Origin of the sequence: Micromonospora sp. NPDC047074, from assembly GCF_040643815.1 — a bacterium.
Classification (GTDB): domain Bacteria; phylum Actinomycetota; class Actinomycetes; order Mycobacteriales; family Micromonosporaceae; genus Micromonospora.
In genome coordinates, this window is the sequence record NZ_JBEYVB010000028.1 from 1 (window position 1) to 57,671 (window position 57,671).

At 73.3% G+C, this 57,671-nt stretch carries 42 protein-coding genes (1 of these 42 running past the window's edge); 27 read left to right on the top strand and 15 right to left on the bottom strand.

Going from position 1 to position 57,671, the window contains the following annotated elements; all coding sequences use genetic code 11:
- From ABZ809_RS25040 to ABZ809_RS25065, 6 genes are all read left to right on the top strand, one after another.
- Positions 1-281: electron transfer flavoprotein subunit alpha/FixB family protein (locus ABZ809_RS25040; protein ID WP_357565034.1), on the top strand; the 281-nt coding region annotated here is incomplete at its 5' end.
- A gap of 777 nt (positions 282-1,058) precedes the next feature.
- Positions 1,059-2,234: a cysteine desulfurase family protein gene (locus tag ABZ809_RS25045; RefSeq protein WP_357565036.1), complete on the top strand. Its 1,176-nt coding sequence runs from the start codon at positions 1,059-1,061 to the stop codon at positions 2,232-2,234.
- Positions 2,235-2,865: 631 nt separating this feature from the next.
- A complete protein-coding gene (gene mnmA, locus ABZ809_RS25050; RefSeq protein ID WP_357565037.1) occupies positions 2,866-3,939 on the top strand; it encodes a tRNA 2-thiouridine(34) synthase MnmA in 1,074 nt (357 codons plus the stop codon).
- A 179-nt stretch (positions 3,940-4,118) separates the two neighbouring features.
- Positions 4,119-5,123, top strand: coding sequence for a methionine synthase (locus tag ABZ809_RS25055; protein WP_357565039.1), 1,005 nt, complete (start codon positions 4,119-4,121; stop codon positions 5,121-5,123).
- A 35-nt stretch (positions 5,124-5,158) separates the two neighbouring features.
- Positions 5,159-5,518: a VOC family protein gene (locus ABZ809_RS25060; RefSeq protein ID WP_357565040.1), complete on the top strand. Its 360-nt coding sequence runs from the start codon at positions 5,159-5,161 to the stop codon at positions 5,516-5,518.
- A gap of 313 nt (positions 5,519-5,831) precedes the next feature.
- Complete coding sequence (locus ABZ809_RS25065; protein ID WP_357565042.1) at positions 5,832-6,833, top strand: ADP-ribosylglycohydrolase family protein; 1,002 nt, start codon at positions 5,832-5,834, stop codon at positions 6,831-6,833.
- 99 nt (positions 6,834-6,932) lie between these two features.
- Here the strand turns inward: ABZ809_RS25065 and ABZ809_RS25070 are convergent, their stop codons facing one another.
- Complete coding sequence (locus ABZ809_RS25070; protein WP_357565043.1) at positions 6,933-7,463, bottom strand: type II toxin-antitoxin system PemK/MazF family toxin; 531 nt, start codon at positions 7,461-7,463, stop codon at positions 6,933-6,935.
- Between the two features lie 206 nt (positions 7,464-7,669).
- Here ABZ809_RS25070 and ligA point away from each other — a divergent pair, with 206 nt between their 5' ends.
- The 5 genes from ligA (at position 7,670) to gatB (ending at position 16,140) form a co-directional block, all read left to right on the top strand.
- Complete coding sequence (gene ligA, locus ABZ809_RS25075) at positions 7,670-9,805, top strand: NAD-dependent DNA ligase LigA (RefSeq protein WP_357565045.1); 2,136 nt, start codon at positions 7,670-7,672, stop codon at positions 9,803-9,805.
- A gap of 198 nt (positions 9,806-10,003) precedes the next feature.
- A complete protein-coding gene (locus ABZ809_RS25080; RefSeq protein WP_357565046.1) occupies positions 10,004-12,613 on the top strand; it encodes a bifunctional diguanylate cyclase/phosphodiesterase in 2,610 nt (869 codons plus the stop codon).
- A gap of 162 nt (positions 12,614-12,775) precedes the next feature.
- Positions 12,776-13,081, top strand: coding sequence for an Asp-tRNA(Asn)/Glu-tRNA(Gln) amidotransferase subunit GatC (gene gatC, locus ABZ809_RS25085; RefSeq protein WP_357565047.1), 306 nt, complete (start codon positions 12,776-12,778; stop codon positions 13,079-13,081).
- Between the two features lie 76 nt (positions 13,082-13,157).
- A complete protein-coding gene (gene gatA, locus ABZ809_RS25090) occupies positions 13,158-14,633 on the top strand; it encodes an Asp-tRNA(Asn)/Glu-tRNA(Gln) amidotransferase subunit GatA (protein WP_357565048.1) in 1,476 nt (491 codons plus the stop codon).
- 13 nt (positions 14,634-14,646) lie between these two features.
- Positions 14,647-16,140 carry an Asp-tRNA(Asn)/Glu-tRNA(Gln) amidotransferase subunit GatB gene (gene gatB, locus ABZ809_RS25095; RefSeq protein ID WP_357565049.1) on the top strand — a complete coding sequence of 498 codons (1,494 nt, stop codon included), beginning with the start codon at positions 14,647-14,649 and terminating at the stop codon, positions 16,138-16,140.
- Between the two features lie 506 nt (positions 16,141-16,646).
- Here gatB and ABZ809_RS25100 read toward each other — a convergent pair.
- The 3 genes from ABZ809_RS25100 to ABZ809_RS25110 form a co-directional block, all read right to left on the bottom strand.
- On the bottom strand, positions 16,647-18,221 hold the full coding sequence (locus ABZ809_RS25100; protein WP_357565050.1) for a metallophosphoesterase: 1,575 nt from the start codon (positions 18,219-18,221) through the stop codon (positions 16,647-16,649).
- Between the two features lie 57 nt (positions 18,222-18,278).
- Positions 18,279-19,454, bottom strand: a complete 1,176-nt coding sequence (locus tag ABZ809_RS25105; RefSeq protein ID WP_357565051.1) for a PQQ-dependent sugar dehydrogenase — start codon at positions 19,452-19,454, stop codon at positions 18,279-18,281.
- A gap of 67 nt (positions 19,455-19,521) precedes the next feature.
- A complete protein-coding gene (locus tag ABZ809_RS25110) occupies positions 19,522-21,441 on the bottom strand; it encodes a SpoIIE family protein phosphatase (protein ID WP_357565052.1) in 1,920 nt (639 codons plus the stop codon).
- Between the two features lie 197 nt (positions 21,442-21,638).
- Here ABZ809_RS25110 and ABZ809_RS25115 point away from each other — a divergent pair, with 197 nt between their 5' ends.
- The gene (locus tag ABZ809_RS25115; RefSeq protein WP_357565053.1) at positions 21,639-22,565 is read left to right on the top strand and encodes a 2-hydroxyacid dehydrogenase; all 927 of its coding nucleotides are present in this window, start codon (positions 21,639-21,641) and stop codon (positions 22,563-22,565) included.
- 21 nt (positions 22,566-22,586) lie between these two features.
- Here ABZ809_RS25115 and ABZ809_RS25120 read toward each other — a convergent pair whose 3' ends face one another.
- Positions 22,587-22,964 carry a PH domain-containing protein gene (locus ABZ809_RS25120; RefSeq protein ID WP_357565054.1) on the bottom strand — a complete coding sequence of 126 codons (378 nt, stop codon included), beginning with the start codon at positions 22,962-22,964 and terminating at the stop codon, positions 22,587-22,589.
- Between the two features lie 201 nt (positions 22,965-23,165).
- Here ABZ809_RS25120 and ABZ809_RS25125 point away from each other — a divergent pair, with 201 nt between their 5' ends.
- Both ABZ809_RS25125 and ABZ809_RS25130 read left to right on the top strand, forming a co-directional pair.
- Positions 23,166-25,547, top strand: coding sequence for a bifunctional diguanylate cyclase/phosphodiesterase (locus tag ABZ809_RS25125; protein ID WP_357565055.1), 2,382 nt, complete (start codon positions 23,166-23,168; stop codon positions 25,545-25,547).
- Between the two features lie 72 nt (positions 25,548-25,619).
- Positions 25,620-26,444, top strand: a complete 825-nt coding sequence (locus tag ABZ809_RS25130; protein WP_357565056.1) for a MerR family transcriptional regulator — start codon at positions 25,620-25,622, stop codon at positions 26,442-26,444.
- Between the two features lie 82 nt (positions 26,445-26,526).
- On the opposite strand, the gene ABZ809_RS25135 is transcribed toward ABZ809_RS25130, so the two are convergent.
- Both ABZ809_RS25135 and ABZ809_RS25140 read right to left on the bottom strand, forming a co-directional pair.
- Positions 26,527-29,529, bottom strand: coding sequence for a carbohydrate binding domain-containing protein (locus ABZ809_RS25135; protein WP_357565057.1), 3,003 nt, complete (start codon positions 29,527-29,529; stop codon positions 26,527-26,529).
- A 286-nt stretch (positions 29,530-29,815) separates the two neighbouring features.
- Positions 29,816-30,841: a LacI family DNA-binding transcriptional regulator gene (locus ABZ809_RS25140; RefSeq protein WP_357565058.1), complete on the bottom strand. Its 1,026-nt coding sequence runs from the start codon at positions 30,839-30,841 to the stop codon at positions 29,816-29,818.
- Between the two features lie 378 nt (positions 30,842-31,219).
- On the opposite strand from ABZ809_RS25140, the gene ABZ809_RS25145 reads away from it, so the two are divergent.
- The 4 genes from ABZ809_RS25145 to ABZ809_RS25160 all read left to right on the top strand — a co-directional run bounded on the left by ABZ809_RS25145 (position 31,220) and on the right by ABZ809_RS25160 (position 36,980).
- Positions 31,220-32,506 (top strand): extracellular solute-binding protein, encoded by a 1,287-nt coding sequence (locus ABZ809_RS25145; protein ID WP_357565059.1) that lies wholly within the window; start codon positions 31,220-31,222, stop codon positions 32,504-32,506.
- A gap of 70 nt (positions 32,507-32,576) precedes the next feature.
- Entirely contained in the window at positions 32,577-33,593 is a 1,017-nt protein-coding gene (locus ABZ809_RS25150) for a sugar ABC transporter permease (RefSeq protein WP_357565060.1), read from the top strand.
- An 85-nt stretch (positions 33,594-33,678) separates the two neighbouring features.
- Positions 33,679-34,533, top strand: a complete 855-nt coding sequence (locus ABZ809_RS25155; protein ID WP_357565100.1) for a carbohydrate ABC transporter permease — start codon at positions 33,679-33,681, stop codon at positions 34,531-34,533.
- Entirely contained in the window at positions 34,530-36,980 is a 2,451-nt protein-coding gene (locus ABZ809_RS25160) for a glycoside hydrolase family 2 protein (protein ID WP_357565061.1), read from the top strand. Before ABZ809_RS25155 ends, ABZ809_RS25160 begins: the two co-directional genes overlap by 4 nt.
- A gap of 84 nt (positions 36,981-37,064) precedes the next feature.
- Here ABZ809_RS25160 and ilvD read toward each other — a convergent pair whose 3' ends face one another.
- On the bottom strand, positions 37,065-38,912 hold the full coding sequence (gene ilvD / locus ABZ809_RS25165) for a dihydroxy-acid dehydratase (RefSeq protein ID WP_357565062.1): 1,848 nt from the start codon (positions 38,910-38,912) through the stop codon (positions 37,065-37,067).
- Between the two features lie 109 nt (positions 38,913-39,021).
- Between ilvD and ABZ809_RS25170 the strand changes: the two genes are divergently transcribed.
- From ABZ809_RS25170 to serA, 5 genes are all read left to right on the top strand, one after another.
- Positions 39,022-41,364, top strand: coding sequence for a bifunctional diguanylate cyclase/phosphodiesterase (locus ABZ809_RS25170; protein ID WP_357565063.1), 2,343 nt, complete (start codon positions 39,022-39,024; stop codon positions 41,362-41,364).
- Positions 41,365-41,632: 268 nt separating this feature from the next.
- Positions 41,633-43,519 (top strand): acetolactate synthase large subunit, encoded by a 1,887-nt coding sequence (locus ABZ809_RS25175; protein ID WP_357565064.1) that lies wholly within the window; start codon positions 41,633-41,635, stop codon positions 43,517-43,519.
- Between the two features lie 81 nt (positions 43,520-43,600).
- Complete coding sequence (gene ilvN / locus ABZ809_RS25180; RefSeq protein WP_357565065.1) at positions 43,601-44,116, top strand: acetolactate synthase small subunit; 516 nt, start codon at positions 43,601-43,603, stop codon at positions 44,114-44,116.
- A 130-nt stretch (positions 44,117-44,246) separates the two neighbouring features.
- Positions 44,247-45,260, top strand: coding sequence for a ketol-acid reductoisomerase (gene ilvC / locus ABZ809_RS25185; protein WP_357565066.1), 1,014 nt, complete (start codon positions 44,247-44,249; stop codon positions 45,258-45,260).
- Positions 45,261-45,604: 344 nt separating this feature from the next.
- The gene (gene serA, locus ABZ809_RS25190; RefSeq protein WP_357565067.1) at positions 45,605-47,203 is read left to right on the top strand and encodes a phosphoglycerate dehydrogenase; all 1,599 of its coding nucleotides are present in this window, start codon (positions 45,605-45,607) and stop codon (positions 47,201-47,203) included.
- Positions 47,204-47,263: 60 nt separating this feature from the next.
- Here serA and ABZ809_RS25195 read toward each other — a convergent pair whose 3' ends face one another.
- Together ABZ809_RS25195 and ABZ809_RS25200 are read right to left on the bottom strand one after the other, a co-directional pair.
- Positions 47,264-47,620 (bottom strand): hypothetical protein, encoded by a 357-nt coding sequence (locus ABZ809_RS25195; protein WP_357565068.1) that lies wholly within the window; start codon positions 47,618-47,620, stop codon positions 47,264-47,266.
- 363 nt (positions 47,621-47,983) lie between these two features.
- Positions 47,984-48,826, bottom strand: a complete 843-nt coding sequence (locus ABZ809_RS25200) for an FAD:protein FMN transferase (protein ID WP_357565069.1) — start codon at positions 48,824-48,826, stop codon at positions 47,984-47,986.
- A 223-nt stretch (positions 48,827-49,049) separates the two neighbouring features.
- Between ABZ809_RS25200 and ABZ809_RS25205 the strand changes: the two genes are divergently transcribed.
- Both ABZ809_RS25205 and ABZ809_RS25210 read left to right on the top strand, forming a co-directional pair.
- A complete protein-coding gene (locus ABZ809_RS25205; RefSeq protein WP_357565070.1) occupies positions 49,050-50,081 on the top strand; it encodes a 3-isopropylmalate dehydrogenase in 1,032 nt (343 codons plus the stop codon).
- A 210-nt stretch (positions 50,082-50,291) separates the two neighbouring features.
- Positions 50,292-51,389, top strand: coding sequence for a branched-chain amino acid aminotransferase (locus ABZ809_RS25210; RefSeq protein WP_357565071.1), 1,098 nt, complete (start codon positions 50,292-50,294; stop codon positions 51,387-51,389).
- Positions 51,390-51,583: 194 nt separating this feature from the next.
- On the opposite strand, the gene ABZ809_RS25215 is transcribed toward ABZ809_RS25210, so the two are convergent.
- The 4 genes from ABZ809_RS25215 to ABZ809_RS25230 form a co-directional block, all read right to left on the bottom strand.
- Entirely contained in the window at positions 51,584-52,321 is a 738-nt protein-coding gene (locus ABZ809_RS25215) for a tyrosine-protein phosphatase (protein ID WP_357565072.1), read from the bottom strand.
- Between the two features lie 71 nt (positions 52,322-52,392).
- Positions 52,393-52,851 (bottom strand): PRC-barrel domain-containing protein, encoded by a 459-nt coding sequence (locus tag ABZ809_RS25220; RefSeq protein WP_357565073.1) that lies wholly within the window; start codon positions 52,849-52,851, stop codon positions 52,393-52,395.
- Positions 52,852-53,015: 164 nt separating this feature from the next.
- Positions 53,016-53,546, bottom strand: a complete 531-nt coding sequence (locus ABZ809_RS25225) for a carboxymuconolactone decarboxylase family protein (protein WP_357565074.1) — start codon at positions 53,544-53,546, stop codon at positions 53,016-53,018.
- Between the two features lie 2 nt (positions 53,547-53,548).
- Entirely contained in the window at positions 53,549-54,109 is a 561-nt protein-coding gene (locus tag ABZ809_RS25230) for a peroxiredoxin (protein WP_357565075.1), read from the bottom strand.
- A 339-nt stretch (positions 54,110-54,448) separates the two neighbouring features.
- Here ABZ809_RS25230 and cimA point away from each other — a divergent pair, with 339 nt between their 5' ends.
- Positions 54,449-56,029 (top strand): citramalate synthase, encoded by a 1,581-nt coding sequence (gene cimA, locus ABZ809_RS25235; protein WP_357565076.1) that lies wholly within the window; start codon positions 54,449-54,451, stop codon positions 56,027-56,029.
- Between the two features lie 30 nt (positions 56,030-56,059).
- Here cimA and ABZ809_RS25240 read toward each other — a convergent pair whose 3' ends face one another.
- Positions 56,060-57,055, bottom strand: a complete 996-nt coding sequence (locus tag ABZ809_RS25240; RefSeq protein WP_357565077.1) for an endonuclease/exonuclease/phosphatase family protein — start codon at positions 57,053-57,055, stop codon at positions 56,060-56,062.
- 374 nt (positions 57,056-57,429) lie between these two features.
- Here ABZ809_RS25240 and ABZ809_RS25245 point away from each other — a divergent pair, with 374 nt between their 5' ends.
- Positions 57,430-57,671 carry the beginning of a hypothetical protein gene (locus ABZ809_RS25245; RefSeq protein ID WP_357565078.1) on the top strand. It continues 283 nt past the right edge of the window, so 242 of the gene's 525 nt are visible here — the first part of the coding sequence; it begins with the start codon at positions 57,430-57,432; the stop codon falls past the right edge of the window.

Sequence of the window (57,671 nt, forward strand, 5' to 3'; positions counted from 1 at the left end):
GTGGTGCTGTCGGGGCGTCGCGGGCGGCTGTCGATTCGGGTTTCTATCCGCATCAGTTCCAGGTGGGTCAGACCGGTAAGACGGTGTCTCCGCAGTTGTACGTCGCGTTGGGTATCTCCGGTGCGATCCAGCATCGGGCTGGTATGCAGACGTCGAAGACGATCGTGGCGGTCAACAAGGACGGTGAGGCGCCGATCTTCGAGCTTGCCGATTTCGGTGTGGTGGGCGACCTGTTCAAGATCGTCCCACAGGCCGCGGAGGAGATCCGCAAGCGCAAGTGAACCGACGCTCGTTTTGACGAGGGCCGGGAGCCGTGACGGTTCCCGGCCCTCGTCGTGCTGGTCTTTGTCCCGTGCTGCGCTCTGTCCCGTGCTGCGCTCTGTCCCGTGTTGGGCTCTGTCCCGTGTTGGGCTCTGTCTCGTGTTGGGCTCTGTCTCGTGTTGGGCTCTGTCCCGTGTTGGGCTCTGTCCCGTGTTGGGCTCTGTCTCGTGTTGGGCTCTGTCTCGTGCTGGGCTTTGTCCCGTGCCGCCGCCGGCCGGTGCGGTCGCCGGCCGGGCCGAGCGGCGGGGCCGAGCGGCGGGGCCGCTGACGGTCAGTCGGCGGCGGGGCCGGGTGGCGGTGGGTCGGCGGCGGGGCCGGGTGGCGGTGGGTCGGCGGCGGGGCCGATGGGTTGGTCGGCGGCGGGAGCTGATCGGCGGGCCGGGGAGCTGAGCCGGCCCGCCGATCAGCCGTCAGGGTGCCCCCTCAACGGGCACTCACCCGGAGCGGGCGGTGTGATCGCCGTGCATCTCGCGGAGACGCCGACAACCGAGTATGCCTGAAGCTCGACGTCCGGCGGCACGGGCGGCGGCTCGTCCGACGTCGCGGTGGCTCGTCCGGCGTCATGGTGCGAGGCGCATCTCCTTGTCCGGTGGGTCGACGAGCCGGATTTCGTAGTACCCCGGGACGTCCAGGAGATGCGCCGGGTACCGGGTCGGGTGGAAGAATCCCTGCCGCTGCTTCGCGACGGCGCACTCCGGCCTTCGGTGGGTCCGGTGCCGGTCGTAGGCTGAACGGTGATGGCTTACCTGGATCACGCGGCGACCACTCCGATGCTCGACGAGGCACTGGAGGCGTACGTCGCCACCGCCCGCGAGGTCGGCAACGCGTCCTCACTGCACGCGGCCGGCCGTCGCGCCCGGCGGCGGGTGGAGGAATCGCGGGAGCGGGTGGCCGCCGCGCTGGGCGCCCGGCCCTCCGAGGTCGTCTTCACCGGTGGCGGGACCGAGAGCGACAACCTCGCGGTCAAGGGCATCTTCTGGGCCCGGCGAGCCGCCGACCCTCGGCGCGACCGGGTCGTCTCCAGCGCCGTCGAGCATCACGCGGTGCTCGATGCGGTGGACTGGCTCGTCGATCACGAGAAGGCCGGGGTGGGCTGGCTCACCGTGGACGCCACCGGCCGGCTCAGCCCCGACGCGCTGCGCGCCGAACTTGCCGCGCACGGCGACACCGTCGCGGTGGTGACGGCGATGTGGGCCAACAACGAGGTGGGCACCGTGCAGCCGGTCGCCGAACTGGCCGCCGTCGCCGCCGAACACGGGGTGCCGTTCCACACCGACGCGATCCAGGCGGTAGGCCAGGTGCCGGTGGACTTCTCCGCGAGCGGGGCCGCCGCGCTGACCGTCACCGGGCACAAGCTCGGCGGGCCGACCGGCGTGGGCGCCCTGCTGCTCGGCCGCGACGTGCCGGCCGCCCCACTACTGCACGGTGGTGGACAGGAACGCGACGTGCGCTCGGGCACCCTCGACACCGCCGGCATCGTGGCCTTCGCGGTCGCGGTGGAGGCGGCGGTCAAAGGCCAGCAGGAGTACGCGACCCGGATCGCCGCCCTCCGCGACGACCTGGTGGACCGGGTACGGCACGCGGTGCCCGAGGTCGTCTTCAACGGCGACCCGACCGACCGGCTGCCGGGCAACGCGCACTTCTCCTTCCCCGGCTGCGAGGGGGACGCCCTGCTGCTCCTGCTCGACGCGCAGGGAATCGCCTGCTCGACCGGCTCCGCCTGTTCCGCCGGGGTGGCCCAGCCCTCGCACGTGCTGCTCGCCATGGGCGCCGACGACGACCGGGCGCGCTCCTCGCTGCGGTTCACCCTCGGCCACACCAGCACCCCCGCCGACATCGACGCGCTGATCGCCGCCCTCCCGGCCGCCGTCGAACGCGCCCGCCGCGCCGCCGCCCTCCGTACCCCCCGCTAACCCCACCCCACCCCACCCCCACCCTCCCGCCTCCGCGCCCCCTCTCCCCGCGCGATCTTGCACTTTGTGCCCACACGAATGGGACAAAGTAGCCCATAGCTGGGGCAGGAACTGCAAGATCGTCGGGTCGGGTCGGGTCGGGTTGGGTTGGGTTGGGTCGGGTCGGGCTGGGTTGGGCTGGGCTGAGGGTGCAGCAGGGAGGTCGGCGGAACCCGCGGCGGAGGCTGGCGGAGACCACGGGTGGAACACCATGGTTGTCAAAGGGCGCTGGTGACACCCATGGTGTTCCACTCGCGGGCTCCCGCGACCGGGCGCGGCGGGTGCAGCCTGTTGGCCGGGCCGGGCCGGGCCGGGCCGGGTCGGGCTGGTCGGGCTGGGCGGCGCAGGCTGGCTGGGCTCAGCGGGGCTGGCCGGCCGGGTGCCGCTGCCGGCGATCTTGCACTTTCTGCCCCTGTTCTGCGGCTTTTACGGCGTTTGCTAGGGCCGGAAGTGCAAGATCGCGTGGGCGTGGGCGTGGGCGTGGGCGTGGGCGTGGGAGGGGCGGGGGCGTGGGGCAGGGGTGGGGTGGGGATGGGTTGGGTGGGGGTGGGGGGTGCGGGGATAGGCTCGGTGGGGTGAAGGGAGTGGGCCGGTGAGGGTGTTGGCGGCGATGTCGGGTGGGGTCGACTCGGCGGTCGCGGCGGCTCGGGCCGTGGAGGCGGGGCACGACGTGACCGGCGTGCACCTGGCACTGGCCCGGAACCCGCAGACCTACCGCACCGGCGCACGTGGCTGCTGCACGTTGGAGGACTCCCGGGACGCCCGGCGGGCCGCCGACGTCATCGGCATCCCGTTCTACGTCTGGGACATGGCCGACCGCTTCCACTCCGACGTGGTGGACGACTTCGTGGCCGAGTACGCGGCGGGCCGTACGCCCAACCCCTGCCTGCGCTGCAACGAGAAGATCAAGTTTGCCGCGGTGCTGGACCGGGCCGTGGCCCTGGGCTTCGACGCGGTCGTCACCGGCCATCATGCCCGGCTCGGTGCGGACGGCCTGCTGCGCCGCAGCGTCGACCTGCCGAAGGACCAGTCGTACGTGCTGGCGGTGCTCACCCGCGAGCAACTGGACCGGTCGATCTTTCCGCTCGGCGACTCGACGAAGGCGCAGGTGCGCGAGGAGGCCGCCCGACGGGGGCTGGCGGTGGCCGACAAGCCGGACTCGCACGACATCTGCTTCATCGCCGACGGGGACACCCGCGGCTTCCTCGCCGGGCGGCTGGGCGAGGCACCCGGCGACGTGGTGGACGCGACCACCGGCGCGGTGGTGGGCAGCCACACCGGGGCGTACGCGTACACGGTGGGGCAGCGGCGCGGCCTGCACCTGGATCGCCCGGCGCCGGACGGTCGGCCCCGTTACGTGCTGTCCATCACGCCGAAGACGAACACGGTGACGGTGGGGCCGGCCGAGGCGTTGGAGGTCTCCCGGGTGCGCGCCGAGCGCCCGGTGTGGACGGGCGGTCCGCACCCGGACGCGCCACTGGAGTGCGAGGTGCAACTGCGGGCGCACGGCGACGTGGTGCCGGCGGCGGTCGAGTTGACCCCCGACGGGCTCCGTGCCGAGTTGCGCCGCCCGGTCCGTGGGGTCGCCGCCGGCCAGGCGATCGTGGCGTACCGGCCGGACCCGGCGGGCGACATCGTGCTCGGCTCCGCCACCATCGCCGGCTGACCATCACCGCTGCCGCTGCCGCTGCCGCTGCCGCTGCCGGAGGCGTCGGCATCGGGCGCAGGCGTCGCGCGTCGGGCGTCGCGCGTCGGGCGTCGCGCGTCGGGCGTCGCGCGTCGGGCGTCGCGCGTCGGGCGTCGGGCGTCGGGCGGGACCGGCCGGCGTACGGATAGTCTTCGGCCGTGACAGATCAGCCGTGGCCGTGGCCGGCCGGGGCGGCGACCGGCATCGGTTCGTTGCCCGGCACCGACATCGCCGAGGCGCAGCGGATCGTCCTCGGTGAGCTTCCCGCGCTGCCCCACCTGCCGGAGCTGCCGGCCCGGGGCCCCGGCGCCGACCTGATCGGCCGAACCGCCGGCCTGCTGGTCGAGCTGCCCGTGGAGCTGTACGCGGCCCGTTGGCGGATCGCGCCGCGCCCGGGCCGGGACCTGCGGCGGGCCCGCGACCTGATGGAACGCGACCTCGACCAGCTCGCGGAGCAGGCCGAGGCGTACGCGGGGCCGGTCAAGATCCAGGTCGGGGGCCCGTTCACCCTGGCGGCCTCCCTGGAGTTGCCGATCGGCGGCCGGATGGTGCGCGATCCCGGCGCGGTGCGGGATCTCACCGGCTCGCTGGCCGAGGGGGTGCGCGGGCACGTCGCGGCGGTCGCCCGCCGGCTGCCGCGCGCCACGGTCCTGCTCCAGCTCGACGAGCCGTCGCTGCCGGCGGTGCTCGCCGGCCGGGTGCCCACCGAGAGCGGGTTCGGCGTGTACCGGGCCGTCGAGCCGGGCGTCGCCGGGTCGCTGCTGCGCACGGTCGTCGAGGCGGCCGGCGTACCGACCGTCGTGCACTGCTGCGCGCCGGACGTGCCGCTGGAGCTGATCCGCTCGGCCGGGGCCGTCGGCGTGGCCCTCGACCTCGCGCTCGTCACCGACCTCGACCCGCTGGGCGAGGCGATCGACGCCGGGCTCGGGCTGTTGGCCGGCGCCGTGCCCACCCGGCCGGCCACCGCCGGTCGCGCGCCGACCTCGGCACAGGTCGCCGACCGGGTACGCCGGCTCTGGGACCGCCTCGGGTTCCCGCGCCGGCAGCTCGCCGAGCAGGTCGTGGTGACCCCTGCCTGCGGCCTCGCCCAGGCAACCCCGCAGTACGCCCGCGCGGCGCTCGCCGCCTGTCGGGACGCGGGGCGGCGGCTCGCCGAGGACTGAGGTTTCCCGTCGTGCCGGCGGGGCAGGATGCCGTCATGATTGGACAATTGCGCAGTGTGGTCATCGACTGCCCCGATCCCCGGTCGCTGGCCACGTTCTACTCGGAACTGCTCGGCCTGCCCGTCGACGACGGGGCCAGTGACGACACCTGGGTCGTGATCGCGGGCTCCGGGCACCGGCTCGCCTTCCAGGCGGCACCCGCCCTCCGCCCGCCCACGTGGCCCGACCCGGCGGTCCCGCAGCAGCTGCACCTGGACGTGCAGGTGGAGGACATCGAGGCGGCCGAGAGCCGGGTGCTGGCGCTCGGTGCCCGGCGACTGCCCGGCCAGGGCGAGGGCTTCCGGGTCTACGCCGACCCGGCGGGTCACCCGTTCTGCCTGGTCTTCGTCGACTGACCGCTGACGACCGCCGCTGGCCGCCGCCCGCCGCTGACGGCCCGCCCGCCGCCGCCCGCCGCTGACGGCCCGCTGGCCGCCGTCCGCCGCTGATGGCCCGCTGGCCGCCGCCCGCCGCTGACGGCCCGCTGGCCGCCGTCCGCCGCTGACGGCCCGCCGCCGCCCGCCGCCGGCCGCTGACTCGCCGGGGTGCCGTCGGGCGCTGACTCGCCCGAGTGCCGACCGTCGCCGACGGTCGTCGATCGCCTGCCGGGCTCGGCCTGGCCGGCGGCCCGGGTGGTGCGGGTTGCGGTCGGGCGGCATGATCGCGGGAATGATCGACACCTCGCTCCGGCGGGCCGCCGGGTCCCTCTTCGGCCTCGCCTACGGTGACGCGCTGGGCAAGCCGACCGAGTTCCTGACCGTCGCCGAGATCGTCCGCCGCTACGGGCCGGCCGGCCCGCGCGACCTCGACGGCGACCCGGCACTGGTGACCGACGACACGCAGATGGCGCTGGCCGTCGGTTGGGCGCTGCACGAGGCGCCGGCGCTGACGCCGGAGGTGGTCGAGCCGCTGCTGCGTCGGCGCTTCCTCGACTGGGCGGCCAGCCCGGAGAACAACCGGGCGCCGGGCATGACCTGCCTGCGCGCCTGCGCCGAACTCGGGCGTGGGGTGCGCTGGCAGGAGGCGACGGTGGCCGGCTCGAAGGGCTGTGGGGCCAACATGCGGGTCACCCCGGTCGGCCTCGTCGACGTCGACCTGGACACGCTGGCCGGGCTGGCCCAGCTCCAGGCGGGGCTGACCCACGGGCACCCGACGGGCCTCGCGGCCAGCGAGCTGACCGCGTTCGCGGTGCGGCTGCTGCGCGACGGCGCGACGCTGGCGGAACTGCCCCGGCTGCTCGCCGACCGGGCCCGCGAGCAGCGGCAGGTCTACCGCGCCGACTGGCTCGGTGACCTCTGGCAGCGCCCGGGCGTGGCCGCCCCGGCCGACTTCATCGCCCGGGGGTGGGACGAGTGCTTGGCGATCCTCGGCCGCCTCGACGCCGCACTCTCCGGCCCTGACGACGGCGGCGACCCGTGCCGGCACACCGGCGAGGGGTGGATCGCCGAGGAGGCGCTGGCCACGGCCCTGTTCTGCGCGATCCGGCACGCCGACGACCCGGTGGCCGCGCTGGCCCGGGGCGCTACCACCGCCGGCGACTCCGACTCGATCGCCGCGCTGGCCGGTGCCTTCGTCGGCGCCGCGCTGGGCATGCCGGCCTGGCCCGCCGAATGGGCCACCCGCATCGAGTACGCCGGCCAGCTCACCGCCCTCGCCCGGTCCTGGGACTGAGCCCACCCCGGCGGGACGGAGGCGGGGACAGGGCGGCGGACAGGCGCCAGGCAGGGGACAGGACGGCGGTCGGGCGCCGGGCAGGGGAGGGCAGGCCGGTCAGGCGCCGGGCAGGTGGGGCAGGCGGCGGATGCGGCGCCACAGGGCGGGGTCGCAGGCACCGGCCCGCCGCGAGAAGTCCGGCAGTGGGACGTGGGCCGGCTCGGCCAGGTCGACGAAGCTGTCGTGGTCGGCGTCGGGGTCCCACTCGCGGGTCGGAATGCGGACGTGGTCGTCCCGGTCGCTCTTGTCCTGACTGGTGATCTTCAGGACGTCCGCGCCCCGGGGATCGGCACGCAGCACCAGGCAGGGCCGCACCTTCGAGCCGGTGCCGTCGGCGTACGGGACGTCGGCCCACCAGATCTCGCCGGGACGTGGCGCGTCGGCGGGAGCCCGCTCGGCGGTGCGCGGCCGGGGCGGCGCGGTGGACCGCCCGGGCCCGCCCGGCGACGTCTTCCGGCCGGGCCGGGTGCGTGGGCGCCGGGTCGGGCGCGGGTCGCCGTCCCGGGGATTCCGCCGCCGATCGTTCCAGGCCCAGCCGGCGGCCACGGCCAGCACGATCGCCACCGCCCAGATCAACCACTCCGGCATCCGTACCCTCGCCTCGCCTAGCCTGCGGGTGCGGCGCGGACGCCGCGGGTCTCGACGGCGGGAGCGGGCCAGCGCACGTGGCCCCGCCGTCCGGCGATCCTCGCACGTCAGGGGCCGCGCCGCCGGTCGGGCGCGGCGGGTGGTCGGCGGATTGTCCCACCGGCCCGATACGGTGCCGGGGTAGCGGAATCACGGGAGGTCGCACGGTGTCCGAGGAAGCCATCGCCCAGCAGGTCACTCCGGCGCAGGAGGCGGCGGCCGGCGCCGAGCCGACCCCGGAGGCCCGGGAGCGGCACGCCACGCTCAGCCAGGAGCTGACGGACCACCAGTACCGCTACTACGTGCTGGATGCGCCGACCATCTCCGACGCCGACTTCGACCGGCAGCTGCGGGAGCTGGAGGCGCTGGAGGAGCGGTTCCCGGCGCTGCGCACCCCCGAGTCGCCGACCCAGCGGGTCGGCGGCACCTTCTCCACCGACTTCACCCCGGTCGCCCACGCCGAGCGGATGCTCTCCCTCGACAACGCCTTCGCCGACGAGGAGCTGGCGGCCTGGGCCGAGCGGGTCGAGCGCGACGCGGGCGGGCCGGTGTCCTACCTGTGTGAGCTGAAGGTCGACGGGCTCGCCATCAACCTCACCTACGAGCGCGGGCGGCTGGTCCGGGCGGCGACCCGGGGCGACGGCCGCACGGGCGAGGACGTCACCGCCAACGTGCGCAGCATCGCCGACGTGCCGGGTCAGCTCAGCACGTCGGCCGAGTTCCCCGACATCCCGGAGTTCGTCGAGGTCCGGGGCGAGATCTACTTCCCGGTGGCCGCCTTCGCCGACCTCAACGCCGGGCTGGTCGAGCAGGGCAAGGCCCCGTTCGCCAACCCGCGCAACGCCGCTGCGGGCAGCCTGCGCCAGAAGGATCCGCGGATCACCGCTTCCCGGCCGCTGCGCCTGGTGGTGCACGGCTTCGGCGCCCGCCGTGGCTTCCAGCCGGTGACGCAGTCCGAGTCCTATGCGGCCCTGAAGGCGTGGGGGCTGCCGACCAGCGACCGCTGGCGGGTGGTGCCCGACCTGGCCGGCGTCGCGGAATACATCGCCCACTACGCGGCGCACCGGCACGACGTCGAGCACGAGATCGACGGCGTGGTGGTCAAGGTCGACCCGGTCTCCATCCAGGGCCGGCTCGGCTCGACCAGCCGGGCGCCGCGCTGGGCGATCGCCTTCAAATATCCGCCGGAGGAGGTGAACACGAAGCTGCTCGACATCGACGTCGAGGTCGGGCGCACCGGCCGGGTCACGCCGCGGGCTGTGCTCCAGCCCGTCAAGGTGGCCGGCTCCACCGTCGCGTACGCCACCCTGCACAACGCGCGGGAGGTCGAGCGCAAGGGCGTCCTGATCGGCGACACCGTGGTGCTGCGCAAGGCCGGCGACGTGATCCCCGAGGTGCTCGGCCCGGTGGTCGACCTGCGTCCGGCCGACGCCCGGCCGTTCGTCATGCCGAGCACCTGCCCGGCCTGCGGCTCGCCGCTCGCCCCGGCGAAGGAGGCGGACGTCGACATCCGGTGCCCCAACTCCCGCACCTGCCCCGGGCAACTGCGGGAGCGGGTCTACCACCTCGCCGGCCGCAAGGTGTTCGACATCGAGGCGCTGGGTTACAAGGGCGCGGCGGCGCTGCTCGACGCGCACGTCATCACCGACGAGGGCGACCTGTTCTCCCTCGACGAAAAGCAGCTCACCCAGTCGCCCTTCTTCGTCAACAAGGACGGCACCCTCGGCAGCAACGCCCACAAGCTGCTGGACAACCTGGCCGTGGCGAAGGAACGCGACCTGTGGCGGGTGCTGGTGGGCCTGTCCATCCGGCACGTCGGCCCCACCGCCGCGCAGGCGCTCGCCCGGCACTTCCGCTCCGTCGAGGCGATCGACCGGGCCACCGAGGAGGAGCTCTCCTCGGTCGACGGCGTCGGGCCGACGATCGCCGCGAGCATCCGGGAGTGGTTCGCCGTCGACTGGCACCGCGAGGTCGTTCGCAAGTGGAGCGAGGCCGGCGTGCGGATGGCCGAGGAGGCCGTCGACGAGGGGCCGCGCCCGCTGGAGGGGCTCACCGTCGTGGTGACCGGCACCCTGGCCGGGTTCAGCCGTGACCAGGCGTCGGAGGCGATCCAGAGCCGGGGCGGGAAGGTGAGCGGGTCGGTCTCCAAGAAGACGTCGTTCGTCGTGGTGGGCGAGAATCCCGGCTCGAAGGCGGACAAGGCGGCCAGCCTCAAGCTGCCGGTCCTGGACGAGGACGGGTTCCGGGTGCTGCTGGACGCCGGTCCGGAGGCCGCCCGGGAGGTCGCCCGCACCGAGGAGTGACGCGCCGGGCCGAGCAGGCCGGTCGCGTCCGGGCCAACCGCCCGTCCGGCCTGCTCGGGCGCGTCCGCATACCAACTTAATTACGACTACGACCGATTCGCGACTGTCGTGCCAGCCATTGCGCCACGGAGGGCGTTTCATTGGTGGCACGGCGTGCGACCGGGTCACGCCCCGTGGACCGAGCCCTCGGGAGGTGTGATGGAGGCCGCAGACTCGCGCAACTCCGTTCCGCCTGGCCGGGCCCGTCCCTTCTTCGCCTTCGTCTGCGTGGTGCTCGTGCTGGCCGCGCTGGCCTGCGTACGCCCGCTGCTCGCCCTCCCCGGCGAGCTGCCGGAGCTGCCGGTGGCGTTCTGGGTGATGGCGGCCCTGGCCGTCGGTTGCGACGCGCGCCCGTTCGTCCCGCCCGGCCGCCGGCAGACCTCGGCGGTCTTCCCGTCCACCTGCTTCACCTTCGCCATCCTGCTCGGCTGGGGATTGGGTCCGGCGGTGGCGGTGCAGGCGGTGGCCGTGGTCATCTCCGGCTGGCGGTTGGGTCACGCCCCCTGGCGGACCGCCTTCAACGCCGGCCAGTACGCCTGCGCACTGAGTGCCGCGCAGGCGGTCACCTGGCTGGGGCCGGGGGCCATCTTCGACGGTGGCCGGCTGCGCGGCACGGACGTGCTGGCGGTGGGCGGCGCGACGGTGGCCTGGTTCGCCGTCAACTACGCGCTGGTCAGCGTGGCCGTCCGGCTGCGCTTCGGCGACCGCTGGTGGCCCAGCCTGCGGCAGGGGCTGGGCTTCGAGCTGCTCTCCACGGGCTCGCTGCTGCTGCTCGCCCCGGTGCTGGTCGCCGCGGCGCGGGCCAGCGCGGCGTTGATTCCGCTGGTGCTGGTGCCGTTGTTCGCCGTCTACCGGATGGCCCGGCTCAGCGTCGAGCAGCAGCAGCTCGCCTCCCTGGATCCGCTCACCGGCCTGCCCAACCGCAAGGCGCTGCTGGCCGAGGTCGGCGAGCAGGTGCACCTGCACGCCGAGCGAGCGGCCCGCGGTGAGCCGGGGGCGCGGCTGGCACTGCTCCTGATCGACCTCGACCGGTTCAAGAACGTCAACGACGCGCTCGGGCACGCGGTGGGGGACCGGCTGCTGGTCGAGGTGAGCGCCCGGTTGACCGGCGTCGTCGACGAGGAGACGGTCGCCCGGCTGGGCGGCGACGAGTTCGCCATCGTGATGACCGGTCTGACCGACGTCGACGAGGCCCGTGAACTCGCCGACCGGGTGGTACGCGCGCTGGCCGAGCCGGTGTCGCTGGACGGGTTGCCGCTCGACGTCGGCGGCTCGATCGGCATCGCGATCTTCCCCGAGCACGGCGAGGACTTCGCGACCCTGATGCGTCACGCCGACGTGGCGATGTACGACGCCAAGCACCGCAACGACACCGTGGCGGTCTACGCGGCCGAGTCCGACCACAACTCCGCCGAGCGGCTCGGCCTGCTCGCCGACCTGCGCCGGGTGCTGGAGTCGGGCCGTCCGGCCGGCGCTCCGGCCGGGCCGGTCGGAGCGGCAGAGCCGGTCGGAGCGGCAGAGCCGGGCGGTGCCCTGGGCGGGCCGACGGTGGTCGTCCCGGTGGGGCCGGCGCCGGGCGCAGGATCACAGGGCACCGGCGGAACGCGGGGCGGGGACGGGGCCGCACTCCCGGCCACAGGCGTGGGCCTGCCTGCCGGCGTCGGCCGCTGGCGGTTGCGCCGCAGCCGGAAGCTGACCGAGCCGCCGCACCCCGACGAGCTGATAAACCGGATCGTCACCGCCGCCGACCCGATCCGCCGCCGGGCGGCCTCGGAGGCGGTCGGCCCCGACCAGCATCCCGTGGTCCCCGGCCGCCACGACGGCGTCGGGCGGCCGGGCGGCCAGGACGCTGCGACCACCCGCCGGGCGGCCCCGCCCGCCGACGCCGGCGCGGGCGGCCACGGCGGCGACCGAGCCCCGGCGGGCCGGCCGGGCATCCGGCAGGACGCGGCACCGCAGCACGCGGCGGACGCCGACCCGGCCGTCGATGCCGGCGAGATCACCATGTACTACCAGCCGCAGATCGCCATCGCGACCGGCGAGGTGGTCGGTGTGGAGGCGCTGCTGCGCTGGTGGCACCCGAGCCGGGGAATGGTGGACCCGGAGGAACTGATCCGGGTCGCCGAGCAGAGCGCCGTGATGCGGCTGCTCACCCGCCGCGTGGTGGACGACGTGGTGGAACAGCTCGCCAAGTGGTCGGCCGCCGGACTGGCCCTGCCGGCGGCGCTCAACGTCAGCGTGCGGGATCTGCACACCGGCGAGATCGCCGACCAGATCGCCGACCGGCTCGCCCGGTACGAGGTGCCGCCCGAACGGCTGCAACTGGAGATCACCGAGGGTGCCCTGATGGCCGACCCGCGTCGGGTGCTGGCCACCATCACCCGGCTGCACCGGATCGGCGTGGGCATCGCGCTGGACGACTTCGGCACCGGATACTCATCTCTCCAGCACCTGCGTCGGCTGCCGCTGTCCGAGGTGAAGGTGGACCGCTCCTTCGTGCTGGGCATGGCCGAGGACGCCGACGACGCGGCGATCGTCAAGTCGACGATCGAGCTTGCGAAGGCGCTCGGGCTGCGGGTGGTCGCCGAGGGCGTCGAGGACGAGCGCACCTGGCGCATGCTCCACGCGGCCGGCTGCGACGCGGCGCAGGGCTGGTTCTACGCCCGGCCGATGCCGGCCGAGGAACTGGTCGGCTGGCTGGCCCGCTACCGGCCGGTCCGCCCGACGCCCAGCCCCGACGCGGAGATTCCCCGGCGGCACGCCCGCTGAGCCCGTCGCGCCGCAGGGCGGCCGGGACGCGCCGGAGGGGGAGTCGGGGACGCGCCGTCGGGGCGGAACAATAGACTCGCTCCGGTCACCGCGCGTCACGCACCATCGGCCGCGCGGCGGACACCCGGTCCGACCCGCAGCACCGTCACGAAGGGGGCACCGATGGCCGCCATCTCCCGCGAGGAGGTCGCGCACCTGGCGCGACTGTCGCGGCTCGCCGTCACGGAGGAGGAGCTGGACACCTTCGCCGGCCAGCTCGACGTGATCCTCCAGGCGGTCGCACAGGTCGGCGGGGTCGCCGCGGCGGACATCCCGCCGACGTCGCACTCGGTGCCGCTGACCAACGTCCTGCGCGATGACGTCGTGGTGCCCGGGCTGACCCCGCAGGAGGCGCTGTCGGGTGCGCCCGACGCCGAGGAGCAGCGGTTCCGCGTCCCGCGGATCCTGGATGAGGATGTGGCGTCATGAGCGAGCGCAGCGAGCGAGTCAGCAGGCTCGGCGTGTTCGTCGGTCGTGGCGCCGGTGAGCGAAGCGAGGCGGCGTCATGACCGACCTGACCAGACTGACCGCGACGGAGATCGCGGGGCTCGTCACCGCCGGTGAGGCCTCCGCCGTCGAGGTGACCCAGGCACACCTGGACCGGATCGCCGCCGTCGACGGCCGGGTGAACGCGTTCCTGCACGTCGACAGCGAGGGCGCGCTCGCCGCCGCCCGCGAGGTGGACGCCCGCCGCGCCGCGGGCGGGGAGTTGGGCCCGCTGGCCGGCGTGCCGGTCGCGGTGAAGGACGTGCTGACCACCAAGGGCGTGCCGACCACCGTCGGGTCGAAGATCCTGGAGGGCTGGCGTCCGCCGTACGACTCGACGATCGTGCAGCGGCTGCGCGCCGCCGGCACGGTGATGCTCGGCAAGACCAACATGGACGAGTTCGCGATGGGCTCCTCCACGGAGTACTCGGCGTACGGGCCGACGCACAACCCGTGGGACCTCAGCCGCATCCCGGGTGGTTCGGGCGGCGGCAGCGCGGCGGCGCTGGCCGCGTACGAGGCACCGCTGGCGATCGGCTCCGACACCGGGGGCTCGATCCGCCAGCCCGGCGCGGTCACCGGCACCGTCGGCGCGAAGCCGACCTACGGCGGCACGTCCCGCTACGGCCTGGTGGCGTTCTCCTCCTCGCTGGACACCCCCGGCCCGTGCGCCCGTACGGTGCTGGACGCCGCGCTGCTGCACGAGGTGATCGGCGGGCACGACCCGCGCGACTCGACCTCGATCCCGCAGCCCGTGCCGGACGTGGTGGCCGCCGCCAGGCTCGGCGCGACCGGCGACCTGACCGGCGTGAAGCTCGGCATCGTCACCGAGTTCGCCGCCGACGGCGTCGAGCCGGGCGTGGCGGCGGCGTTCCGCGAGTCGGTCGACGCGCTGGCCAAGCTGGGCGCCGAGATCGTCGAGGTGTCCTGCCCGCACTTCACGTACGCGCTGCCGGCGTACTACCTGATCGCCCCGAGCGAGGCCTCCTCCAACCTGGCCCGGTTCGACGGCGTCCGCTTCGGCCTGCGGGTCGGCGACGACGGCAACCGGTCGCTGGAGGAGGTCATGTCGCTGACCCGGGAGGCCGGCTTCGGCGCCGAGGTCAAGCGCCGGATCATGATCGGCACGTACGCGCTCTCGTCGGGCTACTACGACGCCTACTACGGTCAGGCGCAGAAGGTCCGCACCCTGATCACCCGGGACTTCACCGCCGCGTTCGAGCAGGTGGACGCGCTGATCTCGCCGACCACGCCGTTCGTGGCGTTCCCGCTCGGCTCGCGCACCTCCGACCCGTACCAGATGTACCTGGCCGACCTGTTCACCATCCCGACGAACCTCTACGGCGGGCCGGGCATCTCGGTGCCCTGCGGGCTCTCCGACGGGCTGCCGGTCGGCTTCCAGATCATGGCCCCGACGATGGCCGACGACCGGATGTACCGGGTCGCCGCCGCGCTGGAGAGCGTCGTCGGCACGTTCACCCCACCGGCACTGTGAGGCAGGAGCTCAGATGACGACGACACTGCCCGCGTACGACGAGGTCGTCGCGCGCTACGAACCGGTGATCGGCCTGGAGACCCACGTCGAGCTGGGTACGAACACCAAGATGTTCTGCGGCTGCCCGACCGACTTCGGCGGCGAGCCGAACACCCGGGTCTGCCCGGTCTGCCTGGGCCTGCCCGGCTCGCTGCCGGTCGCCAACCGGGCCGCCATCGAGGCGACCATCCGGATCGGTCTGGCGCTGAACTGCTCGATCGCCGAGTGGTGCCGGTTCGCGCGGAAGAACTACTTCTACCCGGACATGCCGAAGGACTTCCAGATCAGCCAGTACGACGAGCCGTTGTGCTTCGAGGGCTACCTGGACGTCGAGGTGAACGGCGAGCTGGTGCGGATCGGCATCGAGCGGGTGCACCTGGAGGAGGACACCGGCAAGACGCTGCACGTCGGCGGCGCCACCGGCCGCATCCACGGCGCGACCGAGTCGCTGGTCGACTACAACCGGGCCGGCATCCCGCTGGTGGAGATCGTCACCAAGCCGGTCCCCGGCACCGGCGCGCTCGCCCCCGAGGTGGCCCGCGCGTACGTCACCGAGCTGCGCGACGTGATCCGCTCGCTGGGCGTCTCCGACGTGCGGATGGAGGAGGGGTCGCTGCGCTGCGACGTGAACACCTCCCTCAACCTGCCCGGCGAGGAGTGGGGCACCCGCACGGAGACCAAGAACGTCAACTCGCTGCGTTCGGTCGAGCGGGCCGTCCGGTCGGAGATCATCCGGCAGGCCTCCGTGCTCGACGCGGGCGGCCGGATCACCCAGGAGACTCGGCACTTCCACGAGGACACCGGCGACACCACGCCGGGCCGCTCCAAGGAGACCGCGACCGACTACCGGTACTTCCCGGAGCCGGACCTGGTGCCGCTGGCGCCGGACGCCGTGTGGGTCGCCGAGCTGAAGGCCGCCCTGCCGGAGCTGCCCCGGCTGCACCGGCGTCGGCTCCAGGAACAGTGGGGCCTGTCCGACGCGGACATGCAGTCGGTGCTCAACGCCGGCGCGGTCGAGCTGATCGAGGCCACGGTCGCCGCCGGCACCACCCCGGCCGCCGCCCGCAAGTGGTGGCTGGGTGAGCTGTCGCGGCGGGCCAACGAGACGGGCGTGGAGCTGGCCGACGTCGGGGCGACCCCGGGCCAGGTCGCCGAGCTCCAGGGTCTGGTCGACGCCGGCAAGCTCAACGACAAGCTGGCTCGGACCGTCCTGGAGGGCGTGGTGGCCGGCGAGGGTTCGCCGACCGAGATCATGACCAACCGGGGCCTCGAGGTCGTCTCCGACACCGGCGCGCTCACCGCCGCCGTGGACGAGGCAATCGCTGCCAACCCGGACATTGCCGACAAGATCCGTAGCGGCAAGGTCGCCGCGGCCGGAGCGCTGGTCGGCGCGGTCATGAAGACCACGCGTGGCCAGGCCGACGCCAAGACCGTCCGTGAGCTGATCCTGGAGCGCCTCGGCGCCTGACGAATAGGAAAAGGCACCTTCCTGACGCCGCTGCGCGGGAAGGTGCCTTTTCTGTACGACGGCTGCGCTGATCCGCGGGGAGCCGTGACGTCGCGGCCAGTTGACCGCGCCCACCGACCGCCGAACCTGATCTGGCGGGCGTGACAGACGGTGACCGCTGATGATGTGACTGAGTGTGACGACTGGGTGTGGGCGGGCAAGGCATTCGCGCGCCCCCTTTGCTTTGCAGCCACGGACGCACCACCCTGTTCAACAGCAATTATGTCCAGTGGGTTCCGCCGGCCTTCACCAGCGGAACCCTACGTTCCGTTACTGGTGCGTTCATGGCTGCAGAGCAAAGCGTCCGGAGGGGGAGTTGGCGGCGGGCGGAAGCCATTACTCAAGGTGATGCCGGCACTTAGGTGATGCCGGGGGCGGGGTGGGCGACGCAGCTCGACAAGCGACCAGGTCAGGCGAAGGCCAGCGGCGGGGGCGGGGGCGAGGGGCCGGGTGGGCCGGCGCGACGTTCAGCGGGTCGGGGTGGGGGTGACCGGGGCCGGGACGCCCGCCCGTGGGTCCTCCACGATGTGCCGCTCCAGGTTCACCTGCGCCTGGCCGGTGCCGCCGACGGTGATGTCGTCGTATGCCTGGAGCAGCTTGTCCTGGTCGAAGTAGAGCACGCTCATCGACAGGGGGGTGGGCTTCTCGCCCTCCAGCCCACGCAGCCCGGCGCCACCGGTGGAGCCCTGTACCAGCAACTGGGTGGGCATCTGCCCGGGCATCTCGGGCAGTTTCGAGACCTGCCGGCTGTGGGTGTGCCCGGCGAGCACCAGCGGGCAGGCGCCCGACAGCGGGCCGGCGGAGGCGGGGTCGTGCACCAGCGCGATGTTCACCGGGCTCGGCGAGCTGCGCACCGTGGCGGCGAGTTGTTCGCCGGCGCCGATCACCTGGTCGGCGACCTGTTGGGTGAGGCCGCTGCCTGCCGGCGAGGTGTTCTTGTCGGGGGTGAAGCGCGGGTCGCCGATGCCGGCGATGGTCAGGCCCGCGACCGTGGTGGTGGTGTTGTTCAGCACGATGGCGTTCGGCTGGCGGGCCACGGCCGCCGCGGTGCGTCCCGAGTCGTGGTTGCCCCGGATGTAGACGTACGGCTTCTTGAGCAGGCCGATCGAGCCGACGTAGGAGGCCTCCGGTTCGCTGCCCCAGTCGGTGATGTCCCCGGTGTCGATCACCACGTCGATCCCGAACTGCTCGACGACCGTGCGGATGAGCTGCCAGCCCGTCGGGTTGAGGTGCATGTCGGAGACGTGCAGCACCCGGGTCGTGCCGGGTGCGGGCTCGTAGACCGGCAGGGACGACACCGTGGTGTAGAGCTGGCTGACGTTGCCGACGATGCGCTGGAGCTGCTCCGCGTACCGGGTGTAGTCGTTGGCGATCCGCCGGGCGTCACCGACGATTGCCGGGGCGTTGACCAGCAGTCCCTCGTAGCGCGGCTCCTCGATGGCCTGTGGCCGGATGGTCGCCGCGGCGACGCCGAGGCTGCCGGTGGTGACCGCCAGCGCCAGCCCGCCGGCCCACGCCGCCCGGCGCGTGTCACGGAAGACCAGCAGGGCCAGCAGCAGGGTGACCAGCACCGCCGAGGCGAGGGTCCGCAGGCCGAGCCGCAGCACGCCCTCACGGACGTCCTCGACGGCCGACTGGCTCGCCCGGTTGATGCTCGCCGGATCGTCGAGCAGCGCCTCGGTGCGGCTCTGGTCCAGTGCGCCCAGCTCCACGGTCAGGTGCGTCGGCCCGTCGTGGCTGTCGAGCAGCAGCGCGCCCAGGGGCGGGACGTCGACGGTGGTACCGCCGCCGACCGCCGGGGCGACCGAGAGGTCGGCGTGGAACGGGCCGATGTCGGTGCTCACCCGGCCGCCGGCGAGCACCCCGATCACCACCCCGACCAGGGCGACGACGAGGACCGCCAGGGTCACCCCGGTCGCGCGGAGGGCCCGTCGGCCGGATCGGCCGGCGACGTCGCGCCGGAACACCGGGCGCCGGGCAGGACCGGTCGCCGGGGTGTCCTCACCCCGGTCCACGTGCTGCTCGTTCTCCTCGCCGTCCATGTTGAGATTCTGACCTGCCCGTTGAGGGATCTTGGGAAACCTGGACGTGCCGGTGCGTCAGCTCCGCCCCGCCCCGCCGCCGGCGAACACCAGGCGGAGCAGCCGGTCGTCCTCGGCGGCCGGCTGGCCGCGCCCGTCGTGGTTGGAGGTGCTCACCCAGATCGAGCCGTCTGGGGCGGCGGCCACGGCCCGCAGCCGCCCGTAGCGGTCGGTGAGCAACTCGCGCGGCTGACCGAGCACGGTGCCGGTGTCGGTCAGCTCGACCAGCCAGAGCCGCTTGCCGCGCAGACAGGCCGTGACGAGCAGCCGGTCCGTCGCGGTCAGCCCGGAGCACGAGGCGTCGGACGTCGGCCACTGGGCGATCGGGTTGACGAAGCGCTTGTCGTCGTCGCGCCCCTCGACGTTCGGCCACCCGTAGTTGCGGCCCTTGGTGATCTGGTTGATCTCGTCCCAGGTGTTCTGGCCGAATTCGACGGCGTACATCCGCTTGCCGGCGTCCCAGGCGAGGCCCTGGACGTTGCGGTGGCCCAGCGACCACACCGGGGAGTTCGGGAACGGGTTGCCGGGCGCGGGCTTGCCGTCCCTGGTGATCCGCAGGATCTTGCCGCCGAGGCGCTTGGCGTCCTGCGCCTGCGGCCGGTCGCCGGCGTCGCCGGTGCTCGCGTAGAGCAGGCCGTCCGGCCCGAAGGCGAGGCCGCCGCCGTTGTGGATGCCCGCCTTGGGGATCCCGGTGAGGATCGGGGTCGGCGTGCCGCCCAACTCCAGCCGGGCGATCCGGTTGTCCCGCTCGGTGGTGTAGTAGACGAAGACCGACTTGTCACGCTGGTAGTCGGGCGAGACGGCGATGCCCATCAGCCCGCCCTCGCCGGCCGCCGCCACGTCGGGGACGGTCTGCACCGGGGTGACCTTCAGCCCGTCGGTCCCCGACTCCGGGCCCACCCGCAGGATCCGGCCGCTGTCCCGCTCGGTGACCAGGGCCGCGCCGTCGGGCAGGAAGGCGATCGCCCACGGCACCCGCAGGCCCTTGGCCAGCACCGTGGTGACCACCTCCTGGCCGGCGCCGCCGGCACTCGCCGTCGCCGACGGGGTCGGGAAGGTGGGCGGCTCACCGGCCGGGTCGGGCTCCGGCTCGCCGAAGCTGCAACCGGCGGCCGCCAGCAGCAGCGTCACGCACGAGGCCGCCAGGGCCGTCCGCGGACGGCGGGTGCGGGGGTACGGAGGACGGGGGCTCACCCGGCCCAGGGTAGCCCCGCCGAGGCGCCACTGCGTGGTCGACGGATCGGACGGGCCCGTCGCGTGGTCAGGTCGCCCGTACGGCGAGCAGCGCGACGTCGTCCTCCCGGTGGTGCGCGGCCGTCAGCAGCAGGTCGCACAGCTCGCCCAGCGGCAGTTGGTCCGTGCTGTCCAGCCGGGCGGCCAGCTCCGCCATCCCCTCGTCGATGGACCGGTCCCGCCGCTCGATGAGGCCGTCGGTGTAGAGCAGCAGGGTGTCGCCGGCGGCCAGGTGGGTGTGCCGGCTGGTGCGGGGGACCGGCCGGTTCAGCCCGAGCAGCGGCTCCGTCGTCCCGGCGAGCACCTCCACCGCGCCCCCGGCCCGGACCACCAGCGGTGGAGGGTGGCCCGCGTTGCACCAGGTGACCCGCTGGCGGCCGGTGCCGTCGGGGCGCAGCCGCACCAGGGTCGCGGTGGCCGCGGCCGGGATGCACAGCCCACGCATGGTCTCGTCCAGGCGGCTCATCAGCTCGTCGACCGGGTCGGACCGGCCGTACGCGTTGCCCCGGACGAGGTTGCGCAGCTGTCCCATCGTCGCGGCGGCCTCGATGTCGTGCCCGGCCACGTCGCCGATCGCCGCGACCAGCTCGCCGTCGGGCTGGCAGAAGGCGTCGTACCAGTCGCCGCCGACCTCGACCCGGTCCGCCGCCGGCTGGTAGCGGGCGGCCAGTTCCAGGCCGTCGGTGAGCGGCAACTGCGGCAGCATGCTGTGTTGCAGCACGTGCGCGACGTGCTGCTGCTCGCCGTACATCCGGCTGTTGCCGACGGCCTGCCCCGCCCGCCGTCCGATGTCCTGCGCGACGAGCAGGTCGCGGTCGTCGAAGTCCCGCCGCCGCGGGCCGTTGACCAGGGTGATGCAGCCGAGCACCCGCCCCGCGTCGGTGATCGGCACGCTGAGGTGGGACGAGAAGCCCAGGCGGGCGGCGAGTTCCGGCATCTCCGGCCCGACCGAGCCGCGCCGTACGTCGTCGAGGTGACCATCGCTGACCAGCACCGGCCGGCCGGTACGCAGCACCGCACGGGTGATCGAATCGGGGCTCAGCCGGGTGCGCATCAGCTCGGCGAAGCGGGCGACGTCCGACCGGTTGGCCGGATCGCGGTGCGCCGCGGCCACCTCCCGGGGCATCCGGTCGGGCCCGGCCAGGGTCACCAGGGCCCAGTCGGCCAGCAGCGGAACCATGGTGTCGCAGAGACGCCGCAACGCGGTGGCCACGTCCAGCGTCGTGGCCAGGACCTCGCTCAGCCCGGCGAGCAGTTCCAGCCGGCCGTGCGCCTCCTCGGCGTGTTGCTGGGCGTTCTCCGCGCGTTCCTGGGCCTCCTCGGCCTGTTCCTGGGCTCCCTCGGCGCGTTGTTGCGCCTCCTCGGCGCGCTCCTGTTCCGTCTCGGCCCGCCGCTTCGCGCCCTCGGCGCCGTTCAGCGCGATCCGCAGCCGCAGTTCGGACGAGCAGGCGGCGGCGAGATCGGTGAGCGTCCGTAGCTGCTCGGCGGTCCAGTCGCGGGGTTTGTCGTCGATCGCGCACAGCGACCCGAGGACGCGGCCCTGGAGATCGGTCAGCGGCATCCCGGCGTACGCCACCACGCCCAGTTCGGGCACGGCGAGACTGTCCCGGAGCGTGGGGTGCCGCCGGGCGTCGGAGAGCACCAGCGGGCTCCCGGGATCGACGACGTGCTGGCAGAACGAGTGGCTCAGCGGGGTCTGCCGCCGGGCGGCCCACGGCTGTGCCAGGCCGGTCTCTCCGGGAAAGAACTGGCGGTCGGCGTCGACCAGGGAGACCAGGGCGACCGGCACGTCGAGCAGGTCGCCGACCAGCCGGGCGAACCGGTCGAACGCCTCGTCGGCGGTGGCCGTCAGCCCGGTCTCGGCGAGTGACCGCAGCCGCTCCGGCTCGCGGCTCGGTTCTGCCTGCTCTGCCCGCTCCGGAACCTCGGCGGGGGACCCGTACGTCATCGATCACCTGCCCGTGCCCGGCGGAGGCCGACCGGCGCTCCGTTCCCTCCCGTGCTCGGTCCGCTTATACCCCGCCCGTACCCGGTTCCATGCCGCCGGTCGGCGGCCGTGTTGATCATCCGCAGGCCGGACCGGGCGGGTGTCGGGAGAAGCCCCGCCCGACCGGCCGCCGCCTCCGGGGCCTATCGTCGGCGGGCGTGAAGGTATGGATCCCGCACCAGGAAGGCCGGACGCTCCTCGGCGGGCTGCCGGCGGAGACCACGGTCGAGGTGGTCGAGGACGTCTCCCGGCTCCCCTCCGAACCGGCCGGCGTCCGGTTCTGGGTGCCGCCCTTCCTGGCCGGCGGTGACGCCACCGGGCTGCTCCCCGAGCTGCCCGACCTGGCGGTGGTGCAGCTCCTGTCGGCCGGCGCGGACGCGTGGGCCGGCCGGATGCCGGACGGGGTGACGCTCTGCGACGCCAGGGGGGTGCACGACCCGGCGACCGCCGAGTGGGTCGTCGCGGCGATCCTGTCCCATTTGCGCGCCTTCCCCGCCCTCGCCCGCGCGCAGGCCCGACGCTCCTGGGCGTACGCCGAGGTGGCCCCCACCGACGAACTGGCCGGCAAGCGGGTGCTGATCGTCGGGGCCGGTTCGATCGGGTCGGCGGTGCGTGACCGGCTCGCGCCGTTCGAGGTGACCTTCACCCTGGTGGCCCGGACGGCCCGCCCCGAGCAGGGGGTGCACGGCGTCGGGGAGCTGCCGGGGCTGCTGCCCGGGGCCGACGTGGTGGTGCTGCTGGTGCCGCTGACCGAGGCGACCCGGGGCCTGGTCGACGAGGGCTTCCTGGCCGCGATGCGCGACGGCGCGCTGCTGGTGAACGCCGCCCGGGGGCCGGTGGCGCGCACCGGGGCGCTGGTGGCCGAGCTGCGTACCGGCCGGATCTCGGCGGCGCTGGACGTCACCGATCCGGAGCCGCTGCCCGCCGACCACGAGCTGTGGGCGATGCCGAACGTGCTGCTCACCCCGCACGTCGCGGGCTCGGTACGTGGCCTGCTGCCGCGCGCGTACCGGCTGGTCGGAGAGCAGCTCCGGCGGTTCGCGGCCGGTGAGCCGCTGATCAACACGGTGGTGGACGGCTACTGACCGGCGCCGGGCGGACGCTGTTCAGCCGGCCGTACCCGGCAGGTCCTGACCGGTGGCCGAGACCAGCCGGGGCAGGTCGCGACCGCGTACGGCCGGCAGCGGCACCAGCTGACCGTCGTCGAGCTGGGCGACGGCCCGGCCGCGCGGGTCGGCGGCCAGCCCGACTACCCGGTCCCAGCTGATCCTGCGTTGCCCGAGCAGCGCCCGCAGGCGCAGCTCACGGGCGTCCGCGTCGGTGCCGGCCCGCCACGCCCAGACGCCGACGGCGAGTGGAACGAGCAGCACCGGCAGCAGGTACCAGCGGGCGCCGGCCAGCGGCAGGGCGCCGATGAAGGCGATGATCGCGGCGGCGAGGATCGCCTGGTTGTGCCGGAAGTGGACGGTGCCGGAGCTGCTCACCTCCCGATGATCCCACCCGCGCCGGCCCGGCCACGCGCCGGGCGGTGCCGGGTCCGGCTGCGGAGTCGCCAGTGACACGGGTCACCGTCGATTGGGCGTCACCGCCTTCGTGTCGGCTCGTTCACGTGGTGTGCAGTGGACCAACCCCGGGTCCGCCCCGCACCGTCGCACCGCCTGTGCCCCCTCACGAAGGCGACCGCCGTGCCCCACGCGTATCCGCAACACGCGTTCACCCGTCGTCCCGCCGTGCCGGACGTGCTCGTCCTGGCCGCCGTCACGCTGTTCCTGCTCGCCGGCCTGGCCGGTCGGGTGCCCGCCCTGGCCGTGGTGGCGCTGGCCGGCGCCGCCGGCGCCGCGCTGGCGGGCACGCGGCTCTCCCGGCTCGCCGCCGCTCCGCCGCCGGCTCCCGAGCCGGCCCGCGCCCGATCCCGGGCGGCCCGCCGCCGCGTGTCGTCGCCCCGCCGCGTCGCGGTGCTGCTCGACGCCGCGGTGGTGACGGCGGGCCTGACCGCCGCCGGGATCCCGCTCGCCGCCGCGGGTCAGCGGCCCGCCGTCGCGGTGGCGGGGTCGGCCGGTACGGCCCTGCTGTTCGCGGCGGGGCTGCCCCCGGCGGCGCATGGCCCCCACCCGCCCGTCCGGGTCCGGCTGCGCCGCGCCGTCGAGGCGGCCGTAGCCGGGGTGGGGCTGGTCCTCGCCGGCTGGCTGCTCCTGCCCCGCGACGGCCTCGACCCGCCCGCCCGGCTGGCCGTGGCGGTGCTCCTGGGCGGGCTCACCGTCGGGCTGCTCACCGTGCTGACCGGCCCCGACCGGCGGGCCGGCGCGGCCCGCTGCCGGGCCGGGGCCGCGCTCACCCTGCTCGGTCTGGTGGCGCTGGCCGCGCTCCCGGCGGGGGCGGCGCCGGGCCCGGCGGTGCTGCTGGCCGTACCCCCGCTGGTGGCCGGGGCGCTGCTGACGGCGGCGGGGGCACGGCGTTCGGCCCGGCCGGAGGCCGACCCGCCCGAGCTGCCGGCCCTGGTGTGGCCCCGGGTCGTCGTCCCGGCGGGCGCGGTCGTGGCGGCCACCGGCTGGCAGCTGCGCACCGACGGGCCGCCCGACGCCACCGCGGTCCTGATCGCGCTCGCGGTGATCCCGCCGCTGGTGCTTCGCGACCTGCTCCGGGCGGTCGACCCGGCGGTGCCGGCCCGCCCGGACGCCCCGCCGCCGGCCCGGCACCGCTCGACGGATCCGGACGGGCCGGCGGATCCGCGCGAGCCGGACGGGTCGGGCGTGCCGGCGGACCATGACCGGGCGGGCGCACCGGCGGACGCGGACCGGACGGGCACACCGGCGGACGCTGACCGGGCGGGCGCACCGGCGGACCGGGCGGCGCTGCTGCGTGCCCTCACCGCCCGCCGGGGTGCGCCCGCCCCGGCCGGCGCGCTGCTCGTCGTCGACCTGCACGGCGAGGGCATCGCCGCCGACGGCCAGCGGGCGCGGGAGGACGTCCGGGCCGAGGTCGTCCGCCGCGCCCGCGCCGTCATCGGCCCCCGGGACCTGCTCGCGGACGTCACCGCCGCCGGATTCGCCGTGCTCACCGAGGCCAGCCCGGTGCTGGCGTACGCGCTGGGCGACCGGCTGCTCGCCGCGCTCGCCCAGCCGTACCAGGTGGCGGGCGGGGTGCTGCGGCTGCGCGTCGGCATCGGGCTGGCCGAGGTCGGCGTCAGCGCCCCGGAGGACGTGCTGCGCCAGGCGGACCTCGCCCGGCGGCGGGCCGTCCAGCTCGGCCGGGACCGGGTCGAGTGGTACGACGCCTACCTGGAGGAGCAGCTCGTCCGCCGGCTCGACCTCGAACGGGAGCTGCCCGGGGCGGTCGCCCGGGGCGAGCTGGACCTCGTCTACCAGCCGGTGCTCGACCTCACCGACCGGCAGCCGGTCGGCACCGAGGCGCTGCTGCGCTGGCGCAGCCCGGTGCTCGGCACGGTGCTCCCCGCCGAGTTCCTGCCGGTGGCCGAGGACCTCGACGTCGTGGGCGAGTTGGGCTGCTGGGTGCTGGACAGGGCGTGCCGGCAGTTGGCCGCCTGGTCGGCGGGGAGCCGGCAGCTCTGGATGGCGGTGAACGTGTCCGTCCGGGAGCTGGCCCTGCCCGACTTCGTCCCCAGGACGGCGGCGGTGCTGGACGCGTACGGGGTGTCGCCGGACCGGCTGGTGGTCGAGGTGGCGGAGCCCCGGGTGGCCGCCGAACTGCCGACCGTGGTGGCCCGGCTGGCCGGGCTGCGCTCGCTGGGCGTGCGCACCGCGCTGGACGACTTCCGGGCCGAGCACGCCTCGCTCGCCCAGCTCCGCCGGCTGCCGATCGACCTGCTCAAGGTGGGCCCGCAACTGGTGGACCCGGCGGACCCGCGGCGCCCGCTGCTCGACGTGGTGGTGAACGTGGGGGACCGGCTCGGGCTGGACATCGTGGCCGAGGAGCTGGAGTCGCCCGGCCTGGTCGACGGCGCGCGGCGGGCCGGCTGCCGGTACGGGCAGGGCTTCGCGCTGGCCCGCCCGGCCACGGCGGAACGGGTCGAGGCGTACTTCGAGGAGTTCCCGTCGGCCTCGCGCTGACCGGGCGTCGGTGTTCCCCGCCCCCGCCTGGTTGACTCTGACACCGTGTCAGGGCCGAACGTGTGAGGGGCCATGTTCACCATCGGAGACTTCGCCAGGCTCGGCCGGGTGTCGGTCCGCATGCTGCGGCACTACGACAGCATCGGGCTGCTCCGCCCGGCCGCCGTCGACCCGCACACCGGCTACCGGTTCTACCGGGCCGAACAGCTCCGCCGGCTCAACCGGGTGATCGCCCTCAAGGACCTGGGGCTCACCCTCGGGCAGGTGCGGGCGATCCTCGACGACACCGTCGAGGTCGCCGAACTGCGCGGCATGCTGCGGTTGCGCCGGTCTGAGTTGGCGGCCCAACTGGCGGCCGACACCGCCCGGTTGGCCGGGGTCGAGGCGAGGCTCCGCATGATCGAGACGGAGGGTCGGATGACCAGCCAGGACGTCGTACTCAAGGAACTGCCCGCGGTCCGGGTGGCGGAGTTGACCGGGGTGGCCCGCAGCTACGAGACCCCGGACATCTCCACGGTGATCCAGCCGCTCTACCCGGAGCTGTTCCGGCGCCTCGGCGCGGCGGGCGTCGTGCCCTCGGGCCCGGGGCTGGCCTGGTACGAGGCGACGGGGGAGGGCGAATCCGTCGTGGTGCACGCCGGGGTGACGGTGGCCGCCGACTCCTCGGCGGCCCGGGACTTCGGCATCGTCGACCTGCCCGCGGTGCCCACCGCGGCGACGATCATCCACCACGGGCCGATGGACGAGGTGGCGGGCAGCATCCAGGCGCTCGCCACCTGGATCGAGGCGCACGGCTGGCGGGCCGACGGGTACACCCGCGAGTTGTACCTGGACTACTGCGCGGACGAGCCCGAGAAGGGCGTCACCGAACTCCAGTTGCCGGTGGTCGCGGCCTGAGCGGCGGCCCGACCCGGGCGTGGCCCCGGGCCGGGCGGCAGGTGGTGGCGGGACGGCCGGTGCAGCCGCCCCGCCACCGGTGTCACCGCAGGTAGGGGCCGGTCTCGCCGACCTTGCCCGGTGCCGGGTTGCCCGGCAGGTCCAGCACGTACACCCGCAGGTTGCCCTGGCCGCTGACGCTCGCCGTCAGCGTCCCGTTGGTGACGGTCCGGACGTCGCCGGTGACCGCGTCGACGTACCGGCCGTTGGGCACGCCGGTGAACGTCGCGCTTCCGGAGACCGTGACCAGCGCGAAGCTGTCCACGCCGCCGGCGGTGAAGCGTCGCTTGTACGCCATGGCGCCGCTGATCCCCTCGGTCGAGTACTGCCCCTTCTGCAGGGCCGGCACCGCCCGGCGGATCTGGTTGAGCCGCTGCACGTGCTTGACCAGCGGCTTGTCCAGCGTGCTGGCGACCGGTCCGGTGGCGGAGCTGACCCGGCCGAAGTCGGCCGCGGTGACCGTGCCCGCCAGGTGGTTGCCGTAGTAGGCCCGGCCGGTGGTGGCCAGCGGGCAGGTCGGCCCGCAGTCGATCTTCGCGCCCTTCTGGAACTCGATCTCGGAGCCGTAGTAGAGCGTCGGGATGCCCCGGAACGTCCACATCAGGCTCATGTTCTCCGCCCAGGCGTCGGTGCCCCCGGTGTACCGGGTGTTCGACTTGTTCGGCCCGTAGTCGTGGCTGTCGACGTACACGACGTTGTAGGTCGCGTCGTTGTAGCTGTCGTCGGAGTCCCTGCCGTTGCCGAAGGCGTTGTTCGCGTCGCCGAAGTTCATGTGCATGCGCATGTCGATGACGTTCATGCCGGAGAACTTCGAGTGGTCCGGCGCGTGGTAGGTGTTCCCGCGCAGGAACGCGTTGTCGCTGGTGGGCTGCCCGCTCGGGCCGATCAGCTGCTCGTGGTCGTACTGCTCGATGGCGGCCCGCACGTCGTCGGCGCTGTACTCCTTGCGCTCCTTCCAGGTGAAGAACTGCGCCGAGTGGTTCACCGAGCCCCGGTTCCACTTGTCGTTGACGAACGCGGCGACCTCGCCGAAGACGTAGAAGTCCCGGCCCTTCTCGCCGTGCCTGGCCAGCGCGTGCTGCTGGATCGCCGGCAGGAAACGCCGGTTCCAGGTGACCCGGGGGATGTGCACGGCCGTGTCGATGCGGAAGCCGTCCACCCCCATGTCGATGAACTTGTTGTACGCGTCGATCAGGTACTTCTGCGCGGTGGCGTTCTCGGTGTTGAAGTCGGCCAGGTCCTCGTGCAGCCAGCAGCTGCGCGAGTCCTCGCCCTCCCAGTTGCCGATCCAGCACTGGTGGTACAGGTCGGCCGGGAAGAGCTTGCTGGTCGGCGTCGGCCACTGGCACTCGTAGAGCCGGAAGCCCTCGGGGCTGGTGCCGGCCGGGGAGCCCCAGCGCGGGCACTGGTTGCCGGTCGGCGCGGTGGTCGACCAGACGTCCCCGTTGTAGGGGCGGCCCTTGGCGAGGGCGTTCTGCGCCGGGGTCAGCTCCGGGTCGGTGCCGGGGTGCTCGACCGTGGGGTCGTACTCGCGCCCCGCCTCCGGCCTGCTGTACATCCACTTCCACTGCTCGTCGCGGACGCCGTACACGGTCGGGGTGAACAGCCCCTTGGCGCCCCACCGCGAGCTGTGGTTGTAGACCACGTCCTGGAAGATCTTGATGCCCTTGCCGTGCGCGGCGTTGATCAGGTCCTGGTAGCTCGCGCCGGGGCTCTCCAGCCGTGGGTCGACCCGGTAGAAGTCCCAGCCGTGGTAGCCGTGGAAGTCGTAGTCGGAACGGTTCAGCACGACCGGGGTGATCCAGAGCGCGGAGAAGCCGAGCCCCTTGATGTAGTCGAGCTTGTCGATCAGGCCCTTGAAGTCGCCGCGGAACATCGGGTCGTCGTTGGCCGCGTTGCCGGACTTCACGTGCTGGCTGCCGCCCCGGTTGTTGGTGCTGTCGCCGTCGGCGAACCGGGCGGTCATCACGAAGTAGATGCTGTCCTCGCGGGGGTCGCCGCCGAGCGGGGTGCCGGGCGCGGGCGCCGGCGGGGTGGTGCCGGTGGTCGCCGCGGCGGGGGCGCTGGCCGGGGAGGTGTTGCCGGCCGCGTCGTACGCCCGGACGGTGTACTCGTACCGGGTGTTGGGGCTCAGCGTCGCGTCGACGTGGCTGGTGCCGGTGGTGGTCACCGTGACGGTGCCCTCCGGCCCGCCGGTACGGGTGAGCCGGTAGCCGGTCACGGCACGGTCGTCGGTGGCCGCCGCCCAGGCCACCGCGATCCGCAGCCCGTTGGCGGTCGCGCCCAGCCCTGTCGGGGTGGACGGCGGCGTGGTGTCCGGGGGAGTGGGGGCGCACGGCGAGTCCGCGCCCGCGGTCACCACTCCCGCCCTGACGGTGCTCACCCCGGCGCCGAGGGTGTAGTCCGCGCCGTTGTTGTTGTCCCAGGCCCCGGCGCCGTTGTTGAACGCCGCCCGCAGCGTGGCGGCGGTGCCGAGGTCGACCACCCGGCGGGCCCAGCCGGTGCAGCCCGCCTCCATCGGTACGCCGGGGACGGTGGTCCAGGCGCCGCCGGCGGGCTGGTAGTGGATGTTCGCGGTGGTCCAGCCCCTGGTTCCGACGTGGTACCAGACGTCGGCCGTCCGGCCGGTCGGCGGGTTCGACGGGCTGGGCGTGGGGGTGCCGGCGCACGGGTCGCCCGTGCCGACCACGCCGTCGGCGATGGTCACCGTTCCGGTGCCGGTGCGGTAGTTCGCGCCCCGGTTGTTGTCCCAGGTGCCGGCGTTGTCGTTGAACACCACCTGGAGGCCGGTGGCGGTGCCGGCGTCGACGGTGCGCTTGCGCCAGCCGGCGCACGCGGTCTCCATCGCCACTCCCGGCACGGCCGTCCAGGCGCCGCCGTCCGGGGCGTAGTGGATGTTGACCTGGCCGGTCCAGGAGGTGGGGGGTCGGTAGTAGACGGTCACGGAGTTCGCGGCGGCCGCTGTGCTGAGCGGGGCCAGCCCGACGGTGATCCCGGCGGCCAGCGCGGCCCCGATTATCCGTCGTCGTCCGGTGCCAAGGCGCATCGGACCTCCTCGGGGGAAGGTTGTCGGCGGGGCCGACGGGACGGGGGTGGCTTGCAGGACAGCCGTCGATGGTGGAAGCAGCCTGTCCGGTCTGGACAGAACGGTGACGCCTTGCGACACAGATGGACGAATGTTTCTGCAAGGTCTTGCAAGTGGCGAGAAAGTTACCACCATCAACGTCCTGACACCAGACGTTCACAACAGGCGGGACCCGCCCGTCCACCTGGGGCGGACCGGCCGGGTCAGTTCGCGATCGTCGAGGTGCGGTGTGGAGGGGTGAACCCGTTCACCTGGCGCGGGGTGGCGCCGTGCTGCCCCTCGGGGTGAGGTGTGCCGTCTCGTCCTGGACGCGGCCGGCCGGCGCGCCGCCGATCACCGCGAGCAACTGCCGGGCGGCGTGCGCGCCGTACGCCGGGATGTCCCGGCCGAGCGCGGTCAGCGGCGGGTGCACCAGCTGGCAGAGCGGCGAGTCGTCCCAGGCCACGATGGACAGGTCGCCCGGCACGGTGAGGCCCATCTCCTGGGCCACCGACAGCCCCGCGATCGCCATCACGTCGTTGTCGTAGATCACCGCGGTGGGGCGACCCGCCGAGCTGAGCAGCCTGCGCGTCGCGCGCGCCCCCTCCTCGCCGGTGTAGTCCGACGGGACGGTGACCGCGTCGGCCAGGCCGAGCCGCCGGCACGCCTGGGCGAACGCGTCGGTGCGGATCTCGGTGTGCAGCAGGTCGGGCAGCCCGCCGACCCGCGCGATCCGGCGGTGCCCGAGGGCGACCAGGTACTCGACGGTCTCCACCAGCGCCGCCGCGTCGTCGGCCCAGACGCTGGCGAGCCCGCCGGTGCCGTCCGGACCGCCGATCACCACCGCGGGCAGGCCCAACTCCTCCAGCGCCGGCACCCGGCGGTCGTCGGTGCGCAGGTCGCAGACGAGGACGCCGTCGACCCGGCGCTCGCCCCACCACCGGCGGTGGACCGCGATCTCCGCCTCCGGATCGGCCACCATCTGGAGGGTGAGCGCGTACGACCGGGCGGAGAGCTCGGCCTCGACGCCGCTGATCAGCTCCATGAAGAACGGCTCGATGCCGAGCGTACGGGCCGGGCGGCACAGGGCCAGGCCGACGGCGTCGGCGGTGGCCCCGGAGAGGGATCGGGCGGCGCGGCTCGGGTTGAAGCCGATCTCGGCGGCGATGGCGAGGATCCGCTGCCGGGTGGCATCGGAGACTCCCGGCTGGCCGTTCAGCGCGTAGGACACCGCCCCCTTGGACACCCCGGCGCGCCGGGCGACGTCGGCGATCGTGGGCCGCTTCACCGGCACATCCTCCGCTCTCCCGCCCTGGCGGGTGTCACCACGACGCCGGGGCGACCGGCGGCGATTCACGCTACTGCACCGGCTCCCGGGCCGGTCGGGCCGGCCGTCGGCCCGCCCGCGATGGCGAGAGGCGGGAATGAGCTTTCCCGGTTAAGTCTGCGCGAGGCAACTCTGCCCGGGCACGGTCGGCCGGCGTACAGAATGCCTCCCAAACCCTGCGACCTTGCATGATCGCGCTCCCACCATTGATGAAAGTTACCGCAAGATTGCGGATTTCATCGCCCGTTGACACTGTCGATGCCGGCCCGTACGGTGTCGTCACTTATCCGGTTCAGTCAACGTCCTTCGATACCGAGGGCGTTCTCACCTGGCGCGGAGGATGACATGAGACGGTCCTTGGCCCACTGGGCGCGGACGGCCGCCGTCGGCGCGGTCAGCCTGGTCCTGGTCGCGGCGTGCAGCGGCAACAGCGGGGGCGGCGGCTCGCAGTCGGGCGACACCGTCACGCTGAAGATCAATTTCTGGGGCGACTTCGGGCTCGACGAGCTGAAGGCGAAGTACGAGGACGCCAACCCGGGCGTGAAGATCAGCCTGAACACCGGCGAGTACAACGCCCAGCACGAGGACCTGCAGAAGAAGCTCATCGCGGGCTCCGGCGCGCCGGACATCGCCGCCATCGACGAGGGCTTCGCCATCCAGTTCCGCGGCCAGGCCGACAAGTTCGTCAACCTGCTCGACAAGGGCGCCGGCTCGTACGAGCAGAAGTACCTGCCCTGGAAGTGGAAGCAGACCCTGACGCCCGACGGCAAGACCCAGATCGGCCTCGGCACCGACATCGGCGGGCTCGCCATGTGCTACCGCACCGACCTGTTCAAGGCCGCCGGCCTGCCCACCGAGCGCGACCAGGTCTCCGCGCTCTGGCCCACCTGGGACAGGTTCATCGAGGTCGGCCAGCAGTACGTCGCCAAGAGCGGCAAGAAGTTCATCGACGCCGGCACCAACGTCTTCAATCCCGTCCTCGGGCAGCAGCCCGTCGGCTTCTACGACGAGAGCGACACGCTGAAGATGGACGGCGGCCCGAAGGTCGCCTTCGACGTGGCGGCCAGGACGATCGCCGCCGACCTGTCGGCCAACCTCGCCGCGTTCTCGCCCGAGTGGAACAGCGGCTTCGTCAAGGGCAGCTTCGCCGTGCTCGCCTGCCCGGCCTGGATGCAGGGGCACATCAAGAACACCGCCCCCGGCACCAGCGGAAAGTGGGACGTGGCCGCGATCCCCGGCGGTGGCGGCAACTGGGGCGGCTCGTTCCTGACCATTCCCAAGCAGGGCAAGAACGTCGACGAGGCGTACAAGCTCCTGGAGTGGCTGGTCCAGCCCGAGCAGCAGATCGAGATCTTCAAGAAGGTCGGCAACCTGCCCTCGCAGCCGGCGCTCTACCAGGACCCGGCGATCCGGGACTTCACCAACCCCTTCTTCAACAACGCCCCGGTGGGCCAGATCTTCTCCAAGACGGCGGAGAACCTGACCCCGCAGTACCTCGGCAAGCGCAACGGCCCGACCCGGGTGGCGGTGGAGAACGTCCTCAACCGCCTGGCCACCGGCAACCTGAAGGGCAAGCCCGACCAGGCGTGGACCGAGGCGGTCAAGGAAGCCGAGAAGGCCGCCACGTCCTGACCGCGCGCCGGTCGGGGCCGGCTCGCGCCGCGCCCCGACCGGCCCTTCCCACGGTGCCTGGAGGTGCCCGATGTCCACCACCCGTGCCGCCCCCACGGCGCCGCGGCCCGGCCAGGAGCCTGGTGCGACGGCCGAGCGCCGGGCGCGCCGACCAGAGCCGGCCGGCTGGCGCACCCGGCTGTACCGCTTCGACCTGCGCTACGTGCCGTACCTGCTGATCGCCCCGTTCTTCCTGCTCTTCGCGGTGTTCGGGCTCTTCCCGATCGTCTTCAACGGCGTCGTCGCCCTGCGCAACTGGCGACTCGACGACCCGACGCTCACCGGTTGGGCCGGGCTGGAGAACTTCCGCCGCCTGTTCACCGACGACGACTTCTTCAACGCGCTCGCCAACACCTTCGGCATCTTCCTGCTCTCCACCGTGCCGCAACTGCTGCTGGCGTTGGTCGTCGCGTCGCTGCTGAACCGCAAGCTGCGGGCCCAGACCTGGTTCCGGGTCGGGGTGCTGCTGCCGTACATCACCCCGGTGACCGCCTCCACGCTGATCTTCTCGGTGGTGTTCGCCCGGGACACCGGCATCGCCAACTGGGCGCTGTCGCTGCTCGGCATCGGGGAGACCGAGCCGATCGACTGGCGGGCCGCCAAGTGGTCCTCCTGGATCGCCGTCGCCACCATGGTCAACTGGAAGTGGATCGGCTACAACGCGTTGCTCTACCTGGCCGCCATGCAGTCCATCCCGCGCGACGTCTACGAGGCCGCCGCCGTCGACGGGGCCGGGCCGTGGCGCCAACTGTGGCGGATCACCGTGCCGATGATCCGGCCGGTGGTCATCTTCACCGTCGTGCTCTCCACCATCGGTGGCCTGCAGCTGTTCACCGAGCCGATGCTCTTCGACAGCAACCCGGCGCTGGGCCTCGGCGGTGACGACGGGCAGTGGCAGACCGTCGCGCAGCTCATCTACAAGGTCGGCTGGCGGGACCTGAACCTCGGCTACGCCGCCGCCATGTCCTGGGCGCTGTTCCTGATCATCCTGCTCGTCGCGGCGGTCAACGCCCTGGTCACCAACCGCCTGGGGGGTGGTAAGCGGTGAGCGCGAGGAGTGAGCTTGCGAGCCCCGCAGTCGCGAACGAAAGGTGGCACCGGTGAGCGCCTCGAATTCCCGGCGGGCGGTGCTGATGGGCCGGGCACCGCAGCACATGCCCGGCAGCGTCTGGACCTACCTGTTCCTGAGCGTCGTGATCACGTTCTCGGCGTTCCCCCTCTACTGGATGTTCGTCATCGCGACGAACACCGACGAGGCGCTGGCGCAGATCCCGCCGCAGGTGCTGCCCGGCGGGCAACTGGTCACCAACCTGCGGGAGGTCTTCTCCATGCAGGACGTGTTCTTCCTCCAGTCACTCGGCAACAGCGTGATCGTGTCGTCGGTGGTGACGGCGTCGGTGCTCTTCTTCTGCTCGCTGGCCGGCTTCGCGTTCGCCAAGCTGCGCTTCAAGGGCCGGAACGCGCTGATGGTCATGGTCATCCTGACCATGACGGTGCCCAACCAGCTCGGCGTCGTCGCGCTCTACATCCTGATGGGCCGGATGCCCGGCGAGGGTGGCTGGAACGGCACCCTCCTCGCCGTCATCGTGCCCGGCCTGGTCAGCGCTTTCGGGGTCTTCTACATGCGGCAGTTCATCCTTGACGCGGTCCCCGACGAGCTGGTCGAGGCCGCGCGGATGGACGGCGCGAGCACCATGCGGATCTTCTGGAGCGTGGTGGTGCCGGCGGTCCGGCCCGCCATGGCGGTGCTCGGCCTGCTGACCTTCGTCGCCACCTGGAACGAGTTCCAGTGGCCGCTGATCACGCTCGGCGGCACCGACTTCCCGACCTCGATGGTCGCCCTGTCCGACCTCGCCAGCGGCAACTACGTGCTGTACCGGCGGGTGCTCGCCGGCGCCCTGGTCGCCACCCTCCCGCTGCTGGTGATGCTCTTCATCGGCGGCCGTCAGATCGTCCGCGGAATCATGGAAGGTGCGGTGAAGTCGTGACCCGGCAAGCGTTGCACGAGGGCTGGACCCTGCGGGCGGTGGAGGGGCCACAGGTGCCGGTGGGGATCGCGGGGCGTCGCGTCCCGGCCACGGTCCCCGGCTGCGTGCACACCGACCTGCTGGCCGCCGGCCTGATCCCCGACCCGTACCTGGACGACAACGAGAAGGGGGCGGCCTGGATCGGCCGGACCGACTGGGTCTACGAGACCACCTTCGCCCACCAGCCGGGCGACGAGCAGCGGATCGACCTCGTCTGCGCCGGCCTGGACACCGTCGCCACGCTCACCCTCAACGGCACCGAGGTCGGCCGCACCGAGAACATGCACCGCGGCTACCGCTTCGACGTCCGGTCGCTGCTGGTCGCCGGGTCCAACACCCTGGCCGTACGCTTCGACTCCGCCTACGGCTACGCCGAGGCGCAGCGCGACCGGCTCGGCGACCGGCCGAACGCCTACCCGGAGCCGTTCCCGTTCATCCGCAAGATGGCCTGCAACTTCGGCTGGGACTGGGGGCCGACCCTGGTCACCGCCGGCATCTGGCAGGAGATCGGGCTGCACGCCTGGGGCACGGCCCGGCTGGCCGCCGTACGTCCCCTGGTGACGGTCGAGAACGGTGACGGCCGGGTGGAGCTGCACGTCGAGGTCGAGCGGGCCGGCGACGCGCCGTTGACCGTGCGGGCCACCGTCGCCGGCGCGGCGGCCGAGGCGACCATCGCGGCCGGGCAGCGCACGGCCGTGCTGGCCCTCACCGTCCGCGACCCGGCGCTGTGGTGGCCCCGGGGGTACGGCGACCAGCCGCTGCACCCGCTGGAGGTGACGCTGCACCACGCCGACGACCGCCCGCTCGACACCTGGTCGCGGCGCATCGGGTTCCGGTCGGTACGCCTCGACACCACCCCCGACGCGCACGGCACCCCGTTCGCCCTGCACGTCAACGACACCCCGGTCTTCGTCCGGGGGGTGAACTGGATCCCCGACGACGCCTTCCCCACCCGGATCACCCGGGACCGGCTGGCGCACCGGTTCCGGCAGGCCGCCGACGCGAACGTCAACCTGCTGCGCGTGTGGGGCGGCGGCCGGTACGAGTCGGACGACTTCTACGACCTCGCCGACGAGTTGGGCCTGCTCGTGCAGCAGGACTTCCTCTTCGCCTGCGCCGCCTACCCCGAGGAGGAGCCGCTGGGCGCCGAGGTGGCCGCCGAGGCCGCCGAGCAGGTCGTCCGGCTGGCGCCGCACCCGTCGCTGGTGCTCTGGACCGGCAACAACGAGAACATCTGGGGTTGGCACGACTGGGACTGGCAGGAGCCCCTCGCGGGGCGCAGCTGGGGGCGCGGCTACTACCTGGAGCTGCTGCCCCGGATCGTCGGCGAGCTGGACCCGACGCGGCCGTACTGGCCCGGCAGCCCGTGGTCCGGCAGCGAGGAGATCCACCCCAACGACCCGGCGCACGGCACCACGCACATCTGGGACGTCTGGAACACCGACGACTACACGAGATACCGGGACTACGTGCCGCGCTTCGTCGCCGAGTTCGGCTACCAGGCCCCGCCCGCGTACGCGACGCTGCGCCGGGCACTGTCGGACGAGCCCCTCGCACCCGACTCGCCCGGGATGGCGCACCACCAGAAGGCGATCGACGGGGACGCCAAGCTGCGGCGCGGGCTCGACGCGCACCTGCCGGCGCCGGCGGACTTCGACGACTGGCACTGGCTGACCCAGCTCAACCAGGCCCGGGCCATCCAGCTCGGGGTGGAGCACTTCCGCTCCCACCGGGACGTCTGCGCCGGCACCATCGTCTGGCAGCTCAACGACTGCTGGCCGGTGACCTCATGGTCGGCCGTCGACGGCGACGGCCGCCGCAAGCCGCTGTGGTACGCGCTGCGCCGGGCGTACGCGGACCGGCTGCTGACCGTCCAGCCCCGCGAGGGCGGCCTGGCCGTGGTCGCGGTCAACGACGGCGCGGCCCCGTGGCGGGCGACCGCCTCGGTGACCCGGCTGACCCTGGCCGGTGCGCCACGGGCGAAGACGACGCTGGAGCTGGACGTCCCCGCGTACGGCAGGCTGGAGCTGGCGCTGCCGGCGGAGCTGGCGCGGCCGGATGAGGCCCGTCGCGAGCTGCTGGTGGCCGAGGCGGGCGACACGGCGGAACGGGCGCTCTGGTTCTTCGCCGAGGACCGCGACGCCGACTGGCCGGCGGCCGGTTGGGACGCGACGGTCGAGCCCGTCGACGGCGGGCAGCGGATCCGGGTCACCGCCAGGACGGTCCTGCGGGACCTGACGCTCTTCCCGGACCGGCTCGACCCGGCGGCCGAGGTCGACGAGGCGCTGGTCACCCTGCTGCCGGGGGAGTCGGCCACGTTCACGGTGCGCGCGGCCGGGCCACTGGACCCGGCGGCCCTGACCGCCCGCCCGGTCCTGCGCTGCGTCAACGACACAGCCGCCGGCTGACCTGGCCGGCCGCGCCGGTACACGAGCAGATCTTGGTAGGAAAGCGCCCCTGGAGGGGCCGTTTCCTACCAAGATCTGCTCGTGTCACTCCGGGACGCGGCGGTAGGCGCCGTCGCTGGCCGAGGTGGCCATCGAGGCGTACGCGCGCAGCGCCGCCGACACCGGCCGCTGCCGGTCGACCGGGGTGTACGGGCGGTCGCGCTTCTCCTGGGCGATCCGGCGGGCCTCCAGCACCTCCGGGGCCACGTTCAGCTCGATCGAGCGGCCCGGGATGTCGATGACGATCTCGTCGCCGGGCTCGACGAGGGCGATCAGCCCGCCGGAGGCCGCCTCCGGGGAGACGTGCCCGATGGAGAGCCCGGAGGTGCCGCCGGAGAAGCGGCCGTCGGTGAGCAGCGCGCAGGAGCGGCCCAGCCCCCGGCCCTTGAGGAACGAGGTGGGGTAGAGCATCTCCTGCATGCCGGGGCCACCCTTCGGCCCCTCGTAGCGGATCACCACCACGTCGCCGGCGACGACCTGCTTGGCGAGGATGGCCGTCACCGCGTCGTCCTGGGACTCGTAGACCTTGGCGGGGCCGCGGAACGTCAGGCACTCCTCGGGCACCCCGGCGGTCTTCACCACGCAGCCGTCCGGGGCCAGGTTGCCGTGCAGGATCGCCAGCCCGCCGTCGGCCGAGTACGCGTGCGCGAGGTCCCGCACACAGCCGCCGGCCGCGTCGGTGTCCAGCGACGACCAGCGGTTGGTGGTGGAGAACGGCTCGGTGGTGCGCACCCCGCCCGGGGCGGCGTGGAACAGCTCCACCGCCTCCGGCGTCGCCGACCCGCCCCGGACGTCCCAGTCGGCCAGCCAGCGTTCCAGACTGGGGGAGTGCACCGCGTGCACGTCCCGGTTGAGCAGGCCGGCCCGGTCCAGCTCGCCGAGGATGGCGGGGATGCCGCCGGCCCGGTGCACGTCCTCCATGTGGTACTGCGGGGAGTTCGGCGCGACCTTGGCCAGGCAGGGCACCCGGCGGGAGATGGCGTCGATGTCGGCGACGCCGAAGTCCAGCTCGGCCTCGCGGGCGGCGGCGAGCAGGTGCAGGATCGTGTTGGTCGAGCCGCCCATCGCCACGTCGAGGGCGACCGCGTTCTCGAAGGCGGCCCGGCTGGCGACCGTGCGGGGCAGCACCGAGGCGTCGTCGCCGTCGTACCACCGTTTGGCGATCTCCACGGCGGTGCGGCCGGCCTCCACGAAGAGCGACCGGCGCGCGGCGTGGGTGGCCAGCGTCGAGCCGTTGCCCGGCAGCGCCAGGCCGATCGCCTCGGTGAGGCAGTTCATCGAGTTGGCGGTGAACATGCCGGAGCAGGAGCCGCAGGTCGGGCAGGCGGACCGCTCGATCGCGTCGAGCTGGTCGTCGGTGACCGCCTCGTTGGAGGAGGCGATCATCGCGTCGATGAGGTCGATCTTGGAGTGCACGATGCCCTCGATCGCCACCGTCTTGCCGGCCTCCATCGGCCCGCCGGAGACGAAGACGGTCGGGATGTTCAGCCGCAGCGCGGCGAGCAGCATCCCCGGGGTGATCTTGTCGCAGTTCGAGATGCAGACCAGGACGTCGGCGCAGTGCGCGTTGACCATGTACTCGACCGCGTCGGCGATCAGCTCGCGGCTCGGCAGGGAGTAGAGCATGCCGCCGTGACCCATCGCGATGCCGTCGTCCACCGCGATGGTGTTGAACTCCCGACCCACCCCGCCGGCCTCGGCCACCGCCTCGGCGACCAGGCCGCCGAGGTCCTTGAGGTGCACGTGACCGGGTACGAACTGGGTGAAACTGTTGGCGATGGCGACGATCGGCTTGCCGAAGTCGTCGTCGGTCATCCCGGTGGCCCGCCACAGGGCCCGGGCGCCGGCCATCGTCCGACCGTGGGTGGAGGTCCTCGACCGCAGCTCAGGCATGCGTACCAGTGTGGCACCGTCACCGGAGCGACCGGCGGGGGTGCGTGCCGTGTCCCAAAGGATGCGCATCCGGCCCCCACGCGGCGCCCGCATCCGGCAGAGTGAGCACGTGCAGGTCCCCCCGGGCATGATCGTGGCGGCGGCGCTGTGCGGGCTGGCCGCCACCGCGGCCACCGCGTTGTCGGCCATCGACGCCCGGCGCCGCGCCGGACCGCACCGGCAGGCGCACGCGCTGCTCGCCGCCGCGTCCGGGGTGGCGCTGGTCACCCTGCTGGTCGGCGTCGCCGTGGCGCTCTCCACCCCCGGGCACGCGGGGCACCCGCCGCAGTCGCGCATGCTCTGGGCGGGCGTCGTCGCGATCGGCACGGCGGTCAGCGGGCTGATCTTCTCCGTCGGGCTGCTCCGGCTGCCCGGCGTGGCCTCCCCGGCGGCGGCCACGGCCCGGCTGGCGCTCGACGGCACGGTGATGGCGGCGGCGTTCTGGTTCGTCGGCTGGGTGCTCGTCTCCGAGCCCACCCGGCTGCTCGGCGGCGCCACCCCGGTGGCCTGCGTGCCGATCCTGCTCGCCACGGTCAGCGCGGCGCTGACCGCCGGGCTCGCCCTCGTCGTGGCCTTCCGGGCCCCGTCGCCGCGCCGTTTCCACGCCGGGCTGGGCGCCGGAGCCACCGCGGTGGCCTGCGGCGGGCTCCTCGTGGCCGCCGGTCTGTGCCAGGCCGGGCCGGGTGTGGCGCTGGTCGGGGCGGGGGTGCTCGCCGCCGGCCTGCTCACCGCCGCGCTGGCCGCCCGCCGGGTGGCCGCCGGGGCGGCCCGGACCGCCCTCGACCTGATCAGCCGGGACGGCGCGTACGCGTTCGTCCCGATGTTCGCGATGGCGGCCTCGGCGATGTACCACCTGCTCCAGGACGGCCGGTTCGACGTGTTCGGCATCGTCGCCGGCAGCGTCGAGGGCTTCGCCCTGGTGGGCAGGCAGTACCTCGCGCTGCACGACGTGCGCGGCTACGCCGGCCGGCTGGCCGATCGTGAGGCGCACTTCCGTGAGCTGGCGCACACCGACGCCCTGACCGCCCTGGCCAATCGGCGGGGGTTGTTGCAGGCGCTGCACCGCTGCGCCGGGGCCGGCGCCCCCGTCGTGCTCCTCTGCCTCGACCTCGACGGCTTCAAGAACGTCAACGACGTGCGTGGCCACGGCGTCGGCGACGCGGTGCTGGCCGAGGTGGGTGAGCGGCTGCGCGCCAACCTGCGGCCGGGTGACGTGGCGGCCCGGCTCGGCGGCGACGAGTTCGCCGTGCTGACGCGCGGCTGCCCGTCCGACGCGGACCGACTCGCCGAGCGCCTGCTCGACGTGTTCGGCCAGGCCTACGACCAGCCGGACGGGCCGGTCTTCCTGTCGGTGAGCATCGGCGTGGCCGGCTGGGCCGAGAAGCCCGACGTGGAGCTGCTGCTGCGGCACGCCGACCTCGCGCTGCGCTACGCCAAGCAGCGCGGCAAGAACCGGATCGAGCGCTACGACGCCGCGTACGACCAGCTGCTGCGCCGGCGCACCACGCTCGAACACGAGCTGCGCGGCGCGATCGAGCGCGGCGAGCTGCGCCAGGTGTTCCAGCCGGTGGCCGCGCTGCCCTCGGTCCGCCCGGTCGGCGCGGAGGCGCTGTTGCGCTGGCACCATCCGGTGCTGGGCAGCGTCCGCCCCGACGAGTTCATCCCGCTCGCCGAGGAGTGCGGGATGATCGGCAAGCTGGGCGCCTGGGTGCTGCACCAGGCCTGCCACCAGCTCTCCCGCTGGCTGGCCGACGGTCACGACGTGTGGGTCTCGGTCAACGTGTCCCCCCGCGAGCTGCACGCCCCGGAATACGTGGTCCAGGTCGCCGAGGCGCTGCGTGCCCACAACGTGCCGCCGCAGCGGCTGGTGCTGGAGGTCACCGAGCACGTCGTCGCGACGGACCTCGACGAGTTGATCCGGCGGTTGACCGCGCTGCGGGCGACCGGCGTCCGGATCGCGCTGGACGACTTCGGCGCCGGCTACTCCTCGCTCGGGCAGCTGCGCCGCCTGCCGATCGACATCCTGAAGATCGACCACAGCCTGGTCGCGGAGCACGAGCCGGTGCGGCCGGTGGGCAGGGACGGCCCGGCGTTCGCGCCGATGGTCGACATCGTCATGCGGCTCGGTCACCAGCTCGGCCTGGAGGTCGTCGCCGAGGGGGTGACCACGCCGACCGAGCTGGCCGCCGTGGTCGCCGCCGGCTGCCGGTTCGGTCAGGGCGCGCTCTTCGGTTGGGGCGTACCGGCCGAGCACCTGGAGGCGATGCTGGAGGCGGCCACGTCTCCCGGCGCCCGCCCGGCCCCGGCGCCCGTCCCGCCACCCGCACCGTCGCCGCCGCCACGGCGGCTGCCGAGGATGCCCGCCCCGCGCCCGGCGGAGCAGGGATCCGCGCAGGTGGAGCGGGGTGTGTAGGCACCCGGACGGGTGAAAGTCCATGATCCGTTAACCAACATGTGGGATCAGTTGACTCATCGCGTGAGATGCGTCAGGCTTGACCGCATGTCGTCGTACCGGTCGCTGCGAGTACTTACCTGAGCGCACTCTCCACCTCGAGAGTGCGCTGGCCCCGTGCATCCTGCACGAGGGCTTTTTTGTTGCCGTCGGACCCATCGACGTGGGCGGCTGCCCGCGTCACCCGCTCGAACAACCGCACCCACTCCAGCCGAAGGCATGAACCGCCATGACGAGACCCACGCCAGAGACACTCGCCCACTCCGCCCGGCGGGCCCGCACGGCCGCCGAGCCCGCGAGCGACGCCGCCCACACCGGCCCCGCCCGCGTCGCCGCCACCCCGGCCGCCCCGGGGGTACGCACGCCCGCCCCGGCCCAGGTCTCCGGTGCCGGTTCGCTCGTGCGGTCCCTCGAGGCGCTCGGCGTCGACGTCGTCTTCGGCATCCCGGGTGGCGCGATCCTGCCGGCCTACGACCCGCTCTACGACTCCACCGTCCGGCACATCCTGGTCCGCCACGAGCAGGGCGCCGGGCACGCGGCGACGGGCTACGCCCAGGCGACCGGTCGGGTGGGGGTCTGCATGGCCACCTCCGGCCCCGGCGCGACGAACCTGGTCACCCCGATCGCCGACGCGTACATGGACTCGGTGCCGCTGGTGGCGATCACCGGCCAGGTCGCGCGGCCGGCGATCGGCACGGACGCCTTCCAGGAGGCGGACATCCAGGGCATCACCCTGCCGATCACCAAGCACAACTTCCTGGTGCAGGACGCCGAGGAGATCCCCCGGGTGCTGGCCGAGGCGTTCCACCTGGCGGCCACCGGCCGGCCCGGCCCGGTCCTGGTCGACATCCCCAAGGACGTCCTCCAGGCGCCCACCACCTTCACCTGGCCGCCGACGCTGGACCTGCCCGGCTACCGGCCGACCCTGCACCCGCACGGCAAGCAGATCCGCGAGGCCGCCCGGCTGATGGCGACGGCCCGACGCCCGGTGCTCTACGTCGGGGGCGGCGTGCTGAAGGCCGGCGCCACCGAAGGGCTGCGCCGGCTGGCCGAGCAGACCGGGATCCCGGTGGTCACCACGCTGATGGCCCTCGGCGCGTTCCCCGACTCGCACCCGCAGCACCTGGGCATGCCCGGCATGCACGGCACGGTCGCCGCGGTCTACGGGTTGCAGAAGGCCGACCTGATCGTGGCCCTGGGCGCGCGGTTCGACGACCGGGTCACCGGCAAGCTGGACTCCTTCGCCCCGGACGCGGCGGTCGTGCACGCCGACGTCGACCCGGCCGAGATCGGTAAGAACCGGCACGCGGACGTCCCGATCGTCGGTGACGCCCGGCACGTCATCGACGAGCTGATCGCGGCCGTGGGCAACGAGCAGGCGTCCAGCCGGCGGGCCGACCTCACCGACTGGTGGACGCAGCTCGACGACCTGCGCAAGCGGTACCCGCTGGGCTACGAGGAGCCGGCCGACGGCACGCTCTCCCCGCAGTACGTGATCAAGCGGCTCGGCGAACTCGTCGGCCCGGACGCGATCTTCGTGGCCGGGGTGGGCCAGCACCAGATGTGGGCGTCGCAGTTCATCTCCTACGAGAAGCCGTACACCTGGCTGAACTCGGGGGGCCTCGGCACGATGGGTTACGCCGTGCCGGCGGCGATGGGCGCCAAGGTCGGCAAGCCGGACACCACGGTGTGGGCGATCGACGGCGACGGCTGCTTCCAGATGACCAACCAGGAACTGGCCACCTGCGCGCTGGAGGGCATCCCGGTCAAGATCGCTGTGATCAACAACGGCAACCTCGGCATGGTGCGGCAGTGGCAGACCCTGTTCTACGGGGAGCGCTACTCCAACACCGACCTCGGCACCCACAAGCACCGCATCCCCGACTTCGTGAAGCTCGCCGAGGCGCTCGGCTGCATCGGGCTGCGCTGCGAGAACGCCGAGGACGTCGACAAGACCATCGAGGCCGCCATGGCCATCGACGACGCCCCGGTGGTCATCGACTTCGTCGTCGGCAAGGACGCCATGGTGTGGCCGATGGTCGCCGCCGGCACCAGCAACGACGAGATCATGTTCGCCCGGGGCGTCCGCCCGGTCTTCGACGAGGATGACATCTGACATGAGTGAGCCAACCCAACGAATGATCGAACTCAGTTCCGTGCCGGCTCAGGGCGCGACCGAGCGGAGCGGGGCCGGGGCATGACCATCCACACCCTCAGCGTCCTGGTGGAGAACAAGCCGGGTGTCCTGGCCCGCGTCTCCGGGCTGTTCTCCCGGCGGGGCTTCAACATCGACAGCCTCGCCGTCGGCGAGACCGAGAATCCGGACGTGTCCCGGATCACCATCGTGGTCAACGCCGAGTCGTCCCCGCTGGAGCAGGTCACCAAGCAGCTCAACAAGCTGGTCAACGTACTCAAGATCGTCGAGCTGGACCCGCAGGTCTCGGTCGCCCGGGAACTGCTCCTGGTCAAGGTGCGCGCCGACCGCGCGGCCCGGGCCCAGGTGCTGGAGACGGTCAGCCTGTTCCGGGCCCGGGTGGTCGACGTGGCGCCGGACACGCTGACCATCGAGGCCACCGGCACCCCGGACAAGCTCGACGCGCTGCTGCGCGACCTCGAAGCCTTCGGGATCAAGGAGATGGTCCAGTCCGGGCTGGTGGCGATCGGGCGCGGCTCGCGCTCCATCACCGCCGGGCCCGCGCTCCGGGCCGCCTGACCCGACCGGGACGGCGCACCGAGCGCCGCCCGAACCGCCCGACCGGGCCGGCGCGCGCCACGCGCCGCCCGGGATCGACACCGCACAGAGCCACGACGGACCGCCCGGGCCGTCGTACGAAAGGGAAATCATGAGCGTTGAGGTGTACTACGACGACGATGCCGACCTGGGCCTGATCCAGGGCCGGAAGGTCGCGGTGATCGGCTACGGCAGCCAGGGGCACGCCCACGCGCTGTCGCTGCGTGACTCCGGCGTCGACGTGCTGATCGGTCTGCCGGAGGGCTCCAAGAGCCGGGCCAAGGCCGAGGAGCAGGGCCTGCGGGTCGTCACGCCGGCCGAGGCGGCGGCCGAGGCCGACGTCATCATGATCCTCGCGCCGGACACCGCCCAGCGTCGCCTCTACACCGAGTCGATCGCGCCCCACCTGGCCCCGGGCAAGGCGATCTTCTTCGGCCACGGCTTCAACATCCGCTACGGCCTGATCAAGCCGCCGGCCGAGGTCGACGTGGCGATGGTCGCGCCGAAGGGCCCCGGCCACCTGGTCCGCCGCCAGTACGTCGACGGCAAGGGCGTGCCCTGCCTGGTCGCCGTCGAGCAGGACGCCAGCGGCAACGCGCTCGCCCTCGCCCTGTCGTACGCCAAGGGCATCGGCGGCACCCGGGCCGGCGCCATCAGGACCACCTTCACCGAGGAGACCGAGACCGACCTCTTCGGCGAGCAGGCGGTGCTCTGCGGCGGCGCGGCGGCGCTCGTGCAGACCGGCTTCGAGGTGCTCACCGAGGCGGGCTACGCCCCCGAGGTGGCCTACTTCGAGTGCCTGCACGAGCTGAAGCTGATCGTCGACCTCATGTACGAGGGCGGCATCGCCAAGATGCGCTACAGCATCTCCGACACGGCCGAGTACGGCGACCTGTCCCGGGGCCCGCGCGTCATCGACTCCCGGGTCAAGGAGGAGATGCGCAAGATCCTCAGCGAGGTCCAGTCCGGCGAGTTCGCCCGGGAGTGGGTGGCCGAGGACGAGGCGGGCCGGCCCAACTTCAGCAAGTGGCAGGCCGAGGGCGCGGCGCACCCGATCGAGGAGACCGGGCGCAAGCTGCGCGGGATGATGAGCTGGGTCGACCGCCCGATCACCGAGACCGCCTGACGTACCCTCCCCGGCGGCCCGGCCCGGCGCTCTCCCCGGCGCCCGGGCCGGGCCGCCTGCTCTCTCCGCTCCACCACCGACGCCGCCTGTTCTCCTCCACCACCCGTCACGACGCCGCCGGCCGAGCCGCCGACGGCGTGCCGTCGCGCGCTGTTCACCGGCGGGTCGTCACCCGTTGTGAGGGCACTCACCCCACGGTCCGGGGCATGCCGGGCGGCCGGACACCTACGATCGCGGGGTAGGTGCGTAGCCGGCACCTGACGGCCATGGCCCGGATCAGCGCAGGGCGCAGCGCGGCGTCCCGCAGCCCCGGCCCACCGCTCTGACGACAACTACGAGGACCAATGACTCCTGTCGTACTGATCGCCGAAGAACTCGCTCCCGCCGCCATCGAGGTGCTCGCCCACGACTTCGACGTCCGCCACGTCGACGGCACCGACCGTCCGGCTCTGCTCTCGGCGCTCTCCGAGGCCGACGCCGTCATCGTGCGCAGTGCCACCCAGATCGATGCCGAGGCGATCGCCGCCGCGCCCCGGCTGAAGGTCGTCGCCCGGGCGGGCGTGGGTCTGGACAACGTCGAGGTGCCGGCCGCCACCGCGCGGGGCGTCATGGTCGTCAACGCCCCCACCTCCAACATCGTCTCCGCCGCCGAGCAGGCCCTCGCCCTGCTGCTCGCGGTGGCCCGCAACACCGCCAGCGCCAGCGCCGCGCTGAAGGCGGGGGAGTGGAAGCGGTCGAAGTACACCGGCGTGGAGATCCAGGGCAAGACCGTCGGTGTGGTCGGCCTCGGCCGCATCGGTGTGCTCTTCGCCCAGCGGATCGCCGCCTTCGGCACCCGGCTGATCGCGTACGACCCCTACATCCAGCCGGCCCGCGCGGCCCAGCTCGGCGTCCGCCTGGTGGGCCTGGAGGAGCTGCTGCGGGAGAGCGACTTCATCTCGATCCACCTGCCGAAGACCCCGGAGACCGTCGGCCTGATCGGTGAGAAGGAGCTGGCCGTCGTCAAGCCGGGTGTCCGGATCGTCAACGCCGCCCGGGGCGGGCTGGTCGACGAGCAGGCCCTGGCCGACGCGATCGCCGAGGGCCGGGTCGCCGGCGCCGGCGTGGACGTCTACGCCAAGGAGCCCTGCACCGCCTCGCCGCTGTTCGCCTTGGACAACGTGGTGGCCACCCCGCACCTGGGCGCCTCCACCGGTGAGGCGCAGGACAAGGCCGGCCTGGCCGTGGCCAAGAGCGTGAAGCTGGCGTTGCAGGGCGAGTTCGTGCCGGACGCCGTGAACGTGCAGGCCGGTGGCGTCGTCGCGGAGGGCGTGCGGCCGCTGCTGCCGCTGGCCGAGAAGCTCGGCCGGGCCTTCACCGCCGTGGCCGGCGGGGTCGCCGCCAGCGTCACCGTCGAGGTGCGCGGCGAGATCGTCAACCACGACGTGTCGGTGCTGAAGCTCGCCGCCACCAAGGGGCTGTTCAGCTCGGTGGTCGAGGAGCAGGTCACCTACGTCAACGCCCCGCACCTGGCCGCCGAGCGTGGGGTCGAGGTGACCCTCTTCTCCCAGACCGACACGGTCGACCAGCCCAACCTGGTCACCGTCCGTGGCGCGCTGCCCGACGGCCGTACGGTCAGCGTCTCCGGCACGGTGGCCGCCGCGGGCGCCCGCGACGTCCTGAAGCTGACCGAGGTCGACGGCTTCGACGTGGAGATCGGCGCGGAGGGCATCCTGGTCTTCCTCCGCTACGTCGACCGTCCGGGCGTCGTCGGCACGGTCGGCACGCTGCTCGGCGAGGCCGGCGTCAACATCGCGGCGATGCAGGTGGCCCGGCGGGAGGCCGGCGGTGAGACCCTGATGACCCTCACCGTGGACCAGGCGCTCGGCGCCGACCTGCTCACCTCCGCCGCGGACTCGATCGGCGCGGTCGCGGCCAGCGCGGCGGACCTGCGCGACGAGTGACCTGAGCGCACGACGAAGCGGGGGCCCGGCGGATCGCCGGGCCCCCGCTGTCGTCGGCCGTCAGCCCGGCACCCGGGACGGCGGCGGGTAGACCGAGCCGTCCTGCGCGTCGAAGAGCATGAGGTCGTACGCGCCGGCCAGCCGCTCGATGTCGAGCAGCACCTGGTCCTCGCAGGTCGGGTGCAGGTTCAGCTCGACGTGGTCGTGGGCGGCGTGCAGGGGTGCCACCGCCCACGGGGTGCCCGGGCCGGCCGGGCGGTCCGGGTAGCTGCCGGTGATGGCCCGGTAGAACGCCACCACCCGTGGGTCGGGGTAGCGCTCGACGTGCTGCCCCTGCCGGCACCGCAGCACCGCCGCCCGCACGTCCTCGGGTGTCGCCCCGTCCGCCAGGGCCCACACGCTCAGATCGAAACTCACGGCGGACAGCGTGCCATCCGCCGTTCGCCGCGCCGAAGTCGCCCTCGCGTCCACAGGAAACGGAAACCTCCTGTCGCGACGGTCCGGTGTGGAGACCCTTGCGTTGAGTTGCGTCGATTCGCTAGCGTATCGGTGCGGTCACTGGCCGAGCTCGCGGCGTAGGCCCGTCTTCGGGTGGCGAGGTCGACGTCCGGCCGACTGGCCCGCACCCCTCGATTGCGCGAGCCACGCGCATTCGTCGCTGACCGGCCCTCACGGTCGTTGCCGAGACCGTGGGGGCCGATCACCTGTCCGGACGCTGTTCCCGCAGCCGGTACGGGGCCGACTCCGACGGCGAGCAGCGGCGGATTCAGCGTCGACGGCTCAGCGGCGGTCGGCGAAGAGCGCGCGGTAGTCCGATCCGGTGCGGAACCAGGCCAGCCCGGCCGGCCCGGCGGCGTAGAGCGCGGTCGCGTAGGCGTCCGCGATGGCGAGATCCGGCCCGACCACCGTCGCGGCGACCAACTGGTCGGCCAGCTCGCCGGTGTGCGGGTCCACCACGTGCCCCTGCCGGCCGCTCACCCCGGAGGTGCCGATCGCGCCCGCCGTCATCTCCAGCACCAGTGGCGCCCGCTGCCGGTCCGTCGGGTGGTGCACCGCCACCCGCCACGGGCCGCCGTGCGCCGCGTGCCCACGTACGACGAGGTCGGCGCCCGTGAGCACGGCGTAGTCGTACACGCCGGCGGCGCGCAGCCGGGCCGCGGCCCGCTCCACCGCCCAGCCGCCGAGCAGGCCGCCGGGGTCGAAGCCGCCGGGCACGGCCCAGGCGTCGAACCAGCCGTCGGTGGCCGCCCGCATCGCCGCGCAGCGATCCACGAGGTCGGCCAGCGGCGGGTACGAGTCGGGGCTGATCTCGCCGCGGCGCAGCCGGGAGACCAGGCTCTCGGGACGGTTCGGGCCGTAGGTGAGGTCGATCGCCCGCAACTCCGCGACCGCGTCCCGCAGCGCCTCCCCGACGCCCCGTCGACCCAGCCACCCCGGCGCGTTGAGCAGCAGCGAGTATTCCGCCGTCGAGGTCTGCACGGTGTGCTGGACGGCGATCCGGTCGCCGGCGGCGGCGCCGGGATCCAGCCGGTGACTGCGGGAGCCGAGACGCAGGTCCGGCCGGCGGGGCTGGAAGGCGGGCTGGTCCACCCAGCCGGTCCGTGGCTGCTGGTCGATCGGCATGTCGCTGCTCCCTCGCTGACGCCGGCCGCGTCGTCGCGGCCCCCGCCACGGGCCCCCGTTGACCCGCTTGTCACCACGCTAGGCAGCGGAGATGACCCCACCATGAATGTCACCTGGGAGCATTCTGTGCATCGTATTATCCCGCATTGTGGAAGGCTCGTACCGGGACGCGGGACACGGGCGTACCGTCGGACCAAACGGGCGAGTCGAGGGAGCGTAGGACGTGGCACGGATCGCGGTGGTGGCCGGGGACGGGATCGGACCCGAGGTGGTCGCGCAGGCCCGCAAGGTCATCGACGCCGTGCTTCCGGGTGTGGAGGCCACCGAGTACGACCTCGGCGCCGCCCGCTACCACCGCACCGGCGAGGTGCTGCCCGACTCCGTGCTGACCGAGCTGGCCGGGCACGACGCGATCCTGCTCGGCGCCGTCGGCGACCCGAGCGTCCCACCGGGAGTGCTGGAGCGGGGCCTGCTGCTGAAGCTGCGTTTCGCCTTCGACCAGTACGTCAACCTGCGCCCGTCGCGGCTGTGGCCCGGCGTGGCGGGGCCGCTGGCCAGCGTCAAGCCCGGCGAGGTCGACCTGGTGGTGGTCCGCGAGGGCACCGAGGGGCTCTACGCGGGCGCCGGCGGCGCGCTGCACCGCGGCACCCCGGCCGAGATCGCCACCGAGGAGAGCCTGAACACGCGGCACGGGGTGGAGCGGGTGATCCGGGACGCCTTCGCCCGCGCCACGCGCCGGGAACGGCGCAAGGTCACCCTGGTGCACAAGACCAACGTGCTCACCCACGCCGGCTCGCTGTGGGCGCGCGCCTTCGAGGCCGTCGCCGCCGAGCACCCCGACGTGACCACGGAGTACCAGCACGTCGACGCCGCCGCGATGTTCCTCGTCACCCAGCCCCAGCGCTACGACGTGGTGGTCACCGACAACCTGTTCGGCGACATCCTCACCGACATCGCCGCCGCGGTGACCGGCGGCATCGGCCTCGCGGCCAGCGGCAGCATCAACCCCGAGGGGGCGTACCCGTCGATGTTCGAGCCGGTACACGGCTCGGCGCCGGACATCGCCGGGCGTGGCGTGGCCGACCCCGTCGCGGCCGTACTCTCCGCGGCCCTGCTGCTCGACCAGCTCGGGCACGCCGACGCGGCCGCTCGGGTGACCGCCGCCGTGGGCGCGGAGCTGGCCGGCCGGGTACCGGGGGCGGCGCTGCGCACCGAGGAGGTCGGCGACCGGCTGGCCGGGCACGCCGCCTCCTGAACCCCCGGCCGGAATGACCGGCCCGGCACCCGACCCACCCCGAGTTCGGCTACGCCGCCGGCCCGCGCCGGTCGCGGACGTCAGCGCGTCCACCGGCACTGGTGGGCGGGGCCGCGCTACCCGCTGAACGAACGTTCGGGGTAAGTTTTTCGCACCAGAATTCTCGGCATGCGGACCCGCGTGCCGTAGTCCCGCAGGAAGGTCAGCGCGATGAGCGGTGGTGACAAGCTCGACTTCGAGATCCGTCCGAATCCCGCGCCGGTATCCGCCGCCGACCGGGCCGCACTCCTGGCCAACCCGGGCTTCGGTCGCGTCTTCACCGACCACATGGTCACCATCCGTTACGCCGACGGCAAGGGCTGGTACGACGCCCGCGTCGAGGCCCGCGCGCCCATCCCGATGGACCCGGCCGCTGCGGTGCTGCACTACGCGCAGGAGATCTTCGAAGGGCTGAAGGCCTACCGGACGGCCGACGGCGGGGTCACCATGTTCCGGCCGGAGGCCAACGCCGCCAGGTTCGCCGCCTCGGCCCGGCGGATGGCGATGCCGGTGCTGCCCGAGGAGACCTTCGTCGAGTCGCTGCGCCAGCTCGTCGAGGTCGACCGGGACTGGATCCCCGAGATCGAGGACGCGAGCCTCTACCTGCGGCCGTTCATGTTCGCCAGCGAGGTGTTCCTCGGCGTCCGGCCGGCCAACGAGTACCTCTACGTGGTGATCGCCTCGCCGGCCGGCGCGTACTTCTCCGGCGGCGTGAAGCCGGTGACGGTCTGGGTCTCCCCGGACTACACCCGGGCCGCCCCGGGCGGCACCGGCGCGGCGAAGTGCGGGGGCAACTACGCCGCCTCGCTGGCGGCGCAGGCCGAGGCGATCGAGCACGGCTGCGACCAGGTGGTCTTCCTGGACGCGGTGGAGCGCCGCTTCGTCGACGAACTGGGCGGCATGAACGTCTTCTTCGTCTACGACGACGGCACCGTGGTCACCCCGCCCCTGACCGGCACGATCCTGCCCGGCATCACCCGGGAGTCGGTGCTCACGCTGGCCGCCGCCGCCGGACACCGGATCGAGGAACGGCCGGTGTCCTTCGCCGACTGGCAGGCGGACGCGGTGAGCGGCCGGCTCCGCGAGGTGTTCGCCTGCGGCACCGCTGCGGTGGTCACCCCGATCGGGCAGGTGCGTTTCCCCGACGGCGAGTTCCTCATCGGAGGCGGCGATCCCGGCCGGGTCACGATGTCCCTGCGCCAGCAACTCGTCGACCTCCAGCGCGGCAAGACCGACGACCCCCACGCCTGGGTCCGCCGCATCCTCTGACCCACCCACCCCACCCACCCGCCCCACCCACCCCCGCCCCGCCCCACCCACCCCCGCCCCGCCCCGTCGATCTTGCACTTCCTGCCCGGGCAAATCGTGCATATTGCGCATCAAGAGGGCCGAAACTGCAAGATCGGCGAGGGATGGGAGCGGCGGAGGGGAGGGGGCGGCGGGGAGGGGAGGGGGGGAGGGGGTTAGGTCAGGAGGTGGGTGCGGAGGGCGGTTAGTTGGGTTTCGGCGACGCCGGTGTGGCGTAGGTAGCCCTCGACCGAGCCGTGGGCCTCCCGCAGTTCGGCGAGAAAGTAGGTCATGGCCTCGGCGGGGCAGGTCAACACCGGAAGGTGGAGGTCCGCCGGCCGGCCGATGCTCTCGTACCAGGCGCGGTACCGCTCGCCGGCCTCGGTGCTCAGGGCGTAGTCGGCAACGATCTCGTCGTCAGCGACGCCGAGCACCGAGAGGGTGAGCGCGCAGACGATGCCCGTGCGGTCCTTGCCGGCGACGCAGTGCACGACGACGGGCGCGTTGGGGGAGTCGGCGATGAGCCCGATCGCCTCGGCGATCCCGGCGGTGGCGGTCTCGGCGAGATCGGCGTACCGGTCGGCCAGGTAGCGGGCCAGGTCGGTGCCGGGCTGATAGGGCCGATCGCCCCACTCCGCGTGCACCAGGTGGGCGTTGTGCCAGGTCAGCCCGTCGAAGTGGGGGATGCGGCCGTCGCGCTCCACCTCGTACGGGCGGCGCAGGTCGATGACCGTGCGGACGCCGAGGGCGGCGAACGCGGCCCGGTCCGTGTCGTCGATGCGGTGTGGCGAGTCTGAGCGGTAGAGCCGTTTCCGGCGCACCGTACGCCCGTCGTGGCCGACGTGCCCGCCCACGTCGCGGAAGTTGAACATCGTGGCGAAGGGGATCCTGCGGTCAGCCTCGGAGGTGTCCACGCCGTCACGGTAACGGCCTCCCGCGAGTTGCGGGAGGCCGTGGTGTGCCGGTGGCTACCAGGGTGCGGTGGCTACCGGGCGGTGCCGGGCGGGATCGCCGAGTACGTCTCCCCGTAGTAGCCGCCGAGCCGGTCCCGGTAGGTGGGGTCGGTGTCGGCGGTCTCGTCGTACTCCGGGGCGGCCTTGATCTGGTCCTTGCTCCGGTCGACGTGCACCTTGCGCTCGTCGTGGTCGACGTGGTTGACGGTGCCCGCCGGGATCATGACCTTCCGTCCGAAGATCCACGGCCCGGTGTCCACCACCAGGTAGCTGTCGTTGACCTCGTGGCTGGCACTGTCGATCTTGCCGACGCCGCCGTCGCTGGCCTCCACCTTGTAGCCGACCAGGTCCGCGTCGGCGACCCTCGCGGTGTCCCGGTAGCGCCACGGGTCGAACGTGCCGGCCGGCGCTCCGCCGGCGAACTCGTCCTGGCCGCCGCCGCGCAGCGGGTTCGGGGTGCCGTGTGCGCTGTGCGGGTCGAGCCTGTCCATCTGACAACTCCTGCCCCGACTGTCACCAGTCGTCTCGCCGGATCGGGTGCCTCTCGTCTCTCCGAGGGCTACCCGGGCGGTCGCCGCCGGAAACGGCGATGGGCCGGCGCCAACGGCGATGGGCCGGCGCCGCGGGTGCGGCGCCGGCCCATCGGGCGTACGCGTCAGGCGAGCGCGGCCTGGGCGTCCAGGGTGACCGCGGCGGCGTGCACGACGGCGGCGATGCGCAGCCCCTCGTGCACCTGCTCGCGGCTGAAGCCCGCGCTGCGCAGGGTCTTCTCGTGCGACTCCAGGCACACCCCGCAGCCGGTGATCGCCGACACCGCCAGGCACCACAGCTCGAAGTCGGCCTTGTCCACGCCCGGCCTGGCGATGATCTGCATCCGCAGCCGGGCCGGGATCGACTGGTACTGCTCGTCGCCGATCAGGTGCTTGGCCCGGTAGTAGACGTTGTTCATCGCCATGATGGCGGCGGCGCCCTTGGCGGCCTCGACCGCCTCCGGCCCGAGGTGGGTGGCCGCCTCGGCGGCGATCTCCCGCAGCACCACCGGGTTGCGGGCCGCGACGGCGCAGGCCAGGGCGGTGCCCCACGCCTGCTCCGGCTTCAGCGTGCTGGTGGCGATGGTCGAGCCGAGGTTGAGCTTGATGTCCTTGGCGTACTCGGGCAGCGCCGCCTTGATCGCGTCCAGACCCATGGTCAGGCCCCGGCGCCGGCGAGGAGCGTGGTGGCGTCGAGGGTGGCGCCGCCCTTGTTCCAGTTGCACGGGCAGAGCTCGTCGGTCTGCAGGGCGTCGAGGACCCGCAGCACCTCGGAGACGTTCCGGCCGACCGAACCGGCGGTCACCATGGCGAACTGGATCTGGTTGTCCGGGTCGACGATGAAGGTCGCCCGCTGGGCCACGCCGTCCTCGCCGAGCACGCCGCAGGCGGCGGTCAGCTCGCGCTTGATGTCGCTGAGCATCGGGAAGGGGATCTCGCGCAGGTCCGGGTGGTCCTTGCGCCAGGCGTAGTGGACGAACTCGTTGTCCACCGACACGCCGAGCACCTGGGCGTCACGGTCGGCGAACTCCTCGTTCAGCCGGCCGAACTCCGCGATCTCGGTCGGGCAGACGAAGGTGAAGTCCTTCGGCCAGAAGAAGACGACCCGCCACTTGCCCTGGTGGGACTTGTGGTTGATCGAGTCGAACGCCTTCTCGGCGTCCAGCGACACGCAGGCGGTGAGTTCGTACTCCGGGAAGCTGTCACCGACAGTGAGCACAGGTCCTCCTTGGCAGCGGCACGAGGCCAATAACTGGATCAGTTCCAGATACTGCCGCAGCGTTGTTTCCGCCTGGTGGCGGCCGGGCGACTTGTGAAGTCGATCACGAGTGGCGCGTTCTGCCAGGAAAATGCCCGGTGGTGCGGTATCGCGACCCTCCGTCACCGTCCCGACATGTGGGTTTCGTCTCCCAAAACCATGGCCCGGGTGGCAGAGTGGCGAACGTGACCAGCACCAACCTGATTATTCGCACCTAGCGCGCCGGCCTCCTCTCCGCCGAGCGCGCAGACCTCTCGCATCCGCGGGGGGTCTTTTTGTTGTTCCCGAAAGGACTCCCCGATGACGTTCCAGGTGTACGACACCACGCTGCGCGACGGCGCCCAGCGCGAGGGGCTCAGCTACTCGGTGGTCGACAAGCTCGCGGTGGCCCGGCTGCTCGACGAGTTCGGGGTCGGCTTCATCGAGGGCGGCTGGCCGGGCGCCGTGCCGAAGGACACCGAGTTCTTCCGTCGGGCGCGCGCCGAACTCGACCTGAGACACGCGCTGCTGGTCGCCTTCGGGGCCACCCGGCGGGCCGGGGTGGCCGTCGCCGAGGACCCCCAGGTCCGCGGCCTGCTCGACGCGCAGACGCCGGCGATCGCCCTGGTCGCCAAGGCGGATCTGCGGCACGTGGAGCGGGCGTTGCGCACCACCGCGGCCGAGAACCTGGCGATGGTCCACGACACGGTGTCGCACCTGGTGGCCGAGGGGCGCCGGGTCTTCGTCGACGGCGAGCACTTCTTCGACGGCTACCGGTTCGACCCGGCGTACACGGCCGCCGTGGTGGAGACCGCACTCGCCGCCGGCGCGGAGCGGATGGTGCTCTGCGACACCAACGGCGGGATGCTGCCCTCCCAGGTGACCGCCGCCATCGCCGACCTCACCGCGCGGCTGGGCGTGGGCCCGGAACTGCTCGGCATCCACTGCCAGAACGACACGGCCTGCGCGGTGGCCAACACCATCGCCGCCGTGGAGGCGGGAGTGCGCCACTTCCAGGGCACCGCCAACGGCTACGGCGAGCGTCCCGGCAACGCGGACATCTTCGAGGTCGTCGCCAACCTCCAGCTCAAGCTCGGGTTGCCCGTCCTACCGGAGGGCTGCCTGGGGCAGATGGTGCGGGTCTCCCACGCCATCGCCGAGATCGCCAACATCGCTCCCGACACCCACCAGGCCTACGTCGGGGCCGCCGCCTTCGCCCACAAGGCGGGGCTGCACGCGAGCGCGATCAAGGTGGATCCGCTGCTCTACAACCACGTGGACCCACAGGTGGTGGGCAACGACATGCGGATCCTCGTCACCGAGATGGCCGGCCGGGCCAGCGTCGAGCTCAAGAGCCGCGAGCTCGGCCTGGACCTGGCCGGCCATCCGGAGGCGCTGTCGCGGGTGACCCGGCGGGTCAAGGAGCTGGAGGCCGGTGGCTGGTCGTTCGAGGCCGCGGACGCCTCGTTCGAGCTGCTGGTCCGTTCGGAGCTGGACACCGCGCCCGCCCGGCCGTTCGCGCTGGAGTCGTACCGGGTGCTGGTCGAGCACCGGGAGGACGGCGCGGTGGTCTCCGAGGCGACCGTCAAGATCCGCGTACGCGGGGAGCGGGTGATCGCCACCGCCGAGGGCAACGGGCCGGTCAACGCCCTGGACGAGGCGCTGCGGGCCGGCCTGGCCCGGCACTACCCGGAGCTGCGCGACTTCGAGCTGGCCGACTACAAGGTGCGGATCCTGGAGGGCACCCACGGCACCGGCGCGGTGACCCGGGTGCTGCTGGAGACCGCCGACGGCGCCGGCCGCGACTGGACCACTGTCGGCGTGCACCACAACGTCGTCGAGGCGTCGTGGCACGCCCTCGTCGACGCGCTCACCTACGGCCTCGACCGCGCCCGCGTCTGACGCCGGCGCGCGGCAACCACCGCCTGCCGGTCACCCGGCCGGGAGGCGTAGCTCGGCCAGGACGGCGCGGTGGTCGCTGCCCGGTATCCGGTGCACCGTGACCGCCCGCACGGCGATCCGCCGGTCGACCAGCACGTGGTCGATGGTCACCGGCGGGATCAGGTCGCCGTCGTACGGGCCCCAGGTGCCGGCCAGTCCCGCGCCGACCTGGTCGGCCGCGTCGACGTAACCGGTGGCCAGCAGGGCGCGCAGCGGGGAGTGGTCGAGGGTGGCGTTGAAGTCGCCGGCGAGGATCCGCAGTGGCCCGTCCGGAGTGGCGGGCGGCTGCGCCGCCAGGTCGGCGCGCCAGGCGCCGACCTGGTCCACCGCGTACGGGGCCGCCGGGTGCGCCGACTCGACCCGCACCGGTGGCGCCCCGGGCGCCGCCACCGTGCCGTAGGCCTGGTCGAAGCCCCAGCCGCCCCGGTTGTGCCGGACACCGACCTCGCCGATCGGGAACCGGGCGTAGAGGGCGGAGCCGACGGTGCCGGGCCGCGGGTGGAGTTGCCGGTGGGGGAGCAGCCGGTCCAGGCCGAGCCGGTCCAGCTCCACCCGGGCCTCCGGGGTGAACTCCTGCACGGCGAGCACGTCGACCTCGTGCCGGCGGACCAGGTCGACAAGCGCCGCCTCGTCGGCCGCCCCGGCGAGCAGGTTGGCGGTCAGCAGCCGCACCGTCGGGCCGGTGACCGAGGGCTGCCCGGACGGCAGGGCCCGGGGCGCCACCACGGCCGCCAGGGGCACCGTGACCAGCGCCGCGACCACCGTCGGCCAGCGCCGCCGCAGGGCGAGCGCGAGCGCCAGCGGCAGCAGGCTCCCGGCGGCGACGTACGGCGTGAAGGCGAGCAGTTGGACCAGCGGTCCCCGGTCGAGCCCGCCCAGCCGGACGGCCGCCCAGGCGAGCCCGGGCGCGACGGCGGCCCAGCAGAGCGCGGTGCCGAGCCGACCCGTCCGGCGGCCCGTCGCCGCCGGTGCGGCCTCGACGATCATGGCTGGAGAGTAACGCCTCCCTGCCCGCGCGGTGGTCCCCACGGGTGTGCACACCGCGCATTCATGAATGGTTGACTCTTCGCTTTTCATGATTCCCCGACGTGCTTGAAAATGGTTGACGAGGCGTGACTGGCTATTGACGCCCCGCTTTTTCCGGTGCTACGTTCCACGAGGTTGAGACGTCGAAACTCTGAGTAGTAATACCTGCTCAGTGTTGGTGGAAATGGTTGAGGCGGCAGCGTTGATGGGGTGACCTCACGTGCGGGTCGCTGATGGTTGCCGCTCATTTCCGCGGCTTGTGAAATGGAAGTCCGCCGGCTCGCAGCGAGTGGGGTCGGTCGAATCCGTACGGTCAACAAAAGGGAGACCCTGTCATGACCACAATCTTCCGACGCAAGGCGGTGGCGGTGGGCGTCGCCGCCCTGGCGCTCGCCCTGGCCGGGGGCGGCATCGCCGTCGCCCAGCCGGCGGCGCAGGCGCCCGCCGAGGTCGCCGCGGCCGTCCAGCAGCCCGGCTCCGGCGGCCAGCCGGCGGTGACTCCCGCCGAGGCCCGCAGGGCCAGGGCGGCGCTGGCGCAGGGCCCCTCCGCGCAGGGGACCAGCCCGGGATCCGTCGC

Excerpts from the sequence above, each read along its gene's own strand:
- ABZ809_RS25220 (WP_357565073.1), bottom strand. The coding sequence starts at position 52,851 with ATGGACAGGCTCGACCCGCACAGCGCACACGGCACCCCGAACCCGCTG.
- gatC (WP_357565047.1), top strand. The coding sequence starts at position 12,776 with ATGGCCGCCATCTCCCGCGAGGAGGTCGCGCACCTGGCGCGACTGTCG.
- ABZ809_RS25145 (WP_357565059.1), top strand. The coding sequence starts at position 31,220 with ATGAGACGGTCCTTGGCCCACTGGGCGCGGACGGCCGCCGTCGGCGCG.
- ABZ809_RS25130 (WP_357565056.1), top strand. The coding sequence starts at position 25,620 with ATGTTCACCATCGGAGACTTCGCCAGGCTCGGCCGGGTGTCGGTCCGC.
- gatA (WP_357565048.1), top strand. The coding sequence starts at position 13,158 with ATGACCGACCTGACCAGACTGACCGCGACGGAGATCGCGGGGCTCGTC.
- ABZ809_RS25045 (WP_357565036.1), top strand. The coding sequence starts at position 1,059 with ATGGCTTACCTGGATCACGCGGCGACCACTCCGATGCTCGACGAGGCA.
- ilvD (WP_357565062.1), bottom strand. The coding sequence starts at position 38,912 with ATGCCTGAGCTGCGGTCGAGGACCTCCACCCACGGTCGGACGATGGCC.
- ilvN (WP_357565065.1), top strand. The coding sequence starts at position 43,601 with ATGACCATCCACACCCTCAGCGTCCTGGTGGAGAACAAGCCGGGTGTC.
- ABZ809_RS25135 (WP_357565057.1), bottom strand. The coding sequence starts at position 29,529 with ATGCGCCTTGGCACCGGACGACGACGGATAATCGGGGCCGCGCTGGCC.
- ABZ809_RS25110 (WP_357565052.1), bottom strand. The coding sequence starts at position 21,441 with ATGACGTACGGGTCCCCCGCCGAGGTTCCGGAGCGGGCAGAGCAGGCA.
- ilvC (WP_357565066.1), top strand. The coding sequence starts at position 44,247 with ATGAGCGTTGAGGTGTACTACGACGACGATGCCGACCTGGGCCTGATC.
- serA (WP_357565067.1), top strand. The coding sequence starts at position 45,605 with ATGACTCCTGTCGTACTGATCGCCGAAGAACTCGCTCCCGCCGCCATC.
- ABZ809_RS25200 (WP_357565069.1), bottom strand. The coding sequence starts at position 48,826 with ATGCCGATCGACCAGCAGCCACGGACCGGCTGGGTGGACCAGCCCGCC.
- cimA (WP_357565076.1), top strand. The coding sequence starts at position 54,449 with ATGACGTTCCAGGTGTACGACACCACGCTGCGCGACGGCGCCCAGCGC.
- ABZ809_RS25060 (WP_357565040.1), top strand. The coding sequence starts at position 5,159 with ATGATTGGACAATTGCGCAGTGTGGTCATCGACTGCCCCGATCCCCGG.
- ABZ809_RS25225 (WP_357565074.1), bottom strand. The coding sequence starts at position 53,546 with ATGGGTCTGGACGCGATCAAGGCGGCGCTGCCCGAGTACGCCAAGGAC.
- ABZ809_RS25070 (WP_357565043.1), bottom strand. The coding sequence starts at position 7,463 with ATGCCGGAGTGGTTGATCTGGGCGGTGGCGATCGTGCTGGCCGTGGCC.
- ABZ809_RS25210 (WP_357565071.1), top strand. The coding sequence starts at position 50,292 with ATGAGCGGTGGTGACAAGCTCGACTTCGAGATCCGTCCGAATCCCGCG.
- ABZ809_RS25080 (WP_357565046.1), top strand. The coding sequence starts at position 10,004 with ATGGAGGCCGCAGACTCGCGCAACTCCGTTCCGCCTGGCCGGGCCCGT.
- ABZ809_RS25175 (WP_357565064.1), top strand. The coding sequence starts at position 41,633 with ATGACGAGACCCACGCCAGAGACACTCGCCCACTCCGCCCGGCGGGCC.
- ABZ809_RS25100 (WP_357565050.1), bottom strand. The coding sequence starts at position 18,221 with ATGGACGGCGAGGAGAACGAGCAGCACGTGGACCGGGGTGAGGACACC.
- ABZ809_RS25065 (WP_357565042.1), top strand. The coding sequence starts at position 5,832 with ATGATCGACACCTCGCTCCGGCGGGCCGCCGGGTCCCTCTTCGGCCTC.
- ABZ809_RS25240 (WP_357565077.1), bottom strand. The coding sequence starts at position 57,055 with ATGATCGTCGAGGCCGCACCGGCGGCGACGGGCCGCCGGACGGGTCGG.
- ABZ809_RS25150 (WP_357565060.1), top strand. The coding sequence starts at position 32,577 with ATGTCCACCACCCGTGCCGCCCCCACGGCGCCGCGGCCCGGCCAGGAG.
- gatB (WP_357565049.1), top strand. The coding sequence starts at position 14,647 with ATGACGACGACACTGCCCGCGTACGACGAGGTCGTCGCGCGCTACGAA.
- ABZ809_RS25155 (WP_357565100.1), top strand. The coding sequence starts at position 33,679 with ATGGGCCGGGCACCGCAGCACATGCCCGGCAGCGTCTGGACCTACCTG.